The sequence below is a fragment of the Aliishimia ponticola genome, assembly GCF_004803475.1.
Lineage (GTDB): Bacteria > Pseudomonadota > Alphaproteobacteria > Rhodobacterales > Rhodobacteraceae > Aliishimia > Aliishimia ponticola.
Map to the genome: position 1 here is coordinate 222,539 of NZ_SRKY01000003.1, position 56,899 is coordinate 279,437.

The window sequence follows — 56,899 nt, forward strand, 5'->3', positions numbered from 1 at the left end:
CTGAATGAAAACGACCCAAGTCCAGAAGATCGCCTATGTGGCGTTGATCGTGCTGATGTTCGGCACCTGCACCGGCTGGCTGGGAGGCTTGTGACCTCATGAACAAACGCTATGGCGGCAAATACAGCCCGGATGGCAGCTTTGACCAAGGCGCCGACGGCAAAGAGGCAGCACAGACGCCGATTGCCCCGCGGATCGAGGTCAACCCGGTCGGCGCGCGCGCCAACGTGCTGTTCATCCCGGCGATTCCGCTGGTGTTCACTACGTTGAACAATGGCGCTGTGGGGATGGCTCTGGGCCTTGTGGGCGCGGGTCTGCTGACGCTGGCGGCGTTTTTGCTGCGTGGTGGCCTGGAAGCGGCGGCCGAGTATGAGGCCCGCCGGGTCGCGCGCCGCCCCGCCTTTCCGCGCAAGATGGCGGCATCGCTGCTGACCGGATTGGGGGTTTGCGCGGCGACGCTGGCGCATGGTCATCCGCTTCTTGGGGCGTTGATCTTTGGCGCTGCGGCAGGCGCGCTGCACGTGGCGGCCTTTGGCATCGACCCGCTGCGCAACAAGGGAATGGAGGGCATCGATACCTTCCAGCAAGACCGCGTCGCCCGTGTTGTGGACGAGGCGGAAAAGCACCTCAATGCCATGGAAGACGCACTACGCCGCGCAGGCGACCGCCGGGCCGAGGCCGCAGCCGAACAATTCCGCGCCACGGTCCGCGATCTGGTGCGCACGGTCGAAGAAGACCCGCGCGACCTGACGGCGGCGCGCAAGTATCTGGGCGTGTACCTGATTGGCGCGCGCGACGCTGCCGTGAAGTTCGCCGACCTGAACGCCCGCGCGCAAAACCCTGAAGCACAACAGAAATTCATCGCTTTGCTGAGCGATTTGCAGAACAACTTTGCCGCCAAGACCCGCGCGCTGATGGCCGATAGCCAGACCGATCTGGACATCGAAATCAGCGTCCTGCGGGACCGGTTGGCGCGCGAAGGCGTAAGACTAGACACCTAAAAAGTGACCTGAACGAGGAAGAACCAATGTCCGACAACGTGCGCCAAAAAGCCGAGGCCGCCCTGGCCGAGGTGGAGGAAGTCACCGCAATGATCCTGCCGGAACCCGGTGCAGCAGCGGATATCGTTCCGCTTGAGCAGGCCGATCCGGCCCTCACCGCCGAGATCAACGCACGCATGGACGAAATAGACATGGAGGATACCAACTCCATCGTGTCCTTCGGCTCTGCCGCGCAGGCCGAATTGCAGGAAATCAGCCAATCGATGCTGTCGGGCGTGCGCAACAAGGATGTTGGCCCCGCCGGCGACAGCCTGCGCAATATCGTCACCACGATCCGCGGCTTCTCCGTGTCGGAACTGGATGTGCGCCGGGACCGGACATGGTGGGAAAAGCTTCTGGGCCGCGCCGCGCCTTTCGCCAAGTTCACCGCCCGCTTCGAAGAAGTGCAGGGCCAGATCGACCGCATCACCGACGATTTGCTGGGCCACGAACATGTGCTGCTGAAAGATATCAAATCGCTCGACCTGCTTTATGACAAGACGCTGCAATTCTACGATGAGCTGGCGCTTTATATCGCGGCGGGGGAAGCCAAGCTGGGCGTGCTGGACGGCACGGACATCCCCGCCAAGGAGGCCGCCGTTCAGGCCGCGCCCGAGGCCGATCAGGTGATGGCGGCGCAGGAATTGCGCGACCTGCGCGCGGCCCGCGACGATCTGGAGCGCCGCGTTCACGACCTGAAACTGACGCGGCAGGTGACGATGCAATCGCTGCCCTCCATCCGGCTGGTGCAGGAAAACGACAAATCGCTGGTCACGAAAATCAACTCGACGCTCGTCAACACCGTGCCGCTTTGGGAAACCCAACTGGCGCAGGCTGTCACCATCCAGCGCTCGGCGGAAGCTGCGGCGGCGGTGCGCGACGCCAATGACCTGACCAACGAATTGCTGACTGCGAATGCCAAGAACCTGCGCGACAGCAACAAGATGATCCGTCAGGAAATGGAACGCGGCGTCTTTGATATCGAAGCGGTGAAGAAGGCCAATGCGGATCTGATCGGCACGATCGAGGAAAGCCTGCAAATCGCGGACGAAGGCAAACGCAAGCGGGCCGAAGCCGAAACCGAACTCAAGAAGATGGAAGCGGAACTGCGCGATACGCTGGCCTCTGCCAAGTCGCGCCGCGACGGCGTTGGCGACAATGCCGGAACGGCGGTGCCCGCTTGAACGGCGGCGCGGCATGACGGCGCGGCGGCGCATCGCGGCGCGCGCGCTGGCCGGGCTGGCCCTGGTTGGCCTGACCGCGTGCGATCTGATGGCACCGGTTGAACCGGTGCTGACGCCGCGCGCGCGTCCGCCGCAAGTCACCGCGCCGGAAAGCCAGGAAACGCCCGAGCCCTCAGCCAACAGCGAGGCGCTGCGCGCCTACTACGCCCAGGTTCTGCGCGACGGTCAGACGCGCGGGCTGCTCCGCACCGATGGCGGCGGGCCGGACACGCCCTATACGGTCGACATGCTGGTGCGCAATTTCGAACAAATCTCGTTCTTCAGCGAATATGAGCGCGGCGAACAACCGCTTCGGCGGTGGGATGGTCCGGTACGGCTGCAGGCGCGCTTTGGGGCGTCGGCCTCGCCCGCGCTGCGCACCCGCGATACCAACGCGCTGATTGGCTACGCGAACCGGCTGGCACGGGTCACGGGCCACCCTATCTCCGTCTCTGCCGACCAGCCCAATTTCCTTGTATTCTTCGTCAGCGAGGACGAGCGCGCGGGCGCGATCGAGGAAATGCGCCGTATCGAGCCGCGGCTTGACGGGCGCACGCTGGCCTCCATCACCAACCTGCCGCGATCGACCTATTGCCTGGTGGTGGCGATGACCGATGCGGGCGATGCCGCCCGGTATCGCCGGGCCTTTGCGATCATTCGGACGGAACAGCCCGACCTGATGCGGCTCTCCTGTATCCACGAGGAAGTCGCGCAAGGCTTGGGGCTGGCCAACGATTCCCCCTATGCGCGCCCGTCGATCTTCAATGATGATGACGAATTCGCACTGCTGACCAGCCATGATGAAAAGCTGCTAAAGCTGCATTACGACCCGCGCCTGACCACCGGCATGGGCGCAGAGCAAGCGCTGCCCATCGCGCGCAACATTGCCGCCGATCTGATGGCACCGGGATCGTAACCTTCGCGATCCGGGGGCCCGGTCACTCCGGCCTCACCTTGGCTGACGGCTTCGTGTCCGCGCATTGCACCGCCCCGGCGCGCCCATATTTCCGCTGCGTAACATATGCCATCGCAAAGGAACTGCCGTGCCCGCTTCGCCCCCTCTCAATTCTATCGTGCTGGCAGGTCTTGCCGGCGAACTCGCCTTCGAAGCCTATGCGTGGCTACTGTCCCCGGTCCTGTTCGGCGTCACGTTGGAGCCCGCCCGGCTGGTGACTGCGCTGACGCAGATGGGAACCGGCATTGCCCTGCCCTATGGCGCGGCCTTTGCGCTGCATTTTGCCATCGGCGCGCTGGTGTTTCCGGCCATTGTCTGGATGACCCACGCCCGCACCGGGCTGAAATTGCCGCTGGCGGGCGCGGTGGCCGGGCTGGGCCTTTGGTTCGTGGCCCAAGGCCTGCTGGCCCCGGTGGTGGGGCGCAGCTTCATGATGGGATTCGGTGCCTATACGCAATCGTCCTTCATCGGCCATGTCGGCATGGCGGCCCTGATGGGCGGGCTGATGGTCTGGTTCATGGCGCGCTTTGCGCCGCCGCGCAAAAATGAGGTGCCACTGGGCTGATTTCCCCGGCAAAAACCCGTCGCGCTTCGTCGCCCACCCGTCTATAAGGTTCGCAGATTTTCAGACGGGTGGGACAATGGGCATCTTCGACTTTCTTTCCGGCGAATTCATCGACGTCATTCACTGGGTGGATGATACGCGCGATACGATGGTCTGGCGCTTTGAACGCGAAGGGCACGAGATCAAGTACGGCGCAAAGCTGACCGTGCGCGAAGGGCAAGCCGCCGTCTTTGTCCATGAAGGCCAATTGGCGGATGTGTTCACCCCCGGTCTTTACATGCTTGAGACCAACAACATGCCGATCCTGACCACGCTTCAGCATTGGGATCACGGCTTTCGCAGCCCGTTCAAGTCCGAGATTTACTTCGTCAACACGACCCGGTTCAACGACCTGAAATGGGGCACGAAGAACCCGATCATCTGCCGCGACCCGGAATTCGGCCCGGTGCGTCTGCGCGCCTTTGGCACCTATTCGGTAAAAGTCGCCGACCCCGCACGTTTTCTGGTCGAAATCGTCGGCACCGATGGCGAATTCACCATGGACGAGATCAGCTTTCAGATCCGCAACGTGATCGTGCAGGAATTCTCCCGCACCATTGCGCGGGCGGGCATTCCGGTGATGGACATGGCCGCCAACACCCGTGAATTGGGGCAGCTTGTGGCCAAGGAAATCGGGCCGCGGATCGCGGAATATGGTCTGGCCCTGCCAGAGCTTTATATCGAAAACATCTCGCTCCCGCCTGCGGTCGAAGCGGTTCTGGACAAGCGGTCGTCGATGGGCGTGATCGGAAACCTGGGCGAATACATGCAGTTCCAGGCGGCCGAAGCCTTAGGCCGCGATGGGGCCGGCGCCGGGGCCATTCAGGCCGGCATGGGCGCGGCCATGGGGATGCAGATCGCGCATCAGGCCGCCGGTCCATGGGGCACGCGCCCCGCGCAAGTCGAAGCGGCCCCCGCGCCCGCCGCGCTGGCACCGCCTCCGCCGCCCGTCGAACATGTCTGGCATATCGCTGAGGCCGGGCAAACCAAGGGTCCGTTCTCCAAGGCGCGGATGGGCCAGATGGTCGCCGATGGCGCGCTGACGCGGGAAACCTATGTCTGGACCCCCGGACAGGACGGCTGGTTGCGGGCCGAGGACGTGACCGAACTGGCGCAGCTTTTCACCATTCTGCCGCCCCCGCCGCCGGGGGCTTGATCGCCTTTGCACCGCTGAACAGGCAAGCTGGATCATGATGGATCTGACGGACGTCGCCCCGCTGGAAGAGCACCGATTCCCCTGTGACACATGCGGGGCCGATCTGCGCTATGATCCCGGCGAGGGCCAGCTGATCTGCGACCATTGCGGTAACACCGTGCGCCTGCACGAACGCGCCCAAACGCGGCACGCGCTGCGCGAGCTTGATCTGCGCGCGGCGCTGAACGACCGCCTGCCGCAGGCAGATATGGAAGAAACCCGCGTGTCCGTCTGCCCCAATTGCGCGGCGCAGGTGGAGTTCGACCCGGACGTACATGCCGCCGAATGCCCCTTTTGTGCGACGCCCGTGGTCACGGATACCGGTATCCACCGCCATATCAAACCGCGCGGTCTTCTGCCCTTCGCGCTGGATGAAAAACAGGCGCGCGCGGCAATGAACGATTGGCTTGGATCGCTTTGGTTCGCCCCGAACGGGTTGCAGGACTATGCGCGCAAGGGCCGGAAGATGCAGGGGATCTACGTCCCCTACTGGACCTTCGATGCGCAGACCCAATCGCGATATTCCGGCCAGCGCGGCACGGTGTATTACGAAACGCGGATGGTGCAGCGCGACGGCAGGCGGGTGCAGCAACGGGTTCAGAAGGTTCGCTGGACCAATGTGCGCGGTCGGATTGCGCGGTTTTTCGACGATGTGGTTGTACTGGCCTCTCGGTCTTTGCCCAAACGTTATACCGACGCGCTGGAGCCGTGGGATCTGACCGCGCTGGAGCCGTACGCGCCAGAGTACCTCGCCGGGTTTCGTGCCGAGGGCTATACGGTCGAGCTGGGCGAAGGCTTTGCCGAAGCGCGCGCCATCATGGACCGGGTGATCGTGCGCGACGTCAAGTTCGATATCGGCGGGGACCGGCAGCGCATCCATGATATCGACACCGATCTGAGCGATATGACGTTCAAGCATGTGCTTTTGCCGGTCTGGCTGGCGGCCTATAAATATCGCGGCACCACCTACCGTTTCGTGGTGAATGGGCAATCGGGCCGTGTGCAGGGCGAGCGCCCTTGGTCGGCCTGGAAGATCACCTTCGCCGTGTTGGCCATCGCGGTGCTGGCTGCGGTTTTCGGATATCTCTACGCCCAAAACGCTTGATGCGGATGGCTCTTCGCGCGGGTGGTCCGCCGTGGATTGAGTATTTGTGGAACAATGAAGAGGATTGGCGCGCCCTTGGCCAGCGGCAGCCAGTTTGGGTCGGCGGGGGGGCGCCTTTGTCCGGAACGGGCAAATAGTGCCAACCGGCAACCGGGCCATTTGCGCGTGTTTTTTCCGCTGGACGCGCCGCTGCGCCTTGATAGGGTCACGGCATGACCAGCCCTTCTGATGCCCTGCATTCACTTGCCACGGAACGATTTTCCTGCCGCGCCTATTTGACCGATCCGGTGGGCGAGGATGTGATTACGCAGATTGTGGATACTGCCCGGCATGTGCCCAGCTGGTGCAATGCGCAGCCTTGGCAGCTTGAGATCACCCGCGGCGACGAGACGGACCTGTTCCGCGACGCGCTTTACACTTATGCGACGGCGGGTGCGGCCCCTGCCCCGGACCTGACGTGGCCGGATGGGTATCCCGGTATTTACGGTGCGCGGCGGCGGGAATGTGGCTGGCAGCTTTACGAGGCTGTCGGGATCGAGAAAGGGGACCGTGCTGGATCGGCCCGGCAGATGATGGAGAACTTCCGCCTGTTCGGTGCGCCGCATGTTGCGATCCTGCATTCGCCTGCAGCGCTTGGCCCCTACGGCGCGATGGATTGCGGCGGTTTTGTTACCGCGTTTTGTTTGGCGGCGCAGGCGCGGGGTGTCGCGAGCATTCCGCAGGCGGCTGTGGCGTCCCATGCGCCATTCGTGCGCGATTGGTTTGGCATTGGCGAGGATCGGTTGATCTTGTGCGCGATCTCCTTCGGGTGGCCGGACCTGAACCATCCGGCGAACGGGTTTCGCACCAACCGGGCGGCGCCGGACGCTTTGATCAACTGGAAGGGCTGAGATGCGCGCGCTGTTACAACGGGTAAGCGAGGCCCGTGTCGAGGTGAATGACACGACGGTTGGTGAAATCGGGCACGGGTTGTTGGTTCTCATTTGTGCCATGCCCGGCGACACGCCGGAGATCAGTGCCAAGCTTGCCGCGAAGATTTCGAAGCTGCGCATCTTCAAGGATGAGGCCGGCAAGATGAACAGGTCCCTGCTTGATACGCGGGGCGCGGCGCTGGTGGTGTCGCAGTTCACCCTCGCGGCAGATATGTCGCGCGGAAATCGGCCCGGATTTTCCGGCGCATGTCCACCGCAAGAGGCAGAGCGGCTCTATGAGCAATTCGCGGCGGATTTGGCAGCGCTGGAGGTGCCCGTGGCAACAGGCCGGTTCGGGGCGGATATGCAGGTCAGCCTGGTGAATGACGGGCCGGTGACGCTTTGGCTGGACACGGAGGCGCTGGGGTGAGGCATGGCGGCGAGTTGCTGAGCCTGTGGCAGGCGGGGGTCGCGGCGGTACGCGGCGCGGCTGCCATACGCGCGGCGCTTCCGGATCTGGCGGAGCCACCGACCCGTATGATCGCCGTAGGCAAAGCGGCATGTGATATGGCCGCGCCAGTGCTGGACCAATGGCCCGACCTGCCCGCGCTGCTTGTCACCAAGCACGGGCATGAGACCGCCCTGCCCGGCGCGCCGCGCATCATTGGTGCGGGCCACCCGATCCCGGACGCGGCATCGCTGGACGCGGGCGCAGCCTTGGCGGAGGCCGTTGCCGCCGGTGCGGCGGACGATCATTTGTTGATGTTGGTTTCGGGCGGTGCTTCTGCCGTGGCGGAGTTGCTTCCCGCCGGGATGACGCTGGATGCGTGGCAGGCCGAGACAGAGGCCCTTGTCGCCTCTGGCGCCGATATCCATGCGATCAACCAGCGGCGGCGCGAGGTCAGCCAGATCAAGGGCGGCAAGTTGCTGGCCGGGTTTGGCGGGGCGCGCGTCACGACGCTGGCGATTTCGGATGTCGAGGGGGATGCGCTCAATGTCATCGGGTCCGGCATTGGTGCCGCGCCCGAGGATGCGCCTTTTGTCTTTCGCGCGCAGATCGTCGCCTCCAACGCGATTGCGCGTGCGGCAGCCGAGGCGGCCGCCGGAGGGCAGCGCATCGCCGCGAATGAAGAATGCCTTTACGGCGATGTGACCGAGTTGGCCCCGGCCCTGGCAAAGCGGCTGCGCGGCGGCGCTGCGGGGCTTTATATCTTTGGCGGCGAGCCGACGGTGAAGCTGCCGGACAGCCCCGGCCGCGGCGGGCGCAACCAATTGCTGGCGCTGCTGCTGGCGCGCGAGATCGCGGGACGTTCCGATATCGAAATCCTTGTCGCCGGGACCGACGGCACCGATGGTCCGACGCAGGATGCCGGCGCATGGGTGGATGGCGATACGTGGGAGGCGCGCGCGCTGGACTACATCGGCCGCGCCGATAGCGGGACGTTCCTTGCGGAGCGGAACGCGCTGATCACCACGGGGCCGACCGGGACCAATGTGATGGACTTGATGATCGCCCGGAAAACCTGAAACCCAGCGAAGGACCGCCCCATGACCAGTAACAGCCTGCGCGAGATCGTCGAGACAGCGGATATGGGCATCACGTTGAGCGACGGGACACGCCTGTCGGCGCGTTGCTGGATGCCTGCGGATGCCACCGACGCGCCGGTTCCGGTCATTCTGGAATATTTGCCCTATCGCAAGCGGGATGGCACCTGTGCGCGCGATGCGCTGACCCATCCTTACTTCGCCGCGCGGGGCTATGCCTGTTTGCGCGTGGATATGCGCGGCAATGGCGACAGCGAAGGCCTGATGGAGGACGAATACACGCCGCAGGAACTGGCCGACGCGGTAGAGGTCATCAACTGGGCCGCCGCGCAAGACTGGTGCTGCGGCACGGTGGGCATGATGGGGATCAGTTGGGGCGGATTCAACGGGTTGCAGGTCGCGGCGCTTGCGCCAGAGCCGCTGAAGGCGGTAATCACGCTCTGTTCGACGGTGGATCGGTTTGCCGATGACATCCATTACAAGGGCGGCTGCCTGCTGAACGAAAACCTTGGCTGGGGCGCGACCATGTGGGCCTATTCCAGCCGTGCGCCCGATCCGGCGCTGCGGGAAAACTGGCGCGAGATGTGGCTGGACCGGCTCAAGGCAGAACCGTTCCTGCCCGCCGTGTGGCTGCGGCACCAGACGCGCGACGCCTATTGGAAGCATGGGTCCGTCTGCGAGGACTATCCCGCCATCAAGGCAAAGGTGCTGGCGATTGGCGGCTGGGGCGATGCCTATAAGAACGCGGTGCCGCAGATCGTGCAGAATATTCCCGGTGCCAAGGGCATTCTGGGCCCCTGGGTGCATAAGTACCCGCATTTCGCCGTGCCCGAGCCGCGCATCGGCTTCTTGCAAGAGGCGCTGTGCTGGTGGGATCGCTGGCTCAAGGACGATCCGAACGGGGCGGAGGGCGACCCGGATCAGCGCCTTTATCTGATGGATGGGGTCCGCCCCGCCACGTGGTATACGGAGCGGCCCGGTCGCTGGCTTGCGGATCCGCAGGGGGAAACGCGCACCTGGTTCCTTGGTGCCGATGGTCTGGGCGGCGCGCCTTCGGGATGCGCCCGTGTGGTGGCCTCGCCCCAGGATACGGGGGCAGATGGCGGCGAATATTGCGCGATTTGGCTGGGGCCGGAAATGCCGGGCGATCAGCGCCGCGACGACGCCATGAGCCTGTGCTTCGACAGCCCCGTGCTGGAAGACGATGTAAACATTATCGGCGCGCCCACGGTGCGCCTGAATCTCAGCGTCGATCAGCCACGCGCCCAGATTGCGGTGCGCCTGTGCCATGTGCATCCTGACGGGGCTTCGACCCGGATCACCTATGGCGTTTTGAACCTGAACAGCCAGCTTGGCCGCGATTGCGTGCCGGGTCAGCGCGAGGCGATCACCATCGCCCTTGACCAGATCGCCTATAAGGTGCCGGCGGGGCATCGGCTGCGCATTGCGATCTCTACCGCCTATTGGCCGCTGATCTGGCCCAGCCCCGCGCCGGTGACGGCCACGGTGCATGGCGGCTCGCTCTCGCTGGAGCACACGGATAGCGAAGCGGGCTGGGATTTCCCGCCCCCCGAGGCCGCCGCACCATGGCAGACGGAAACCCTGCGCGAGGAACATCACAGCCGCGTGCGCGAAACCGATATGGTGACGGGCGATGTCCGGCTAATCATCGAGGATGATTTCGGCATGGTGCGCGATCTGGATCACGGGCTGGAAAGCGGCGGCATCGCGCGCGAGACATGGTCGATCCACCCCGATGACCCGCTTTCGGCTCGCGGATCGTGCCATTGGACCGAAGAGATGACGCGCGGCGGGACCGCCCTGCGCAGCGAGGCGCGATGCGACATGCGATGCGACGCGCACCACTTCTATCTGCACGCGCGCATCGAGGCCTACGAGAACGATGTGCTGGTTTTTGAAAAGACTTTCGAGGACAAGATCAAGCGCGCGGCAGTTTGAAGGCGCGCTGCGTCAAGCGGACGGGTTTGTCGGAATTAGCCCTTGCGAGCCGGGGTGAAACGCGCAACTCTTCGCGCCGTAAGCTAGTTAAAAAACCGCCCTCACGAAGCGGGAATAATCAATCGGGAGATATCAATGACCACGAAACTGGATTATTTTGCCATGCGCGCGGCACGCGGACTCATGTCGCGCCGCGAATTCATGGGCCGTGCGGCGGCAATGGGTGTGACTGCAACTGCGGCCGCCACGCTGCTGGGTGATGCGGCGCTGGCCGCTGGCCCGCAGAAGGGTGGCACGCTGCGCATGGGCCTGCAGGGCGGGTCGTCCTCCGACAGCCTCGACCCGGCGCTGGCGACCAACCAGGTTGCACTGATGGCGATCCGCCTTTGGGGTGAGCCGCTGGTCGAACTGGCCGACGATGGCGGGCTTGAGGGCAAGGTCGCCGAAAGCTTCGAAGGCTCTGCCGACGCGGCCACATGGACGTTCAAGATCCGCTCCGGCATCACCTTCTCCAACGGCAAGACCGTGACGGCAGAAGACGCGGCGGCTTCGCTGATGCGCCACTCTGGCGAAGACACCAAATCCGGCGCGCTTGGCATCATGCGCTCGGTCAAGAATGTGCGCGCCGAAGGCGATAGCGTCGTCGTTGAACTGGACGGCCCCAATGCCGACCTGCCCTACCTGATGGCCGACTATCACCTGATCATCCAGCCCAATGGCGGCAATGACGATCCGACAGCCGCCATCGGCACCGGCCCCTACATCATCAAGGATGTCGAGATGGGCGTGCGCCTCGTGGCCGAGAAGAACCCCAACTACTGGGGCGATCTGGGCAATGCGGAAACGATCGAACTGCTGGTCATCAATGACAACACCGCCCGCGTGGCCGCGCTGCAATCGGGTCAGGTGGATATGATCGACCGCGTTCCGCCGAAAACCGCGGGCCTTGTGGCACGTGCGCCGGGCGTCAACGTGCATTCGACAGCCGGTCCGGGCCATTACGTGTTCATCATGCATTGCGACACCGCGCCCTTCGACAACAACGATCTGCGGCTGGCGCTGAAATACGGCATCAACCGTCAGGAAATGGTCGACAAGATCCTGTTCGGCTATGGCTCTGTCGGGAATGACACGCCGATCAACGCGTCCTATCCGTTCTACACCGAGATCGAGCAGCGCGAATACGATCCGGACAAGGCGAAGTTCCACATGCAGAAATCCGGCTATGATGGCCCGGTGCTGCTGCGTACGTCGGACAACTCCTTCCCGGGCGCGCCGGATGCGTCGGCCCTGTTCCAGCAATCCGCCAAGGCGGCAGGCATCAACCTTGAGATCAAGCGCGAGCCGAATGACGGCTATTGGTCCGAGGTCTGGAACAAGCAGCCGTTCTGCACGTCCTATTGGGGCGGTCGTCCGACACAGGACCAGATGTTCACCACCGCGTATCTGTCTTCGGCGGACTGGAACGACACCCGCTTCAAGAACGAGCAGTTCGACCAGCTTCTGATCGCCGCACGGGCCGAGCTTGACGCCGCCAAGCGCACGCAGATGTATGCCGATATGGGCAACATCCTGCACAACGAAGGCGGCCTGATCTGCCCGATGTTCAACGATTTCGTCGACGCGACATCCGATCGTATCGACGGCTATGTCGAGAACACGGCAGGCTACGCGCTGATGAACAGCTACGCCCCGATGCGGATGTGGGTGAAAGCCTGATATGGGCTCTGTAACACGACTTCTGGCCCAGCGCATTGCGCTGGGCCTGCTGCTTCTCTTTCTCGTCTCCATCCTGATCTTCGTCGGAACGATCATCCTGCCCGGAGACGTGGCGCAATCCATTCTCGGCCAATCGGCAACGCCCGAAGCGCTCGCCAACCTGCGCGCAGAGCTTGGCCTGAACGAACCTGCCTTCTCGCGGTATTTCAGCTGGCTCGGGGGCGCGATCACCGGGGATTTCGGCACCGCGCTGACATCGGGGCTGGATATCACCACCGAGATTGGCCGCCGCCTTGGCAATACGCTTTTCCTCGCCTTCTGGGCCGCGATCATCGCCGTGCCACTGGCGATCTTCCTTGGGCTTCTCGCGGTGCGCTACCGCGAACGCTGGCCCGATAAACTGATCTCCGGGGTGACGCTTGCTTCCATTTCGATCCCGGAATTCCTGATCGGCTACGTGGTGATGTTCTATATCGGCGTCAAGCTGCGCTGGTTCCCCTCTACCGCCGTGTCCTATCGCCCGGATGCGGACCTGCTGACCCGGCTGGATTCCATCGCGCTGCCCGTGATCGTGCTGACGCTGGTGGTCCTTGCACATATGATGCGCATGACCCGCGCCGCGATCCTGAACGTGATGCAATCGGCCTATATCGAAACGGCCGAACTCAAAGGCCTGACGATGTTTACGATCATCCGCAAACATGCGTTCCCGAACGCGGTTTCGCCTATCGTCAATGTGGTGATGCTGAACCTCGCCTATCTGGTGGTCGGCGTTGTCGTGATCGAGGTCGTCTTCGTCTATCCCGGCATGGGCCAATATCTGGTCGACCATGTGTCCAAGCGGGATGTGCCAGTGGTGCAGGCCTGCGGTCTGATCTTCGCGGCTGTCTATATCGGCCTGAACATGGTGGCTGACATCGTGTCGATCCTGTCCAACCCGCGCTTGCGGCACCCCAAATAAGGAGGCGAAGATGCGTATTCCCGTTGCGGCCGCGATCGGCCTCTTTTTCACCGCCCTCTACTTCCTGATGGCAATCTTCGCACCGCTGATCGCGCCTTACGGCGTGGCCGAAGTCGTTGGCGGCGTCTGGGAGCCGTCCTCGGGCGATTACCTGCTGGGCACCGATTCCATCGGGCGCGACCTGCTGTCCCGCATGATCTATGGCGGGCGCACGACGATCTTCATCGCGACCGCGGCGACGATCCTCAGCTTCACCACCGGGTCCATCCTTGGCTTTCTGGCGGCGGTTCTGGGCGGCTGGGCCGATCAGCTCATGTCGCGCTTCGTCGATCTGCTGATGTCGATCCCGACGCTGATCTTTGCACTGGTAGTCCTGTCGGTCACGCCGGTGACGATCCCGGCGCTGATCCTCGTCATGGGGCTGCTCGATTCCACGCGGGTCTACCGGCTCGCACGTGCTGTCGCGGTGGACATCAACGTCATGGATTACGTCGAAGCCGCCAAGCTGCGCGGTGAAGGGCGCGGCTGGATCATCTTCCGCGAGATCCTGCCCAATGCGCTCTCCCCCCTTGTGGCAGAGATGGGCCTGCGCTTCATCTTCATGGTGCTCTTCGTGTCCACCCTCTCCTTCCTCGGGCTGGGCGTACAACCGCCCGCTGCGGACTGGGGCGGCATTGTGAAGGAAAATGCCGAAGGCATCGTCTATGGCGTCGGCGCGGCGCTTTATCCGGCAATCGCCATCGCGACGCTGGCGATTTCGGTGAACCTCGTGGCGGACTGGGTGCTGAACCGGACCACCTCGCTGAAAGGAGGCCGGGGATGAGCCTGACACGATCTTTCTGTCGCCCGCTCTCTCACAGCCCCAAGAAGGAGGCCGCAGCATGAGCGCCCCGCTTGTTCAGGTCAAAAACCTCAAAATCGGCGCGACCGTCTATCCGCCCGGTGAAAAACCGCATGAGATCGAAATCGTCCACGGCATCGACTTCGCGCTGGAAAAGGGCAAGGTGCTGGGGCTGATCGGTGAATCCGGCGCCGGCAAATCCACCATCGGGCTGGCCACGATGGCCTATGGCCGCGGCGGGGTGGAAATCACCGGCGGCGAGGTTTGGGTCAACGGGCGCGATATTCTGAAATCGGGCCTGAAAGACGTGCGCAGCCTGCGCGGCAGCGAAGTGACCTATGTGTCGCAATCTGCGGCGGCCAGCTTCAACCCGGCCAAGAAGATCATGGAACAGGTGATCGAAGCGGCAGTGCGCCACGGCAAGTTCACCAAGTCCGAGGCCACGGCCCGCGCTGTGGACCTGTTTCGTCAGCTTGGCCTGCCGGACCCGGAAAAAATCGGGGACCGCTTTCCGCACCAAGTCTCCGGCGGGCAGTTGCAGCGCTGCATGACGGCGCTTGCGCTTTGCCCGGAACCCGATCTGGTCGTGTTCGACGAGCCGACGACAGCGCTGGACGTGACCACCCAGATCGACGTTCTGGCCGCGATCAAGCGGGCGATCCGCGATACGGGCGTTGCCGCGCTTTATATCACCCATGACCTCGCCGTTGTGGCACAGGTCAGCGATGACATCATGGTGCTGAAGATGGGCGACATGGTGGAATACGGCACCACCGATCAGATCATCAACGCCCCGCGCGAGGAATATACCCGCGCGCTTGTGACCGTCCGTTCCATCGAACATCCCGAAAAGCCGCCGCAGGGCGATCCCGTGCTGCGCTGCGAGGGGATCACAGCGCGCTACAAGGGCACCAAGTTCGATGTGCTGCATAGCGTGAATGTGGAGCTTTATCCGGGTCAGACCCTCGCCGTTGTGGGGGAAAGCGGATCGGGCAAATCGACGCTGGCACGTGTGATCACCGGGCTGCTGCCGCCGCGCGAAGGCAAGATCATCTTCGACGGGCGCGAACTGACGCCCGATCAGCCCTCGCGCCCGAAGGAAGACCTGCGCGAGTTGCAGATGATCTACCAGATGGCCGATGTGGCGATGAACCCGCGCCAGACGGTCGGGACCATCATCGGCCGCCCGCTGGAGTTTTATTTCGGCCTGAAAGGCGCGGAAAAGCAGCGGCGGATTCAGGAACTTCTGGACGAAATCGAACTGGGTGACGGGTTCCAGGACCGCTACCCGGCGGAATTGTCGGGCGGTCAGAAACAGCGGGTCTGCATCGCGCGGGCGCTAGCGGCGAAACCCAAGCTGATCATCTGTGACGAGGTCACATCGGCGCTTGATCCGCTGGTCGCCGACGGGATTTTGAAGCTGCTGCTCAAACTGCAAGAGGTGGAAGATGTCGCTTATCTGTTCATCACCCATGACCTTGCGACGGTGAAGGCGATCAGCGATTCCATCGCGGTGATGTATCAGGGGCGCGTACAGCGCTATGGCAGCAAGTCCGAAGTGCTGACCCCGCCCTTCGACGACTATACCGACCTGCTGCTGTCCTCCGTGCCGGAAATGAAGCTTGGCTGGCTCGAAGAGGTCATCGCAAACCGCAAGATGGAGAGCGCCGGGAATTAGGGTCAGGACTCATAGCCAGTAGATGACGATGGCCGCGAAAGCGATTGCTGAGAGGAACACCTTGGAGCATCTGTCTTAGCGGGTCGCCACGCGCCTCCAATCCTTGAGCCTGCCGAACATGATCTCGATCCGATTGCGGCGTTTGTATCGGCGCTTGTCGTATTTCACCGGTGTCTTCCGCTGCTTTCGACCGGGGATACAGGCGCGTATCCCTTTGTCTTGCAACGCTTCCCTGAACCAGTCGGCATCATAGCCGCGATCCCCAAGCAACCAATCCACGTCCGGCAAGCTGCTCAGCAACGCCCGCGCGCCGATGTAGTCGCTAACCTGTCCTGCGGTCACGAACAGGTTCAGTGGGCGTCCCTTGCTGTTGCAGATGGCGTGCAGCTTGGTGTTCATGCCGCCTTTGGTGCGTCCGATCAGGCGTCCACACCCCCCTTTTTCACGCCCATGCTGGTCGCTGTCCGGTGGGCCTTGAGATAGGTTGCGTCCACCGCCCGGCAGGGCATCACGCAGTGATGTCCCGAGAGGGGATCAAGACGGTCTTCTGTTCGCCATGCTCAGCGGCCAGACCCGCCATCATCCGGGCGAAGACGCCCTTGTCGCTCCAACGCTTCCAGCGATTGTAGAGCGTCTTGTGTGGCCCATAGGCAGCGGGGGCATCGCGCCATCGTAAGCCATTGCGGTTGATGAAGATAATCCCGCTCAACACACGCCGGTCATCCACGCGTGGCTTGCCGTGGGACTTTGGAAAGAAGGGGGCAAGACGCGCCATCTGCGCATCCGTCAGCCAGAAAAGATCAGACATGTTAACCGCTCGTTTTTCGAACCGTGAATCATGCCGCCAGCCGGAAATCAATGGGTCCTGACCCTAGGCTGCGTTGTTACCGGCGCTCACGGTCTTCGGGGGCAATGTCGTCGTCTTCGAGAATGCGCATCGCATCGCCTTCGATATCGGAATACTGATCCGCCTTCAGCGTCCACATGAAACCGACAAGCGCCAGAAGGCCAAGGCCAAGAGAGACCGGGATCAAGACGACCAGCACGTTCATTGGGCTCTTCCCTTTCGCATTGCGTTGGCGATGACCGTAATGGAACTGGCGGACATGGCAATGGCCGCCACCAGCGGTGTAACCCAGCCGATGGCTGCGACCGGCACGGCGATCACGTTGTAAAGCCCGGCCAGAAAGACGTTCTGCTGCATCCGCGCCAGCGCCGTGCGCGCCTCTGCCAGCACTTCGGGGATCAGCGTCACATCCCCGCCCAACAGCACCGCATCCGCCGCGCTGCGGCTTGCCTCCAGCGCCGAGGACGGCGCGATGGACGCATGGGCGCTGGCCAGTGCCGCCGTATCGTTCAGCCCGTCACCCACCATCAGCACGCGGTGACCTTCGCCGGTCAGCGCCTTGACCATGTCCACCTTGCCTTCGGGCGACACTCCATGCGCCGCCGATCCGATGCCCAGTGCCTCTGCCAAGGCCGTGACGCGCGTCGCGCTATCGCCAGAGATCAGCCGCGTCTGATAGCCCCGCGCGTGCAGCGCCGCGATCATCTCCGCCGCGCCATCCAGCGGGCGTTCGGAAAAGGTCAGCGGCTGCGCGCCTTCGGTCTGCGTCCAAAACACGGTCTGCGCCTCGGCCCCAAAGGCGCGGCCCGCACCCATGGCGACCGGCACGCCATTCAGTTGCGCGCGCACCCCGAACCCGGCCTGCTCGCTCACATTGTCCAGCGCGGCGGGTTCGACATCCGGCAGCCCCGCCACCACGGCTTGTGACAGCGGGTGGTCCGAGGCCAGCGCCAACGCCTTGAGCGTGGGTAGCATATCGGGCGTCAGCCCCACCGGATCGAAGGCAGAGCGCGTCAGCGTCCCGGTCTTGTCGAAGACGATGGTATCGACCTCTGACAAACGTTCGAGCGCGGTCGCGCTTTTGAGGATCACGCCCTTCTTGAACAAACGCGCCGTCACATTCGTCGCCACCGCAGGCACCGCAAGTCCCAGCGCGCAGGGGCACGTGATGATCAGCACCGCCACCGCGATATTGAAGGCCAGCCGCAAATCGCCCGTGGCCCAGATCCATCCGATAAAGGCGAGTGCCGCAAGGATATGTACCCCCGGCGCATAGGTGGCGGCGGCCCGGTCAGACAGCGAACGGTACTTGCCGCGCGCGTTCTCCGCGACCTCTACCAAGGCCGCAAGGCGGCGCAGCGTGCTATCGTCGCCCACCGCCGTTGCCCGCACCTTGATCGGCCCTGTCAGCGCAATCGTCCCGGCCGTCACGACCTGCCCCGGACGCGAAGGCACCGGGTCGGCCTCGCCCGTGATAAAGCTGAGATCCAGCAGGCTGTCGCCGTCCTCAAGCACCCCGTCCACGGCAAGCCGCCCCCCGGCCTGAATGGCCAGAAGATCGCCGACCTGCACCTGCGCCAGCGGCACGTCGCGCGCGCCTTCGGGCGTTTCCACCCGCACGCGAGCCGGTTCCATCGCGGTCAGTTCTTTGGCGGCAGAGCGTGCGGCCCGCCGCATCCGGTGATCCAGATAGCGGCCGATCAGCAGGAAAAAGGTCAATGACAGCGCCGCGTCGAAATAGGCATGACGCCCGCCAAGGCTTGTTTCATAAAGCGACATGCCCACGGTCATCGCCACGGCCAGCGCGATCGGCACGTCCATGTTCATCCGCCCGCCTCGCAAAGCCGTCCAGGCAGAGGCAAAGAACGGCTGCGCGGCAATCACTGTCACGGGAATCGCGATCATCGCGCTGATCCAGTGGAACAGATCCCGCGTCGCTTCGGGCGCACCGGACCAGACCGCAATGGATAGCAGCATCACGTTCATCACGGCGAAACCGGCCAGACCGATCCGCCACAGCAGCGCGCGCCCGCGCGCGTCGAAATCACTTTCCAGCAGTTCGGAGTTCAGCGGGTACGCCTCGAAACCGCGATCGGTCAGCGCGGCCAGAAGATCGGCGTCACTGACCGCGTCATCGGCATGGACCACCACCCGCTTGAGCGAGAAATTGACCCGCGCATTGCTGACCCCCTGAAGGCCCGCAAGGGTCTGTTCGACGCCGCGGATGCAGCCGGCACAGTGAATGGCCGGCAAGGAAAACACACGCTGGCTATGGGTCGCCTCGGGGCGGCCCATCTGCGCGGCAAGTTCCCCTGCCCCGCAGGCCGGACAGGCGCTGACGCTCACTTGGCGACCTCGACGATGATCCGCTGCTTGAAGAGCGTACCATCCGCCGCGCGCGCCTCGACCCGGAGGTTCCAGTTGCCGGGCGCAATTTCCACCGGGGCGGCAAAGGCCGCGCCATCCCAAGCAAAGGCAGGTTCTTGATCCTGTGCAACCGTGGTGGCCCGGCCAAATACGGCCTTTTCGATCACCGGCTGTACCGGCACGCCGTCACGCAGGAAGCTCAACGTCAGCGTCTCACCCTCGACCCGTGCTGCCGCGTCCCAGCCCAGCGCCAGTTGCGCCGCGCGGTCCGCGTCAAAGCTTTGCGAGGCGACATAGGAGTTCTTGACCTCCAGCCCCGGAAAGGTGCGGACCGCCTGAAACGCCAGCGTCAGATTGACCGCGATGATGATGCCGAAGCCAACGACGAAGATCGCCAGAACGTGCCAGCCTGTGATTTGCCGAGCCATCATTGCCCCTTCCCGTTGAACGTCGTGTCCTTGTAGGCGCGGTCGCCATTGGTGGTGTCTTCGACCCAGAAGCGGAACTCCGTCCGGTCGTTCCTGGCCGGTTCGGAATTGGGCGGCGCAACCACATAGACGCGCTGCAACTGGGTGGAATCGGCGCTGACCTCAACCGTTTCGTAAGGTGTACCCTCGACCCGGACCCGAAGCGAGGGATCACCCGCGACAGAGATGCGGAAGGGCCGTTCTTCGCCATGCTTGTTCAACAAACGGATGTCATAGGTGTTGCGGATCGACCCATCGGACAGGGTCACGAATGTGGGATTGCGCACCGGGGCCACGGTCATTTCGATATCCGGGCGGATGAACAGCGCCCACAGCAAGGCGACGCCCACAAGGCTCCAGAGGCCGGTATAAAGCACCGTCCGGGTGCGGAAGACGTGATGCCAGATCGGACGCGGCTTTTCGCCGGACCGCTCGCGCGGCTCATCGGACAGGGCGAGATAGTCGATCAGACCACGCTCCTTGCCGATTTTGGCCATCATGTCATCGCAGGCATCGATGCACAGCGCGCAGGTGATGCATTCCATCTGCTGGCCATCGCGGATGTCGATCCCCATCGGGCAGACATTCACGCAGGCCATGCAATCGATGCAATCGCCAAGGTTCTCTGCCCCTTCCGCCTTGCGGTGCTTGCCACGCGGCTCGCCGCGCCAGTCGCGATAGGCCACGGTCAGCGTGTCGCTATCCATCATCGCGCCCTGAATACGCGGCCACGGGCACATATAGATGCAGACCTGTTCGCGCATGAAGCCGCCAAAGACGAAGGTCGTCGCGGTCAGGACGGCAATCGTCGTATAGGCGACCGGGTGGGCCGAGAACGTCACCAGATCGCGCAGCAGGGTCGGCGCATCGGCGAAATAGAACACCCAAGCCCCGCCCGTCGCGACAGAGATCAGCAGCCACGCCACCCACTTCGTCACCCGCAGGCGCACCTTGCGGGCATCCCAGTCGGCCTTCCACAGGCGCACCCGCGCGTTGCGGTCGCCTTCGATCCAACGTTCCACCAGAATGAACAGGTCGGTCCACACGGTCTGCGGACAGGTATAGCCGCACCAGACCCGGCCTAGCGCAGAGGTGAACAGGAACAGCCCCAGACCCGCCATGATTAGCAGCCCGGCCACGAAGTAGAATTCATGCGGCCAGATTTCGATCCAGAAGAAGTAGAAGCGCCGATTGGCCAGATCAATCAGAACAGCCTGATCGGGCAATTGCGGGCCGCGGTCCCAGCGAATCCACGGCGTGAGGTAGTAAATGCCCAGCGTGATTGCGAGAATCCACCACTTCATGGTCCGGAAAAAGCCGGACACACGGCGTGGAAAGATCGGTTCTCGCGGCGCGTAAAGCTGGGGAACTTCAGAATCAGACATTCGCTACACTCCTGTTCGCCCGTCGGTTTTGCAGCCACGCGCCATCTGGCACCTTGATCTGCATCAACTTTTTGAGCGCCCAGCCTCCGCGCGTAGCCACTTCATCAGCTTGCGCAACGGCGGGCGTAAAACTCCGGGGCGTGTCACCATGTAATAGCCCGCTTCGCTGCGCAGTTCGAAGAGACAAATCAGCCCACCCGAGGCAAGGTCGGCTTCGACCGCGATGCGTGCCGTCAGCGCGATTCCCTCCCCCGCACGGGCGCCGTCGATCGCAAGGTTTCCCGGCACCGTGACGACGCCAGTGCTGGCGCGCAGCCCGCGCGGCCCCAACCAGTCAGAACCTTCATGCGTGCCCAATTCCTGAAACCACGTGTATTCGGTCAGTTCGGTCAGATCCTCGGGCGGTGCGCCCCCGAACAGCGAAGGGGCCGCCACACCGACGATGGGCGCGCCCATCAGCAATTCGCTGTCGACACCGGACCAGTCCCCGTCACCATAACGCAGGGCCAGATCGACACCGCCGGGGGCCGGGTCCACCCGCTGCGGCGCGGCTGATATGACAAGGTCGATCTCTGGGTATTCCGCGCGAAATCCCCCCAGACGCGGCATCAGCCAATTGGCGGCGAAGCTCGCCGTGGTGGAGATCTGCAAAGGGCGATCCGCCTCGGCGCCGGTAAGTTCCGCGACAGCCCCGGCCATCTTGCCGAACCCTTCGAGCGTTGCCGCCGCCAACGCGCGGCCCTCGGGCGTCAGCGTCATCGCGCGCCCGGACCGGTCTAGCAGCGCAAGGCCAAGGTGATCCTCCAACGCGCGCAATTGCTGGCTGATCGCCGCATGACTGACATTCAGCGCCGCGCCCGCAGCCTGCACATTCCCGGTATCCGCAAAGGCCGCGAAGGCCCGGATCGCTGCCAGCGGGGGGAGGTCTCGCCATTCCATCGTGTAATCCTGACTTACATAAGCGAAAATCCGTTTCCTTTGTAATTTGCCATTACTGAGCAAAACTGACTTCACACGCTAAAAGGAGCTTACAAATGATTGGAATTCTCGCAAACAGTTTTCGCACAGCCTCGCGGCTGGATACCCCGGTTCGGGACAATCTGCGTCACATGTACGAGGTGCGCCGCGAACGCCACGCGCTGAGCAAACTGGACGATCACCTGCTCAACGATATCGGCGTGTCGCGCGCCGATGCCGAGGACGAAGCCCAGCGCGCCTTCTGGGATGCGCCGACCTGGTTCCAACGCTGACCGCGCGCCCGCAAGACGATCCAGCGCGTTCGAAAAAACGGTGTATATCCTGACAGGCTTTGCTACATGTCCTGAAGCCGCGTCCGATGGGCAGGCTACAAAAAGCGGCAGGGCCCCTGAAACAGAGGCCCTGCTTTGCCCTCGACAGCCTGCGCAGGATTGCGCGAACAGGGGCGCAGGCGTCGGGGGTCTGATGGGCCGCCGGGAGGTCATCCTGCGGCCCGCGTGCACTCAGGAGGTGATTACTCCCCTCCTCCCAGCTGGTGCACGTATAGCGCGACGGCTTTCACATCGGCCTCGCTCAGGCGCTGCCCCCAAGCGGGCATAACGCCGAAACGGGCATTCGTGATCGATTCAACAACCGTGTCGAGATCGCCGCCATACAGCCAGATCGCATCCGACAGCTGCGGCGCCCCTTGCGCGATGTCGCCCTCACCGGAATCGCCGTGGCAGGTTGCGCAGTTGTCCATGAACAACTCTTCACCCTGCGCGGCCAGTTGCGCATCTGTCTCGCTGCCCGAAAGCGACAGGACGTATTGCGCGGTGGCAAGGATTTCATCCCGCTCGAGGATGTCACCGAATTTCGGCATCTCGGACCAGCGGGCATCGTCGTCGGTCGCGTTGCGAATACCGTGGCGGATCGTTGCTTCGATCTCGTCCACAGCGCCGCCCCACAGCCAGTCATCGTCCAGCAGGTTGGGATAGCCTTTGGCCCCCGCCGCGCCAGACCCGTGGCATTGCGAACAGTTGCTGCGGAAGACCGCCGCACCGCCCGCCACCGCGAAATCATGGACCGGCGTGCCCGGCACGACCTCTGTCAGGTCGGCGCTGGCCAGTTCGGCAGAGACTTCGGCATTGCGCTCTTTGAACATTTCGATATCCGCCGCGACATTGGCGCGGGTGGAAAAGCCCAGCACCCCGGCCGTCGCACTGGAAAGCAGCGGCCATGCCGGATAGGCGATCGAATAGCCAATGCCCCAGATGATGGTCAGATAGAAGGTCCAGAGCCACCAGCGCGGCAACGGCGTGTTGAGCTCCTTGATACCGTCCCACTCGTGGCCGGTGGTATCAATGCCGGTGACATTGTCCGTTTCTTTATCGTGGTCGGCCATTACTTTGCCTCCCTTTCGCTCAAAGTGTCGTTGCGAAGCGGGATCTGCGCAATCTCGTCATGTGTGCGGCGGGATCCGGGCCGGAAGGCCCAGAAAATCGCGCCGACATAGAAGACGAACAAGGCAATCAGAACCCAGCTATCGGCCAGTTCGCGGAGCCAGGAATATGTGTCTTGCATCCTCAGCCCTCCTTAGCGGCTTGCGTCCGGGGTGAAGGTGGAAAAATCCACCATCGTGCCCAGAACCTGTAGATAGGCCACCAGCGCGTCCATCTCTGTCAGGGCGTCCTGCCCGTCGAAGTTGGACACGACCGCGCCGGGATAACGCTCCAGCAGGCCATCGTAATCGCCGTCGGGATCGGCCTGAACCTGGAAGTCCGCATAGGCCACTTCGATCTGCGCGTCCGTATAGGGCACGCCGACGATACGGTGCGTGCGCATGACGTCGGCGATATGCTCGCCATCGATCTGCGTCCGCATCAGGAAGCCGTATTTCGGCATGACAGATTCCGGCACCACCGATTGCGGGTCGATCAGGTGATCCACATGCCACGCATCCGAATAGCGGCCGCCCACACGGGCAAGGTCAGGCCCCGTCCGCTTGGAGCCCCATTGGAACGGGTGGTCATACATGGATTCGGCGGCAAGGCTGTAATGGCCGTAACGTTCCACCTCGTCCCGCATGGGCCGGATCATCTGGGAGTGGCACACATAGCACCCTTCCCGGACATAGATATCGCGGCCAGCCAGTTCCAGCGGGCTGTAGGGCCGCACCCCTTCGACTTCCTCGATCGTATTTTCGAGGTAGAAAAGCGGTGCGATCTCTACGATGCCACCAATCGTGACCACCAGAAGCGACGACACCAAAAGCAGTGTCGGGCTTTTTTCGAGGATCGCGTGTTTGTCGAGAATACCCATCTTCGTGATCCCCTTTACTCAGCCGGAACGCCGACCTGGGCGCGGACACGTTCGCCGCCCCGGATCGTCATCCACAAGTTCCACACCATGATGATCGCACCCGTGAGATAGAGCAGGCCACCTGTGCCACGCACCACATACATCGGGAATTTCGCGCTCACGGTGTCCGCGAAGGAGTTCACCAGGAACCCTTGGCTGTCCACTTCACGCCACATCAGGCCTTCCATGATCCCGGTCACCCACATCGACGCCGCGTAAAGGACGATACCGATGGTGGCGAGCCAGAAGTGCCAGTTGATCGCGGGCAGAGAGTACATCTCTTTGCGGCCCCAAAGGCGCGGCGCAAGGAAGTAGAGCGCCCCGAAGGAGATCATGCCGTTCCAGCCAAGTGCGCCGGAGTGAACGTGACCAATGGTCCAGTCGGTATAGTGGCTCAGGCTGTTGACCGCGCGGATCGACATCATCGGACCCTCGAAGGTCGACATGCCGTAGAACGCGATGGAGATGACGAACATCCGAATGATCGGGTCTGTCCGCAGCTTGTCCCACGCCCCTTGCAGGGTCATCAGGCCGTTGATCATCCCGCCCCAGGACGGCATCCAGAGCACGATGGAGAACACCATGCCAAGGGTCGACGCCCAGTCCGGCAGCGCGGTGTAATGCAAGTGGTGCGGACCGGCCCAGATATAGATGAAGATCAGTGCCCAGAAGTGGATGATCGATAGCTTGTAGGAATAGACCGGGCGCTCTGCCTGTTTCGGCACGAAATAGTACATCATGCCCAGGAACCCGGCGGTCAGGAAGAAGCCCACGGCGTTGTGACCGTACCACCACTGCGTCATGGCATCCTGCACACCCGCGAAGACCTGCACCGATTTGGACCCCCAGATCGTCACCGGGATCGACAGGTTGTTGACGATATGCAGCATCGCAACGGTGATGATGAAGGCAAGGAAGAACCAGTTGGCGACATAGATGTGCTTTTCCCGGCGCTTGAAGATCGTGCCAAGGAAGACAACCAGGAAGGCCACCCAGACAAGGGTCAGCCAGATATCCACGTACCATTCAGGTTCGGCATATTCCTTCGACTGTGTCGCACCCAGCAGATAGCCGGTGGCGGCCAGCACGATGAACAGCTGATACCCCCAAAAGACAAACCACGCGAGATTGCCGCCAAACAGGCGCGCGCCCGACGTGCGCTGCACCACATAGAAGGCGGACATGATGAGAGCATTGCCCCCAAACGCAAAAATCACCGCACTTGTGTGCAGCGGTCTGAGCCGTCCGAAATTGGTAAAGGGTTGGCCCCAATCGAAATTCAAGACCGGAAATGCCAGTTGGAAGGCGATGAACACCCCCGCAGCAAAGCCTACGACCCCCCAGAAAGCCGTAGCGATTACACCTGCGCGCACGACGCCGTCCATATACCCATTGGCATCGACGACTGGTACTGTTTCTCCCGTTTGGCGCAGCGTCCAGATGAACATGCCCGCTGCAACAAGGAAGATCAGAATCCCGTGCACGCGAAACGCCAGATCGACGCCCTGATAGCCCGCGTAAAGCGCGACCAGAGACACCAGACCAAGCGCGATAAGTTTGACGGTTTGTGACATTTATTGCCCCTCAATACCTTCGCGTGTCAGAATCACGGACATGACTTGCCCGTTCCTAGATTGGACTAAGCCCCCGCTCCCGGCCCAACCTTGATCCAGATCAAGCGCTTATTATGTAAGGTGGTCAAGTGGGCTATATTGGCGGGTGCTCAGCGCACCCTATGGCTGGCCACCCAACAGGCGCTGCATCGCGCGCGCGGCGAAGTCATCATCCTGCGGCTTGAGCATCTGCTGCGCCAGAAACCAATAGAAATACTTGGCAAATTGGAAACCGTCGGCAAAGTCCCTGGCCCGCGTCAGGTTATGCGCCAGCGCGTCGGTATCGCGGCAGACAAGGCTGGCATGATGGTAATCACAGCGCGCACAGGTCAGCACGGGCTTGGCCTGCATTAGCGCCTCGAACCCCACCGCAGAATTCTGCGTCACCACTACGTCACAAGCCGCAATCAGGTCATGCACGCTGGCATCCTGCACGGTCACGTTGTCCAGACTGTCGCATAGCCCGGTGATCTGCGCCTGCCGTTCGGGCGATTGCAGCGGATGCAGTTTGACATAGACGTGCCCAGCCCATGCTGCGGCGGTGCGGATCATTTCCTCGGTCGTGAGGTCATGCACCCGGTCGCGGTATTTTTCGATATCCTGCGTGACGACAAAAACGCTTGCCGGGGGCAAACCGGCGGCACTGCGCGGCGGCTGTGGCCGTTTCGACAGGTTCTTGCCGATCATGCGCTGGCGAAGCTGCCGCATGAACTGCCGGGCGCGGGCGCCGTCGATCTGCTGCGGGTCGAACGCCGCCTCGACCAGCGAAGAGTTCCAGAAATAGCCTTGCGGGTCGAGATACCAGTAGTTGCGGATGTAAGAGGGGTGCGCATGCCAGATATGCGCGCCGCGGTGCCGCTTCGGGCCGACAACGATCTGCGGACGGGTCTGCGCCATCAACGCCACCGCGTTAAGGTCGCCATCGCGCACAATCCGGGGCGCATAGCCCGCCGCGATCAGCGCCTGCCCCAGTTTTTCGAAAAACCCCGCCTCGCCCCGCAGGATATGGCCGTACCACGTGTCATCCGCATGGACGATGACCGACCGTTCGGGCGCGCGCGGCCCCGACATCGCGGTGAAAGCGCCCATCTAGGATGACGCCTTAGTCGAGAATACCGCCATCATCGTCATCGCCCGATTCCATCATCAGCGCGATGAGATCCTTGATCACGATCACTTTCTTGCCCTGAACGTCGATCACACCATCCTTGCGCAGCGCGGTCAGTTGGCGCGACACGGTTTCGATGGTCAGCCCCAGATAGGTCGCCATGACCTCGCGCGTCAGGGGCAATTCCAGCCGAAGATCCTCGCCCAGTTCTTCACCGCCGGGCCGGGCCGATCGCTTCTGGATCAACAGCAGGAAGGACGCGACTTTCTCGCGCGCGGTCTTGCGGCCCAGAAGCAGCATCCAGTCGCGCGCGGCATCCAGTTCATCCAGCGCCATTTCAAGCATCCGCTCGGACACATGCGGCGTGCGCGTCACCATCTGTTCGAATGGCGCGCGGCGGAAACAGCACAGCGTCACGTCGCTGATCGCCTGAATATCGTATTGCGCATGGGTGCGCCCCGGACGCCCAATGAAATCAGAAGGCAAAAGCAGCCCGACGATCTGGGTCCGCCCATCCTCCATCACCCGGCTCAGCGTGGCTGTCCCGGTCACGACCGACGATACCGTTGTCAGGTCGTCACCGCGCACGGCGATGGTCTGACCGGCCTTGTAGGTGCGGTAATATTTCAGCTGTTCAAGCTCATCCAATTCCTCCGGCTCGCACCGCGAGCAGACCGCCCGGTGTCGGATCGGGCATTCGGAGCAATCTCCGCTGATAAGTTCAGGTGTTTGTTTCATTGTGTTCGCGCGCCTGCTTGATCTGGGTCAAGGAGTGAAAAGGAAGACTCAGACAAGTTCCGCCCATGAAACACGAAAATGCCTTCTCCCGCCATGGTTTATTTGACGCACGTGTGCCGCGATACACCAGCTATCCCCCCGCTAACCGCTTCGTGCCCATCGCGGATGAGGCCACCGCAGCCCAGTGGATGCGGACTGTCCCGCAGGGAGAGGCGGTTTCATTCTACATGCATGTGCCTTTCTGTCGCAGGCTGTGCTGGTTCTGCGCTTGCCGCACGCAGGGCACCAAGACGGACGGTCCCGTGGACAATTACGTGGCCCATCTGCAGCGTGAAATCACGCTGGCCGGCGCGCGTCTGAACGGCGTAAAGGCCGAGCGGATTCACATCGGCGGCGGCACCCCGACCCTGCTGACCCCGCAAGCCGTCGAAACATTGATGGCCACATTCGACGCGCATTTCCCGCGTATGGACGGCGCCGAATTCAGCGTCGAGATCGACCCGACAGAAATCGACATGCCCCGGCTGGAGGCACTGGTCGCCGCCGGGATGAACCGCGCCAGCCTTGGCGTGCAGGATTTCGATCCCAAGGTGCAGGAGTCCATCGGGCGGCTTCAAAGCTATGCCGAGACGGCCTTCTGCGTGGATGGTCTGCGTGAGTTGGGCGTGACGAATATCAACCTCGATATCCTCTATGGTCTGCCGTTTCAGACCTTGGACACGCTGAATGACACGCTGGACAAAGTGCTGGCGCTGGACCCTGATCGCATCGCCGCCTTCGGCTATGCGCATGTGCCGTGGATGTCGCGCCGCCAATCGCTGATCCCGGAAGACGCCCTGCCCGATCCGCGGATGCGGCTGGTGCTGTTCGACGCGCTGGCAGAGCGGCTGACGACGGCCGGGTATATCCAGATCGGCATCGACCATTTCGTGAAACCCCATGACGGGCTGGCCTCTGCGCTGGCCGAAAAGCGGCTGCACCGGAATTTTCAGGGTTATACCGATGATGCAAGCCCGTGGCTGATCGGGCTGGGGGCCTCGGCGATTTCGCGCTATCCGCAGGGCTATCTGCACAACGCGACATCGACCGCCGATTATCTGGCTCGCATCGCCGATGGCCATTTCGCCACCAAGCGCGGCATTGCAATGTCGGGGAACCAGTTCCTTGTGGCCGAATTGATCGAACAGATGATGTGCTATGGCCGGATCGAAATCGGGCGGCTGACCACGGGCACAGCCGAAGATCACGCGCAGTTGCGTCGCAAGATGCAGGACTTGGCGACGGAATTCGCGCCCTTCGTCACCCTGTCAGGCGATAACCTGCATGTGGACAAGGCCGCCTATCCGCTGTTGCGCATTCTGGCCGCGCGGCTGGACGAGGAAACGCTGGACGGCTCGTCGCACGCTGTGGCGGTCTAGGCCGCCAGCGCACCCTGTGGTCTAGACGGCGGGCCAGCGCCCCTGCGCCAACCCGGAAATCGCGCCGCAGATACGTTCAAAACTGTTCGCCGCCCTCTGGCTCATGGTGCGGGCGCGCAAATTCCCGTGGACCAGCCCGGCCTCGTCGATCCACATCGCCTGCCCGCCGGCCTGCTGAATACGCTGGACATAAACCTCGCTATCGGAGGCGAGCGGGTCGCACTGTGCAGATACGCAGACCGTCGGAACCAACCCGGCAAAATCGCTGTCCCGCAGCGGCGCGCAGCCGGGATCGTTTGCAGGCGGCTCGCCGCCGAACCTGATCTGCTGGTAGAACTGCATGTCCCGCGTGGTTAGTTGCGGCGCATCGGCATGTTCGATGTAGGACGGCCAAGACCAGTCGCCCCCCAGCCCCGGATAGATCAGCACCTGCCCCATCGGCATTGGCCCCGCGCCCCGTGCCTTGTGGCAGATCGCGGCGGCAAGGTTGCCGCCCGCACTGTCCCCAGCCAGCACCACCGGCCCCGGCCACGCCGCGCTGATCGCCACATAGGCACGCCAAGCTGCGTCGAAATCCTCGGGATAGTGATGTTCAGGCGCAAGCGGATAATCGACAGAGACGACCCGCAGCCCGGTCTTGGCGCAAATCTCGGCGCAGATGCTGTCATGGCTGTCCAGACCGCCCACGACAAAGCCGCCACCATGGTAATAGATCACGGTTCCCGCCGGGTCCGCCGGTGTGTAGTGCCGGCAGGGAACGCCGCCCTGCGGCTCATCCTTGACGGCCACGCCATCGGGGCGGCCCACGTCGAAATCGGCGCACATCGCGTCATAAACCCGGCGTTGTCCGGCAATATCCAGCGTCACCGCATCGGGCGGATACAGCGCATCGCAGCGCGCCAGATAGGCCTTCATCTCGGCATCTAGAAGCTGATCGTAATCGGGCATCGCACATCCCCCTTCGCGTGGTCTGAGGCAACCTTCCCCGAAACGCCGCGCCTGACAAGCAGAACGTCGCGCGGCCCCTTCCGGCTTCGCGCGACGTTCGTGGATTTGCATCCGGTTTGGTCAGGCGGGCCAAAACGCGCCTGCCGGGATATGCGGTAACCGTTTCCGGGCTTATTCGGCGGCCAGTTTCTCTGCGCTCAGCTCTTCCCACGGGCGGGTGAAGCTGCCCAGAGTTTCCGCAACCGCAGAGCGGTCGGCACCGTTCAACTCGACCTCGGCGATCAAGCCGCGCTTCTTGTCGTCCAGAACGGATTCGACACGCGCCTTCAGACCGGCTTTTTCAAGCGCTTCGTTATAAACCCGCTTGATTGCGCTTTTCCGCAGGTCGGGTTTGAAGATCTTACCCACCGCCGTCTTCGGCAATTCATCCAAAATCTCGATATATTTGGGCTGAGCTGCGCGCTCATGGACGTTGATCTTGCAGTATTCCGACAATTCCTCAACGGTCACGTTATGCCCGTCGACCAGTTCGACATAGACGCAAGGCACCTCGCCCGCATGGGCGTCCGGCTGGCCGATGGCCCCGGCAAAGGCGATGGCGTCATGGCCCAACAGCGCCTCTTCGATCTCTGCGGGGTCGATATTGTGACCGCCGCGAATGATCAGGTCTTTCGCCCGTCCGGTGATCCACAGATAGCTATCCGCATCGATCCGGCCCAGATCGCCGGTGCGCAGATACTTGCCGTAATACAGGTCGCGGTTCTTGTCGGCTTCGGTATAGGTCTTTCCGACATAGACACCGGGGTTGGAGATACAGATTTCGCCAATCTCGTCGACTCCGGCCTCAATCGCGTCGCCGTCCCCTGTCTGCTTGAAGATCTTCACATCCGTATAGGGGAAGGTGATCCCGATGGAGCCGATCTTCTTTTCACCCTCGACCGGATTGCAGGACACAAGGCAGGTCGCCTCCGTCAGGCCATAGCCTTCGACGATGGTGATATTGGTCGCTTTCTCAAACCGGCGGAACAATTCCTGCGGCAGCGGGGCCGATCCGGAGAACGCGGTCTTCACCGTCGAGATATCCGCATTGACCGGGCGCTGCATCTTGGCGGAAATCGCCGTCGGCACGGTGATGATGAAAGTGATCTTCCAGCGTTCGATCAGCTTCCAGAAATTGTCGAACACCCCATCGCCGCGATAGCCCTGCGGCGTCGGGAACACCACGTGAGACCCCGCCGTGACAGCGGCCATCAGGATCACGTGGCAGGCAAAGACGTGGAACAGCGGAAGCGGACACATGATGTTGTCCTCTTCGGTGTAAAGCAGCGTGTGCCCGATCCAGCCGTTATAGATCATGCCCGAATAAAGATGCTGCGCGACCTTCGGCATACCCGTCGTGCCGCCCGTATGGAAATAGAAGGCGACGCGATCCTCTTGCGGGTCGTCAAATTGCAGCGTCTTGGGCTGCTTGGCCAGTTCGGTGTTGAAATCCTTGTACGCCGCGTGCGGGTTGCCGGACATCTTGGGCCGCAGGAAGGGGACGATCCACTTCTTGGGCGGCGTCAGATAGCGCAGCAGGTCCACTTCCAGCACCGTGTGAACGGCGGGCGCGTGGCGCACTGCCTCGGCGGTTTTCTGGGCCACATCGGTTTTCGGGAACGGCTTGAGCGTCACGACCACCTTGGCACCGGTTTCGCGCAGGATCGACCCAATCTGTTCGGGTTCCAGCAGCGGGTTGATCGGGTTCGCGATCCCCGCAACAGCGCCGCCCAGCAGGGTCAGGATCGTTTCGTTACAATTGGGCAGGATGAAGGCCACAACGTCCTTCGGCCCCACGCCCAGCGACCGGAACAGGTTCGCAGCTTGCGTCACCTTGCCGTGCAATTCGGACCAGGTCAGCGTTTCGGCCTTGTCCTTGGGACCGGACAGAAGCTGATAGCTGACGGCGTTATTCTTGGGAAAGCGGGTCGCGGTACGGGTCAGCAACGCATACAGCGTCTTCGGGACGTCGCGCGCCTCCCATGGCATTTCCTGCTCAATCGCATTGCGGTCTTCGACAGTTGCAAACGCCATCGACGAGTCCTCCCATTTTGCCGGCCAGCGCGCTCCCCGCGCCCGACCTCTCCTCCAAAGATGTGCTCTAATGCCAGTTTGCGCAAGTTTTGCCCAGTATCCGGCAGATTGCGGACGCGGCGTCACTCCGGTTGACCAAACGTCAGCCATAATAGCAAAGACCGCGCCTTCCGGCACGGCCTTTTCGTCCTGATCGCCGCTTATGGTTTACTGCGGGATGCGCAGCACCTGACCGGGATAGATCTTGTCAGGATGGCTCAGCATCGGCTTGTTGGCCTCGAAGATCTCTTGATACTTCGACCCGTTGCCCATCGTCTTTTCCGCGATCGCCCAAAGCGTGTCGCCCTTTTCGACGGTATGGAAGACAGGCTCGCTCCCCGCGCCAGAGGTGTTGTCTTCCACTGCGGCGACGCCATCGATATTGCCCACGGCAAGGATCAGCTTTTCCTTCAGCTCATCATTGCCCGCAGCCCCGGCGAGCTTCACGGTATCCCCCTCGACCGAGATTTCGACGCCCTCGGCATCCAATCCCAAATCCGCGACTTCCTTTTTCAGCGCCTCGGCTGTTGGCGTGGCTTCGTCCTCGGCAACTTTTTTGCCGGACCGTTTGAAAAAGCTGAATAAACCCATGATTCCCTCCACATTGGTCTGTTTGGACACAGTCTGACCGGAAACCCGCAGAAGTGAAGGGGAATTGCAGGGTGCCTTCCCTCTTGCACCGGAAAACCGGGTCTTATTCGGCGGCGAAACCGTCAGTGAATTGCAGCCGGGCCAGTTGCGCATAAAGCCCGCCTTCGGCCACCAGCGCGTCATGCGGGCCTTGTGCGACCACCTGCCCCTGATCCATCACCACGATGCGATCCGCCTTTTTCACGGTCGCCAGACGGTGCGCCACGATCAGCGTCGTGCGCCCATGCGACAGCAGGTCCACCGCCTCTTGCACCGCGCGCTCGCTCTGCGCATCGAGGGCCGAGGTCGCCTCGTCCAGCAGCAGGATCGGCGCGTCACGCAGGATCGCGCGGGCAATAGCGATGCGCTGCTTTTGTCCGCCCGACAGCATCACGCCGCGTTCGCCGACATCGCTGTCATAGCCTTCCGGCAGCTTGGCGATGAACTCATGCGCAGCGGCGGCCTTGGCGGCGGCTTCGACCTCTGCATCGGTGGCGTCCAGACGGCCAAAGCGGATATTCTCGCGGGCGGAGGCGGCGAAGATCACCGGGTCCTGCGGCACAAGCGCGATCTCGCGCCGGAAATCGTCCCGCGCCAATGTTGCGATATCCTGCCCATCAAGGCGCACAACACCCGATTGCGGATCATAGAACCGCAGCAAAAGCTGGATGATCGTGGTCTTGCCCGCGCCCGAGGGGCCGACAAAGGCCACGGTTTCGCCCGGCGCGATCGTCAGGCTGACATCGTTGAGCGCCTGCGTGCCGGGCCGCGCGGGATAGGAAAACCGGATGTTTTCAAAGGCAATCGCGCCCTTGACCGGGCGGGCCAGCGGCGCAGGCTGCGCGGGGTCGTTGACATCGTCACGCGCGTTCAGCAATTCGATCAGCCGTTCGGTGGCCCCGGCGGCGCGTTGAAGCTCGCTCCAGATTTCGGACAGCGCAGCGACGGCCCCGGCGACCAGCACCGCGTAGATCACGAACTGGATCAGCACGCCCGGCGTCATCGCCCCTGCCCGCACATCGCGCGCGCCAATCCACAGCACGCCGACAATGCCCGAGAATACCAGGAAAATCACGATCACCGTCATCAGCGCGCGGGTATCGACGCGCTTCTTGGACGAGATATAGCTTTTTTCGGTCACTTCGGAGAACGACGCGCGGCTGGCGGTTTCATGGGTGAAGGCCTGCACCGTCTGGACGGCGGTCAGCGCCTCGGACGCATTGCCGGACGAGGCTGCGATCCAATCCTGGTTCTCGCGGCTGATCTTGCGCAGACGGCGCCCCAGCGTGAGGATCGGCACCACGACAAGCGGCACGATCAACAGCACCAGCCCCGTCAGCTTGGGCGAGGTCATCAGCATCAGCACCATGCCGCCCGCAAAAATCAGGACATTGCGCAGCGCGATCGATACCGAAGAGCCGATCACCGACTGGATCAGCGTCGTGTCGGTGGTGATACGGCTCAGCACCTCGCCGGTCATGATCCGCTCATAAAAGGCAGGCGACAGCCCGATCACCCGGTCGAACACCGCCTTGCGGATATCGGCCACGACCCGTTCGCCCAACCGCGTCACCAGCAGATAGCGCAGCCCCGTCCCCACGGCGAGCGCCCCGGCAATGCCCAGCGCGGCGGCGAAATAGGCGTCCAGAACCTGCCCGTCCTCGACGTTGAAATTATCCACCACGCGGCGTACCGCCAGCGGCAGGATCAGCGAGATGACAGAGGTCAGGATCAGCGCGCCCAGCGCCGCCACCAGCAGCCGCCGATAGGGGCGCAGAAAGGGCCAGAGCGCGCGCAGCGTTCCCAACTCGCGGGAGATTTCGCGCTCTTCGTTCTTGTCCGGTCCGGCCATCCAGTCCCCCAAAATTCGGCCCCGTCTAGTAGCCGCGCAACCCGGTAGAGGTCAAGGCAACCCACCGCCGCCCCACCCCCGGCGCGGATGCGTCATAGCGCCACTGACAGGCCGCAAAGCATCACGCGGCATGTATCGCGCGCGTCAATCGGCGTGGGTCTGGCAGAGTATCAGGGGGAGGCCGGGAAAAGGTCTGGAGCGGGCGGCGGGAATCGAACCCGCGTCATTAGCTTGGAAGGCTAAGGTCTTACCACTACACAACGCCCGCTCAATCTGGGTGGGTGGATATGTCATTGCTGCGGGTCGGTCAAGCAGGATGTCGGCCCGCCGCCGCGCACGTTTCCATCACCCCGCCCCGTGGTTCGGCACGGCACTTGCACACCGGGTCAGGCAGGGGTCGCGGCCACCGACTGGATCGATGTGAACCCCTCAAAGACCGGCGCGCCTTCGTGCAATTTGCGTTTCTGTCCGGCCTTGGCATGCGCGTCGCGGAACTGCTGCGACCGCGTCCATTCCAAAAAATGGGCCTCGGATTCCCACACGGTATGGGATGCGTAGAGGATCTTGCCCTCTGTTTCGGGACCTTTGAGCATATGGAAGGCGCGAAAGCCGTCCATCTCGTTCAGGCGGCTTTCGCGGTTCAGCCAAAGCTCCTCGAACGCGGCGGCATTGTCTTGCGCTACGATGAAACGGTTCATGGCAAGGTACATGATGTGTCCTTTCTGTCAGTGCGGCATCGGGCCAGTTGTCCTGCGGCCAACCTTCAAGGACCAGCCGCCCAGGGCTGATCTTCGTTGCGCAGAATGTAGCGGGTTCGCGGCGGCCGCAAATGCGAAACGCGCAAATCGCCGCCGTGGGCGCGCGACAGAATGTCATCGCTGATCCCGATCCGAACGCTGCCGGGGGCCGCGCTGATCTATTGCGCAGGTTCCGGCCGCTTGACCCGGCCCTGCAACAGACCAGAGATGGCATCTTCCAAGCGGGTGAGGTTCAGGGGTTTTTCCATGAACAGATCGACTTCACTCAGCAGGTCGCGATCATCATCGGAATTCACCGGCGCATAGCCGGACATCAGGATAAACCGGGTATTCTCGCTGGTCTGTTTGACAATGCGCAGGAAATCCAGCCCCTGCACATCGCCCGGCATGACCATGTCACACAGCACCAGATCGAAGTCGGTGCGCCCGGCAATCACCTGCGCGGCCGCCTCGCCGTTCTCACAAGCGACCACGTCATAGCCATCCATCGTCAGCTTCGTGCGCAAAATCCCCAGCAATTGCAGGTTGTCTTCGACGATCAGGAGCTTGCCCTTGGCGCTGGCGGTCTCTGCCGTCGGTTTCGGTTGCGGCACCGGGGTTTGTGCGCGCGCGTTCGTCAGCGGCAGGTAGATCGTCACCGTTGTCCCCTGCCCGACGCTGGACTCGAGTTGCAGGAACCCGTTCGATTGCTCTGCAAAGCCTTTGACCATCGGCAGGCCCAACCCCGATCCGCCGCCCACGGCACGGGTGGTAAAGAACGGCTCCATCACCTTGTCGGTCAATTCCGGCGGGATACCATGACCGGTATCGGCCACCGCGACGAAGGCATGTGGCCCGCGCTGATCCTTGTGATCGGAATGCGCGTTGAGGCCGCAGGTCACGGTCAGCTTGCCGCCGTCGGGCATCGCGTCCTTGGCGTTGAGCGCAAGGTTCAGCAAGGCCGATTGCAGCATCCCCGGATCGACCAGCACCTGCACGTCCTGATTGGCGGGCCGCAGGCTCAGGTCGATGTTCTCGGGCAGAACCCGCTGCGCGAAATCGCCGAATTCCACCACGGCGGACCACAGGTTGATCGGTTTCGGCACCAAGGTCGATCGCTTGCCCAGCGCCAGCATGTGCTTGTTCAACTGCGCGCCATTCTCGGCCGCCTTCAGCGCGATGGAGATCAGCCGCTTGCGCTCATCCTCATCCGTGGTGGTTTCCAGAAGCTGCAAACTGCCCGATACGACACTGAGAATGTTGTTGAAATCATGCGACACGCCACCTGCCACGCGGCCCATCAGGTCAATCTTCTGAGACTGGCTGAGCGCCGCGCGCGTCTCGCGGAAGTTGTTCCACCTTTCCTGCGACATACGCAGCGACAGGTAGAAATATGGCGTGATGCACAGAAAAATCATCACCGTCGCGATCGATTCCGCCGACTGCCCATGCTCCAGGGCAAAGCTCACGCAGATGATCGCATAGCCCAGCCAGATCGGCGCGACCACAACCGCCATGATCAGCGGATATGTCGCGTGATAGACCATGATGTTGATCGTGCCGCCGACGACCAGGGCCAGCGCCGCCATCTTGAAGACGTCGCCGCTTTGCATCCAGGTCGTCACGATGATCACGTTGAACAGGATCGCCCGCCCGAATAGCAGGCCCAATACATGCCAGTATTTCGTGGCATCCCGTCGGCGGACCACCTCGCGGGATACATATTTTTCCGCAAACAGCACCACCGCATAGATGACGCACAGCACAGTGGGCCATAGGATCTGAAACGCCCCGCCCCCGATGACGGCGCCAAGGATGATCAACCCGGCATGTGCATAAAACCGCTGGCTGCCAAGCGGTTCCGCCTCTGCGATAGATGCGATCTGCTCCAGACGGCATTCTGTGTGGTCCGTTATGGGTCGCACATCGCCAAACCTTTATTGTCTCACATGAGCACCGGGACCGACGGCGCGGAAAAATATCGTAAATTGAAGTTTGAAGATCATACCAATTCGTCGCCGTCTGCCAATACCGTTCCGCGACGTTTTCCACCAAGAGGCGGAAAGCTGTGCCAATCTACGCTCGGATACTATGCAGCGCCGCGACGGGAGGACAGCACATGACGCCGCAACCGAATTCCATTCTGGGCACGCATGAGGTGACGAACCAGCCCCCGGCGCCCGGAGATCGCAACCTGTGGCAGGACGACCCGGTGGCGCGGCAAATCCTGCGGGGCAGCGCAGCGCAGGACGAGGCCCTTGGCCGCTATGGGGCGCAGATGGGCCGGGCAGAGATGCAGGCCGCCGCGCGCGATGCGAACCGTCACCTGCCCGAGCTGCGCCTGTTCGATACCGGCGGGCGGCGTCTGGACGAGGTCGCGTTTCACCCCGCCTATCACCGGTTCCTCGAAATATCCGTCGGCGCGGGATATGCCGCCCTGCCATGGGAAGGCGCGCAGAACGCCCATGCGCAGCACGCCTGCATGGTCTACATGGCCAATCAGGTCGAACCGGGCCATAGCTGCCCGCTGGCCATGACCTATGCTGCGGTGCCGGTCATTCGGCGCGCAGAAGGTCTTGATCCGCATTGGGCGGCGGGGCTGGTGTCGCATGAATACGATCCCTCCGTCCGGCCCGCCGCGCAGAAGCGCGGGCTGACCCTTGGCATGGCGATGACCGAAAAGCAGGGCGGCTCGGATGTGCGCGCCAACACGACCATGGCGGTGCCCGATGGCGCGGCCTGGCGTTTGACCGGCCACAAATGGTTCTGCTCTGCCCCCATGTCGGATGGGTTTCTGACGCTGGCGCAGACCTCCGAAGGGCTGACCTGCTTTCTGGTGCCGCGCTGGCTGGACGGCGCGCGCAACGGCATTCGCCTGCAACGGCTCAAGGACAAGCTGGGCAATCGCTCCAACGCGTCCTCCGAAATCGAATATGTCGATGCGCTTGCCTATGCGGTCGGTGCGCCGGGCGACGGGGTGCGCACGATCGTCGAGATGGTGCATCACACGCGGCTCGATACCGCGATGGCCCCGGCGGGGCTGATGCGCGCAGCCCTGCGCGAGGCGCATCACTGGGTCACGCATCGCAGCGTGTTCCAGAAACGGCTGATCGACCAGCCGCTGATGCAGGCCGTTCTGGCGGACCTGTCGCTGGACTGGGCCGGATCGCTGGCGCTGGGTCTGGACGTGGCGCGCCATTTCGGCAGCGACCGCCCCGAGGATCAAGCCTTTGCCCGGATCGGCGTCGCCGTGGCCAAATACCTTGCCAACAAGCTTTGCCCACTGGTCACGGTAGAGGCGATGGAGGTGATGGGCGGCATGGGCTATATCGAAGACACGCCGATGCCGATGCTCTACCGCGAAGCGCCGCTGAACGGCATCTGGGAAGGCTCAGGCAATGTGATCTGCCTTGACGCACTGCGCAGCCTGCACCGCGATCCGGCGGCGGCGGACGCGCTGCGGAACCGGCTGGATGGGGCGATGGGACTGGATGCGACCTTCGACGCTGCGCTGGCCGACTACCGCGCCCGCTGGGACAAAGGCGTGGCAGAGGCCGAGGCGCGCTGGTTCGTGGAACAGACCGGCCTGCTGCTGTCTGCCGCCGCGCTGATGCGCTCCGCCCCCGCGACGGTGGCAGAGGCATTCACGGCAACCCGCCTTGGCGCCAGTCGCGGTCTGACACGCGGGGCCATCGCACAAGGCAGCGCGCGTCACGTTCTGGACCATTGCTTTGCCGAGGGTGCCCATGGCTGATCTGCCGCCCTTCCGCGTTCTGTCGCCAACGGCGATCCTGGGTTACGGCTTTCCAAGCGCCTCGTTCGAGGCGGGCTTGGCGATGAAGCCGGATGTGATTGCTGTGGATGCGGGCTCTACCGATCCCGGCCCTTTCTACCTTGGCGCGGGGCTGTCCTTCACCGACCGCAGCGCGGTCAAACGGGATCTGCGCCATATTCTGACGGCGGGCCGTGCGCGCGACATTCCCGTGCTGATCGGCAGCGCGGGCGGGGCCGGGGCGCGACCCCATCTGGACTGGTGTACGCAGATCATCCGCGAGATCGCAGCCGAAGAGAAACTGACAGGGGCGCTCGCCGTGATCGGGGCGGATATGGACAAGGCGCTGCTGTCGCAGGCTTTGGCGGCGGGGCAGATCACCGCCCTGCCCCCCGGCCCCGAGGCGCAGGCGGATCTGATCGACAGCTCCAGCCACATCGTCGCGCAGATGGGCGAGGCGCCCCTGATCGCGGCGCTTGACGCCGGGGCACGGGTGATCGTGGCCGGGCGCTGCTACGATCCGTCGGTCTTTGCGGCAGAGCCGATCCGGCGCGGCTATCCGCCCGGGCTCGCCCTGCATATGGGCAAGATCCTCGAATGTGCCGCCATCGCAGCGCAGCCCGGCAGCGGGTCGGACTGCATGATCGGCACGCTGGACGCAGAGGGGTTCACGGTCGAGCCGACAGCACCAGAGCGCGCCTGCACCGTCGCGTCGGTCGCGGCCCATACGCTTTATGAGAAATCGGACCCGTTCCACCTGCCCGGCCCCGGCGGCGCGCTGGACCTTACCGCCACGCAGTTCGAACAGCGCGGTGCGCGAAAGGTGCGGGTCACGGGCACGACGTTCATCCCGGCACAGGAACATATCGTGAAGCTGGAAGGCGCGCGGCGCACCGGGTTCCGCACCGTTTCCATCGCCGGGGCGCGGTCGCCCGATTTCATCGCCGGGCTGGACGACATCCTGCAAGGCGTGCGCGACCGCGTGGCCGACAACTTTGCCGACATGCAGGACGGTGCGGCGCAGCTGTTGTTCAAGGTCTATGGGCGCGACGCGGTGATGGGCGCGCTGGAACCCTTGCGCCACCAGCCGGCCCACGAGGTCGGCATCGTCATCGAAGCGGTCGCCCCGTCGCAGGATCAGGCCGACACGATCTGCGGCTTTGCCCGCGCCACGCTGCTGCATTTCGGCTATCCCGGCCGTGTCTCGACTGCTGGCAATCTGGCCTTTCCCTACTCGCCCTCGGATTTCAAGGCGGGCGCGGTCTATGAGTTCAGCCTTTATCACCTGCTGCACGGGGCCGACCCGGCCACGCTCTTTCCCCTTGAGATGTCCCGGCTGGAGGCCCCCGCATGAGACAGCTTTCCGACATCGCCAGCGTCATCCGGTCCAAGAACGCCGGGCCTTATGCGCTTACCTTCGATATCCTGTTCAAGACGCAGGCGGATTTCGAACGCGCCGTAGGGCGTGCGTTGATCAACCCGGACCTGATCGCGCGGCTTTATGGCCTGTCCCCGCAGGACGTGCTCAGCATCATCGCCTTCCCGCCGGCCCATGCGATCAAGGCCACGATCCGCCGGCCCCTGCCCTCTGGCGCGGTGGGCGATACGGATATCTATGGCGCGCAGCAACACGCGCCGCTGCTGTCGCTGCCGCTTGATCCGGATTGGCCGTAACGCGCCGCATTTACGTATGGCGCAAACTGCCGCACAGTGGACGCGTCGCGCCCAGTCGCACACAGGCGCAGAACAGGGTGCGGTGCACCGCGCGGCCCAACCCCGTGCCACAGACGGAGATGTGATCCTTGGCTTTCGACTTCATCCTGATGCTGACCGAAAACGACCGCACCATTCCGGATGCCCGCGCGCGGCTGGACGAGGCGCTGGAAGGCGGCGTGCGCCATATCGGGTTCAAGGATGTGGGGCTGCCGTTGGCGGATCTCAAAGGCTTGGCCGATGCGATCCGCGCAGCAGGCGGGCGGTCCTATCTGGAGGTTGTCAGCCTTGATGCGCAGAGCGAGATCGCCTCGGCCCGCGCGGCCATCGAACTGGATGTGGACTGCCTTCTGGGCGGCACGCGCGCCGAAGAGGTCACGCGCCTGACGCGGCACCACCCGCTGCGATACTACCCGTTTCCGGGGCGCATTACCGGGCATCCAAGCGTGCTGGAAGGCCCGGCAGAGGATATCGCCCTGTCGGCTCGCAAGCTGGCCGATCTGGAACATGTGCACGGGCTGGACCTGTTGGCCTATCGCTTTGACGGCGATGTGCCCGGTCTGATGGGGCAGGTCTGCGCGGCGGTGGACAAGCCCGTGATCATGGCAGGCAGCATCGACAGCGCCCAGCGGGTGCGGGACTGCGCCATCGCCGGGGCGGCGGGCTTTACGGTGGGCACCGCGGCGCTGGCCGGGGCGTTCCCCGCCGAGGCAAGCGGGTTCGCGGCGCAGGTGCGTGCCATTCTGGCGATCACCTCCGAGGCGCGGTCTGGTTCTACCGCGCCGCGCCGCATCGCGCTGGCGGCACATGATACGCGCAAGGCGCAGCTACGCGCCTGGGTCACGCGCCACCGCGCGGTTCTGGGCGGGCACCGGCTGATCTGTACCGGCGGCACCGGGCAGGTCATTCGCGCGCTGGCGCCCGAACTTCACGTGCACCGGTTGCAACGCGGAGGCCGCGGCGGCGATCAGCAGATGGGCGCCTTGATCGCGACCGGAGAGCTTGACGCGGTGATCTTCTTTGCCGACCCCACCCTGCCCCATGGCGGCGATGTGGATTTGCAGGCGCTGACCCGGCTTGCCATGTTGCACGATACGCCCGTGGCGCTGAGCCCATCCGCCGCCGATCTGGTGGCCGGAACATTGCCGCTGCGCGGGGATGGACCCAGGGCCTGATCGAGGCTTGACCGGGAACTGATCGGGGCTGATCGGGGGCGCTGCCCCCGGACCCCCGGAGTATTTTTGGAACAATGAAGCTGGGGGCGTTTCGCGGCGCCGTGTGGCGGGCTTTCTGAGCGGGTGGCCCGGCGCGTTGGGGCCATTGCGGTATTGGCGCGCGGCGGGCTCTTGACGCCTTGGGAGATTATGCGCCTCATTCCCGGCAATTCGCCCACCGCATCCGGGGAATGGATGCCCCCCGCAAGGAGACTGACATGACCTATGCCCAAGCGCCGTTCAGCACTGCTGAATATTCCCGCCGTCTCGATCTGGTGCGGGCGGCGATGGAGGCGGCGGATCTGGATGCGATTTTCGTCACCGATCCGTCCAATCAGGCGTGGCTGACCGGCTATGACGGGTGGTCGTTCTATGTGCATCAGGGGGTCATCCTGCCGCGTTCGGGCGATCCTGTCTGGTGGGGCCGCAACATGGATGCGGTGGGTGCCGGGCGGACCGTATGGATGGGGGCGGACCACATCCGGGGCTATGCCGATCACTATGTGCAATCCACGGTGCGGCATCCGATGGAGAATCTTGCCTTGCATATCCGGGATCTGGGGCTGGAGAGTTCACGGATCGGCGTCGAGATGGAGAATTACTATTATTCCGCCAAGGCGCATGAGGTGTTGCTGCGGAACCTGCCTTTGGCGCGGGTGGTGGATGCGACGGGTTTGGTCAACTGGCAGCGTCTGATCAAATCGGACGAAGAGCTGGATTTCATCCGGCGCGCCGGTCGGATTTCCGAGAAGATCGTGCGGCAGGCCATCGACAAGGCTGCGCCGGGGCTGCGCAAGAATGAGTTGGTGGCCGAGATCTATCATGCCGGGATCACCGGGGTGGAGGAGGATTGGGGCGATTATCCGGCAATTGTCCCGCTCACCCCGTCGGGGCTGGATGCCACCGCTGCGCATTTGACGTGGAACGGGGCGGAGATGCGCCGCGGCGAGGCGACGTTCTTCGAGTTGTCGGGCTGTTACCGCCGCTATCATGCGCCGCTGTGCCGGACTGTGTATCTGGGCACGCCGCCGGACGAGATGCGCCGGGCCGAGGCGGCGCAGATCGAGGGCATCGAAGCGGGGCTGGATGCGGCGCGCGCGGGCAACCGGACCTGCGATATCGCCAATGCCTTCTACGGTGTTCTGAAATCCCACGGGATCGCGCGTGAGGGGCGGTGCGGCTATCCGGTCGGGCTGTCCTATCCGCCCGACTGGGGGGAGCGCACGGCCTCCATCCGGCCCGAGGACGAGACCGTTCTGCGCCCCGGCATGGTGTTCCACTTCATGCCCGCGCTCTGGATGGACACATGGGGGCTGGAGACGACGGAGACGATCCTGATCCGCGAGGACGGCGCGGCCGAGACGATCTGCAATCTTGAGCGCAAGCTGTTCGTCAAGCCATGAGCAAGCTCGACGATACGATTGCCCTGCTGCAGGAATTGATCGCCTTTCCGACCGTTTCCGCCGACAGCAACCTGGCGATGATCGACAATCTGGCGGGCTGGCTGGAGGCGGCGGGGGCGCGGGTCGATCTGTTTCACGACGAGACCGGGCAGAAGGCCAACCTGTTCGCCACGATCGGGCCGGATGTGCCGGGCGGGATCGTTCTGTCGGGGCATACGGATGTGGTGCCTGTGGCCGAACAGGACTGGACCCACGATCCGTTCGAGATGATCCGGCGCGACGACCGGCTGTTTGGGCGCGGCACCTGCGATATGAAGGGCTTCATCGCCGCTTGTGTCGCCATGGCACCGGTGCTGGCCCCGCAGGTGCGCAACCGTCCGCTGCATTTCGCCTTTACCTATGATGAGGAAGTGGGCTGCCTTGGCGCGCAGGCTTTGGCGGATACGCTGCAAGCGCGCGGCATCCGACCCGCCGCCGCCATCATCGGCGAGCCGACGCAGATGCGGATCATCGACGGGCACAAGGGCTGCTGCGAATATACCGCGCGCTTTGCCGGTCTGGCCGGGCACGGGTCGGAACCAGACAAGGGCGTCAACGCTGTGGAGTATGCCGTGCGCTATGTCACGCGGCTGATGGAACTGCGCCCGGAACTGGCCGCGCGCGCGCCCAAGGGCAGCCCGTTCGATCCGCCCTGGACCACCATCAATATCGGCGCGCTGCATGGCGGCATGGCGCATAACGTCATTGCAGATCACGCCGCGGTCGAATGGGAAATGCGCCCGGTCCAGCAATCCGACGGGGCGTTTGTCCGCGAGGAAATGCGCGCTTTCGTCCAAGGTACGCTGCTGCCCGAGATGCGCCGCGTCTGGCCCGATGCCGCGATCACCACCGATGTGATTGGCGAGGTCGATGGCCTGTCCCCCGCCACAAGGAACGAAGCGCGCGAGATCGTGCGCGACCTGACCGGGGCCAATGGCAGCGACGTGGTCGCCTTCGGCACAGAGGGCGGGATTTTCCAATCGCTGGGCATGGATGTGGTGGTCTGTGGGCCGGGGTCCATCGAACAGGCGCATAAGGCGGATGAGTTTCTGGATATCGCGCAACTCGATCAATGCGTCCGCATGTTGGAACAGCTGGCAGAGCGGCTCTGACACGCCCACCGGGGCCGCGCACGGGGTATCGACGCCTTATTTTGAAACCATCAGATTGATATTTGACATATCAATTCACGTATATTAACCAGTGACCATCCTATTCTTGATGTAAGCGATGATTACTGGACCCCAAATGCGTGCCGCGCGTGCCCTTCTTGGTATCGACCAAAAGACCCTTGCCGAACTGGCGGGGCTGTCCGTGCCGACGATTCAGCGGATGGAGGCGAGCCATGGCAATGTGCGCGGCGTCGTCGACAGCCTGACAAAGGTGGTTGCCGCACTTGAACTGGCTGGGGTCGATCTCATTGCGGAAGGGGCCAGCAGTACGGCAGGCGGACGCGGCGTGCGCCTCAAGGAGTCTGCCCCGAGATAGTGAACCACCCCCGCGACGGCGACCGCCGACACCAAGCCGACGATCCCGCCGCTTCCTTTTCAAAGGTGCGGCCAAGATGAAAGACCAGACGATCCGACACAGCGACGCGCCAGACGTCGTCGCGCTTTACACTCCGAAACTCGTGACCGTTCTGCGCGAAGGCTATGGCCTTCAGCATGTGCAGGCGGATGCCGTGGCGGGCCTGACGGTCGCCATTGTCGCGCTGCCCCTATCGATGGCCATTGCCATTGCGTCGGGCGCGACACCGGCACAAGGGCTTTACACGGCGATTGTCGGGGGGTTCCTCGTCTCGCTTCTGGGCGGATCGCGGTTCCAGATCGGCGGCCCCGCAGGCGCGTTCATCGTGCTGGTCGCGGCGACCGTTGCGCAGCACGGGATGGATGGATTGATCCTTGCCACCTTCCTGTCCGGGCTGATGATGGCCGCGGCCGGATTTCTGCGGCTGGGCGCGTTCGTCAAATTCATCCCCTACCCGGTCACGGTGGGGTTTACCGCCGGGATCGCCGTGATCATCTTTGCCAGCCAGATCCGGGAAATCTTTGGCCTGGCCCTTACGGCGGAGCCGGGCGAACTGCTGGAGAAACTCGGCGCGTTGTGGGACGTGCGCGCCAGCCTGACACCCGCCGCGCTTGGTATCTCTGCCGCGACAATTGCCGTGATCCTTGGCCTGCGGCGCTGGCGTCCGCATTGGCCGGGGATGCTGATCGCCGTCGCCCTTTCCGCCACCGCGACCGCGACACTCTCGCTGCCGGTGCAAACCATCGGCACGCGGTTCGGCGGCATCCCCTCGTCGCTTCCGGCACCGCATCTGCCCGATATGTCGATGCAGGCGATCACCGCGGTTCTGCCTTCTGCGATCTCCTTCGCGCTGCTGGGCGCAATCGAATCGCTTTTGTCCGCGGTCGTCGCCGATGGCATGACCGGACGCCGCCACCGGTCCAATTGCGAACTGGTGGCGCAAGGGGTCGCCAATGTCGGATCGTCGCTCTTTGGCGGTTTCTGCGTGACCGGCACCATCGCACGCACCGCCACCAATGTGCGCGCCGGGGCGCATGGGCCTGTGGCGGGCATGTTGCACGCCGTGTTCCTGCTGCTGTTCATGCTGGTCGCCGCGCCGCTGGCCTCTTACATCCCGCTGGCCGCGCTGGCGGGGGTGCTGGCCGTGGTCGCGTGGAACATGATCGAATTCCCGGCCATCGCGGTGCTGGTCCGGTCGGGCTGGGGCGAAGTGACCGTCCTGGCCGCCACGTTCTTTCTGACCGTGTTCCGTGACCTGATCGAGGCCATCGTGGTCGGCTTTGCCCTTGGCTCGGTCCTGTTCATCCACCGTATGAGCCGGACCACCGATGTCGTCACGGACAGCGCCCTGGTGGGCCGGGACAGGCCCGACACCGCCGATCCGCGCGGCACTTACGACGAGGTGCAGGCCCAGAACCCCGATGTGGTGATCTACTGGATTACCGGCGCGCTGTTCTTTGGCGCAACCGCGTCGATCGGGTCGGTGCTGGATCGCATTCAGGACACGCATAAGGCGCTGATCGTCGATTTCTCATCCGTGCCATTCCTCGATTCGACCGGGGCGAACATGATCGAAGGGCTTGCGCGCAAGGCGCATAAACAGGGCGTCGCGCTTTGGCTGACGGGGGGCAGCGCAGAGGTACAGCGCGTGCTTGGCACCCACGGTCTCGCGCCGCCATCGGTCCGTTACGCGGCCACGGTGGATGCGGCGGTGGCACAGCTGCGCGGTGCGGCGGAACCGAGCGGGGGCGCGCTTCATGCCTGACACTGGCCGCAACACCCACCGCCCCGCCTATCGACGGCGCGCGCCCGCCGAAGCGCGCCAACGCTTTGTGCTCAAGGCGCTGGAGCGCCCGCGCACCCAAGCGGAACTGCGCGACGCGCTGGGGATGAGCGATAGCGGGATACTGCATCTTCTGCGCCGGATGGAACGTGACGGGCTGGTGCGCCCGGCCGAGCGCGTCGCCTGCACACGGATCTGGGAACGCCGCAGCGGCACGGCCCGCGATCAGAAACCCTAGGCCGCATAACCGGGCCTGCCAGCACCTTCCGCGCGGCCTGCCCGCCGTGGTCGCGCGGCCGCCCCGCCGGGCGGCACGCCGCTGCCCAAGGGGGGGGCCACCAAAGTATGAGTTTGCCCGGAGTACGCGAACTGCTATCCTGCCGGGACAATCTTTGTGAGGAGGATACCCCATGGCCTGGAGCAAACCCAAGGCGCGCGAAATCAAGTGCGGCATGGAAATCAACATGTACGGCCCCGGCGAAGACGACGAGCGCCGCGGCGACGAAATCTGATCTCCGACCAGCCTAGATGAAACTGGTCGTTCTTGGGGCAGGCGCCGGAGGGGGCCTGCCCCAATGGAATTGCGGCTGCCAAAATTGCCTTGATGCCCGGGCGGGCCGGATCGCGGGGATGACGCAATCCTCGGTCGCGGTGTCGCCCGACGGGGTGCGCTGGATCGTTCTGAACGCCTCGCCCGACATTCGCGCGCAATTCGGCACCGTCGCCCAAATGCACCCCCCCGCCCTGCGCGGCACGCCGATGGCGGGCCTTGTCCTGACCAACGGGGATATCGATCACATCGCCGGGCTGCTGACCCTGCGTGAAAAGACCGCCTTCGACCTCTATGCCACGCAAGCCGGGATGGACATTCTGGACAGCAATTCGGTGTTCGGCGTACTGGACCCGCAGCTTGTGGCGCGCCGCGCGATCGCGCTTGATACGCCCTTCACCCCGCTGGAGGGGCTGACGATCACCCCCTTTGCGGTGCCGGGCAAGGTCGCGTTGTTTCTGGAGGGCGAGGACCTCGACCTGCAAGCCATGGGCGAACAGACCATCGGGCTGCTGGTCGAATCTGGCGGCAAAAGCCTTGCCTATGTGCCCGGCTGCGCCGCCCTGCCCGACTGGCTGGTCGCGCAGCTTGGCCGCGCCGATCTGTTGCTGTTCGATGGGACGGTCTGGGAGAACGACGACATGCCCCGCACCGGGACGGGGCAGAAGACCGGCGCGCGCATGGGCCATGTCCAGATCAACGGCCCCGATGGCAGCCTTGCCCGGCTGGCCGGGGCCAAGGGGCGCAAGGTGCTGATACACATCAACAATACCAACCCGATCCTGCAACCGGATGCGCCCGAACGCAGCGAGGTCACGCAGGCGGGCTGGGAGATTGCCTTTGACGGGATGGAGATCACGCTATGAACATTCAGACCGACCGCACCAGCTTTGAGGCGCGTCTGCGCAAGATCGGGGATGAGCTGTATCACGACAAGCACCCGTTCCATATCCTGCTCCATTCCGGGGGCTGCACCATCGATCAGGTGCGCGCTTGGGTCGTGAACCGCTACTACTACCAGTCGCGCATCCCGATGAAGGACGCGGCGTTCTTGTCGCGGGTGGAGGACCCGAACCTGCGGCGCATCTGGCGCTCCCGGATCGAAGATCACGACGGGCGCGAGGAAGGCACCGGCGGCATCATGCGCTGGCTGAAACTGGCCGAAGGGGTCGGGCTGGACCCCGATTACGTCGCCTCGGCGCGCGGGGTGCTGCCCGCCACCCGTTTCGCGGTGGATGCCTATGTGCGCTTCGTGCGCGATATGCCCCTGCTGGACGCGGTCGCGGCCTCTCTGACAGAGCTTTTCGCCCCGGCCATCCACGAACAGCGCATCGCCGGGCTGCTCAAGCATTACGACTTCGCCAATGACGACACGATCGCCTATTTCAAGCATCGGCTCAGCGAAGCGCCGCGCGATGTGGCCTTTGGCCTTGGCTGGGTGCTGGATCATGCCCAGACCGCCAAGGAACAGGACGCCGCCGCCAATGCGCTGATCTTCAAGACGCAGGTGCTTTGGGCGCAGCTTGACGCGCTGTATCACGCCTATGTCAGCCCCCGCCATATCCCGCCGGGCGCATGGCATCCCGAAGAGGGGTTGCTGTGACGCCCGAGGACATCCCCGTTCTGCCGCGCGGTGTGCGTTGCGGCGATGACAGGGTGCGCGGGTTGCGCGTGCTGCTGGGCCCCGAACGCGTCTTGATGCTGGACCAGATCGGCGACGCGGTGCTGCGCCGCGTCAACGGCACCGATACTATCCGCACCATCAGCGAAGACCTCGCCCGCACCTTCTGTGCGCCGCGCGCGCAGGTCGAGGCGGATGTGATCGAGTATCTCGCGGATCTGGCCGAGAAACGGATGGTGGAGCGGGCCAATGGCTGATCTGCCGCTGGCCATGCTGGCCGAACTCACCCATCGCTGCCCGCTGGCCTGCCCCTATTGTTCCAACCCGCAGGAGTTGACAGGGCGGGACGCGGAACTCAGCACCGCGCAATGGGCCGATATCTTCCGGCAGGCGGCGGATTTGGGCGTGTTGCAACTGCATCTGTCCGGGGGCGAACCGGCTTCGCGGCGCGACCTGCTTGAGCTTGTCACCGCCGCGCGGGAGGCCGGACTTTATACCAACCTCATCACCTCTGGCATCGGCCTGACCCCAGCGCGGCTGGAGGCGCTGGATGCGGCCGGGTTGGATCATATCCAATTGTCGGTGCAGGGCGTGCGCGCGGAACTGGCCGACCGGATCGGCGGCTATGCGGGCGGGTTCGACCGCAAGATGCACGTGGCCGACCACATCGCGCGGCTTGGCTTTCCGCTGACGCTCAACGCCGTGATGCACCGCGAAAACCTTGACGATCTGCCCGCGACGCTGGACATGGCGCTGCGCCTTGGGGCGCGGCGGATCGAAATCGCCTGCGTGCAGTTCCAGGGCTGGGCGCTGGCCAACCGCGCGGCGCTTCAGCCGTCGCGCGACCAGGTGGCGCGCGCAAAAGAGCTTGTCCGCGCGGCAAGTGCGCGGCTGAAGGGGCAGTTGGTAATCGATTTCGTGCCGCCCGACTATTATTCCGACTTCCCAAAGGCGTGCATGAATGGCTGGGGCTCTACCGGGTTGAACATCGCGCCCGATGGCACTGTCCTGCCCTGCCATGCGGCCCAGACGATCCCGCATCTGACATTCGAAAACGCCACCGCCCGCCCGCTGGCCGAGATCTGGCACGACAGCGCGGCGTTCAACGCCTATCGCGGGACCGACTGGCTGCCGGAGCTGTGCCAATCCTGCGACCGGCGGGATGTGGATTTCGGCGGTTGCCGCTGTCAGGCCATGGCCGTGCTGGGCGATCCGGGCGCGCCGGACCCGGTGTGCCGGAAATCGCCGGGCCGCGCGGTGCTGGACGACTTGCTTAGCCAGGAAACCGTCGACATCGCCCCGCCTGACTTCGTTTATCGCAGATAATCCGCGCCCGGCCCCACCGGAATCGCAACAGCCGCTGGCACGGGAACGGATTGCAGGAAATCGCGCAGCAGGTCGCGGGACAAAGGCTTTTGCAGCACCGACACCCCCCGCGCCCGGCATTGCGCCGCGAAATCCGGCGACCGGTTGGCAGAGATCACATGCGCTGGCGCCGCGCCGAAGCTGGCGGTCAACTCGTCCAGCAGGTCCAGCCCGCTGCCCCCGTTGCCCAGTTGGTAATCCACCAAAAACGCATCGGGGACGATATCCACATCGCGCAGCAGCGCCACCGCCGCCTCTGCGTTGGGCGCCCAGATCACGTCAGATCCGAAACTTTCCACCGTCAGCGTGACGCTTTGCGCGACCTCCATATCGTTCTCCACAAGGCAGATCAGCCGCCCATGGGTGGTGCCGCCCGCGTCCTCGGCCTGCGGATCGCCCGCCGGTTCCACAGGGGCCTGCCGCGCCAAAGCGGTCGTGACGCCAAAGCGGCTGCCGCGCCCCGGTACTGAATGCAGATCAAGCCGGTGATCCAGCATCCGGCAGGCGCGATCCACGATGGCAAGGCCAAGACCCAGCCCCTGCCCTGCGCTTTTGCCATCCTCAAGCTGCTGGAATTCCTGAAAAATCTGGTCGTGATGGCTGGAATCGATCCCCGGACCCTGATCGCAGACCTCGATCCGTGCCGCGCCGCGCCCATGCCGCACGCCCAGCAAGACCTTGCGCCCCGTGGTATAGCGCAGCGCGTTGGACAGCAGGTTCTGCACGATGCGCCGCAGATAAACCGGATCGCTTTCGACGCGCAGACTGCAAGGCACCACGCGCAATTCGATACCGCGCTTGGCCGCGATGGGGGCGAATTCGGCTTCCAGCGCGCCAAGGATACTGTCCAGGGACACCGCGCCAAGCTCGAACGTGGCCAGGCCGGAATCCAGTTTGGAGATATCGAGCAGCGCCTGAATGATCCCTTCGGCGCTTTCCAACGCCGAAATCGTGCGCTGCGCCAGTTCCTTGTCACTTTGCGATGTGACCCGGTTTTCCAGCGCCCCGGCATAGAGCTTGGCCGCTGACATCGGTTGCAGCAGATCGTGGCTTGCTGCCGCGACAAAGCGCGTCTTGGAGGCATTGGCCCGCCGCGCGTCCTCCAGCGCCGCGCCCAGCGCCTTGGTACGGTCGGCCACACGCTTTTCCAGCGTGTCGTTAAGATCGCGCAGCGCCTGGCTTTGCCGCCGTTCGCGGGTGACATCGGTAAAGCTGATGACAAAGCCCCGGTCCGGCATTTGCTGCGCGAACACGTCGAAAGCGCCGCTTTGCCCGCGCCGGACTTCGAAGGTGATCGGTTGCCGCCCGCCGGTTTTCTCAGCCCATGCGCGCATATCGGATTTTCCGAAACTTCCCGCAAAATCAAAGATTTCATCAAGGCGTTCCAACAGTTCCGCGAATTTCAGGCCCAGAACCCGTTCGGTCAGATTGCCGTTCAGCAGCCGTTCCATCCGGTGATTCCAGCCGACCAGCCGCCCGTTGCGGTCAAAGATGCAGACGCCCTGATTCAGGTGATCGAGCGTGGCGCGCAGCAGCTTAGCCTGCCGGTCCAGCAGCCGTTCGCGCTCGCGCCGTTCGTCCCGCATCAGCCCCGTCACATCGGTCTGGAGCACCACCGTCCCGCCAGTGCGGGTGCGGTGTTCGCTGACCTGAAGCCAGCGGTCGCGGGCCAGATGCACGTTGAACACCACATGTTCGTAGGTGTGCCGCGACAGACGGGCCTTTTGCCAATCCCCGGCGGTTTCCCCCGCCTCAAGCGTCAGTGACGGGCTGTGCGAGATCATGCGCACATATTCGGTGAAGGGCACGCCGGGCTGCAAACGGCGCTGCACATCGGGCATATCCTTGCAGAACCGGCTATTATGCATCACCAGCGCGTCGCCCGCGTCAAACAGGGCAAAGCCCTCGTCCACGGTTTCGATCGCATCGGCCAGATAGGCGCGGGCATCCTCTGCCTCGTGGGTGGCGACGGCCAGTTGCGCGTTGGATTCGTGCAGCAAGTCCAGCGCGCGTTCCAGATCCTCGGTCCGCTGCTTGACCTCCTTTTCCAACAGCGCGGCGCGTTCGAACTGACTATAGGCCAGCCCGGCCTGATCGGGGCTTTGTTCGATCCGGCGCATCAGCGCCTCGGCGATGCGCACCAGCTTTTGGTTCTGCCGTTCAAGGCTGTCGCTGTCGCGAACGAGGGTCATGCCTGCGATGCTGTGGCGGCCGGTTTGCGCAGCGCCACGCCCGTCATCGTGTGGTTCACATGCATGGTGCCGATCTGCTCGCCATAGGTCGAGAAGCCGACGACCTTGTGCCGGGCCAGCACCTCTGACACGCGATGCAGCGCCTGTACCTGCTCTGCCTCGATCCGGCGCAAGATGCAGTCACAGGCCAGCACCTCGAAGGGCGCGTCGCCCGAATGCAGCGCACCAAGCCGCTGGTCGAGATGCTGCGCGATGTCGGTGGGCGTCGCCATGGTCAGCACCATGCCTTCGTCGATGGCCGCGAAGAACACCAATTCGCCCGCGTCATTGACCCGCTGGATCGCGCGCACGTGATGGGTATCGCCAAGGCGCACCACCACCGGATGGGCCGCAAAGGTGAATTCATCAAGCTGGTCTGGGTCTTTGCCCACGATCCGCGCATATTCGCGCGCCGCCGGTTCGGCGTTGATTTCCTTGACGATACGGCGTTCGGGATCGGCATCCGTCACCACCATGCGCTGGTCGGTCGGCTCCAGATGATTGAGGCTGAACACCTCGGTCTCGCAATTGGTGGCGACGAAGGTTACGACCGCCGCATTGCGCAGCAGCCGCCCCTCATGGGCCACAAAGGTTTCGCTGAAGCGCGCCCCGTCCCCCGCCGATCCGCCGAAAAGCGGCCAGGACCCGATGCCCGGCGCGATCATCGCCGTCAGCACATCTTCGCGCAGCGACAGGCCATCCACCAACAGAAAGGCGAACCCGCTGGACATATCGCGCCGCGCGCGTTCCAGCGATGTGCGGGTCTGCACCAATTGGTCGATCAGCCCCTGCGCGTCGATCCGGGCCAAATCCTCCACCACCACGGAACGGGTGGCGAAATGGGCCTGCGGCAGCCCCACCACCACCGCGCGGTCGTCCTCATACCCGCTGGTGCCGATTTGCCCGGCCGTGGTGCAGCCGGTGATTGGCGTGTCCGGGCACAGGATCTGCGCCGCGCCGATCAGCGTTTCCAGCTGTGTCAATGTCGGCGCAAAGATCAGCACTTGTGCCATCAAAGCGTCGGCGAAAGCCTCTGTCAGGCTGTCGACGGGGTCAGCTGTGTCTGGCTCGATATGCGCGACGGCCATTATTCCGGAAAACGCGCGCACCGGAGCAGTTCTGCCGCTTGGAACGTGCAGAGTCATGGCGTAGTCCTCCCTAACTACGACAATAGGCGTAAGATCAAGCGTCAGGCAAGATGGTTGCGAAGCGCGCCTCCTGCGCGACGAGAACCGCCTGCGTGCGGCTTTGCACACCCAGCTTGCGCATGATCGCCGTCACATGCGCTTTGACCGTGGTTTCCGCGATGGACAGATCATACGCGATTTGCTTGTTCAGCTTGCCCTCGCAGATGAGTTCCAAAATCCGTGCCTGCTGCGCGGTCAGGTTCGACAACCGGTCCACCGCGTCGACACTTGCCGCGCCCTCCGCGTCGGGGGCCGCATAGCAGGGCGGATGAAAGGTCTGGCCGGTTTCGATCACGCGCACGGCTTCCTCCAGCACGGTGCGGGCGCTGTGTTTGGGCACGAACCCGTCCACCCCAGCGGCAAAAGCGGCCGAGATGATGCGGTTATCGGTCAGCGACGACACGATGATCAGCGCGGCCCGCTCTGCTGCGCGGCGCAGCGAAATCGCGCCCTCCAGCCCGGAAACATCCGGCAGGTTCAAATCCAGCACGATCAGCGATGGCGGTCCCTCTGCCGCGACCAGCGCGATGGCATCGGCCAGCTTGTGCGTGGTGCGGACCGGTGCGCCCGGCACGACGCTGCGCATGGTCAGTTCCAGTGCATCGCAGAACAGCGGGTGATCGTCGACGATCAGGATCCAGCCGTCCTGAACGGGCTTGCCCTGACTGGGCGAAAGGGGGGGAACCGCAGAATTCATGCCCCCAGACTAAGCGCGCGGCGACAAAAGGTCACCTATCCATTGGTCGCAAATCCGGGTGCGTTTCATGCCGCCGCAGGCCTCGCCGGTTTCGGGTGATCCTCACGGGAACCGGGGCAGAGCGCGCGGCGGCGTCCACGCAAACCGGGCCACGCGCGCCGCCTGGATTGATGGAAAATTCACACCTCAGCGTCATGTTTCCCGCGCAATTTCGCCACGCGACTGTGCAATATACGACTTCTGCCACTTATCCACACCCGATCAAGAATTGCCCGCCGCCCATGCTTGCCGACATGTTTCCACAGCAGCTTCCCCGTCTGAGCGACGTGGTCACGCTGGGCCAAAGGCCCGGGGACGATCAGCGTATCCGCGACCAGAAGGCCGTTTGCACCTGCCTGCTGCTGCTGGTTCTGGCCACGGGCGCGTTCTATGTCACGGTGTCGGACGGCCCGCCCTTTCAACGCGGATTGGAGGCCAGCCTGATGCTGCTGGAATGCGTTGGCCTGGCGGTGTTGTGGTGGACGGGATCGGTGCGCAAGCTGTTCTACGCCTATATCCCGCTCTATTTACTCTCCATCTCTGTTCTGTTGCTGGTCTTCGGCACGGCAGAGGGCGACTTCGTCGGTTTCATCGGCGTGCCCTGCGCCGCGATTGTCCTGCTGGGCGTGCGCGAATCCTGGCCGTGGTTTCTGATCTGCCTCGCGGCAATGGTGACGCTGCCGATCATCGACCCGCTGATACCGGATATTCGCCACCCCGGATTCGTCAGCGTGAACAACCCGTTAGGGTCTATCTTTGATGCGCCGGATAAAAAGCCGATCGACCCGATCGAGGGGTTCAGCCTTGGCGGGATTGTCGCGGTCATCTACTTTCTGTTTCGCGCGTTCAACGTGCAGCTCAGCCGCGCGCGCCATGCGGTCGAGACCGAGAAAGCCAAGGTTGACCGGCTGATGGCGTCGATCTATCCCGCCTCGGTCGCTGCCCAGCTCAAGGAAGACAGCGCGGCGCAGATTGCCATGCAGCACCCGTCCGTGACGATCCTCTTTGCCGATGTGGTCGGATTCACGCCCATCGCCGCGCAGCAGGATGCAGCCGCGCTGGTCGATACGCTGAACGACATCTTTTCCCATATCGACCAGCTTGCCGGACAGTTCGGGGTCGAGAAGATCAAGACCATCGGCGACGCCTATATGGGCGCGTGCGGCTTGAATGATGACGGGCGCGATCACCTGCAACGGGCGGCGCGCTTTGCCCTTGCGCTGGTCGAAAGCAGCGATGCGCTGCAACGTCCCGGCGCAGCGCCGATCCAGTTGCGCGTCGGGCTGCATACCGGTCCGGTGACAGCCGGCGTGCTGGGGCGGACCCGGCCGCATTATGACATCTGGGGCAACACGGTGAATATCGCGGCGCGGCTCGAAACCTCTGGCGCGGCGGGTCAGGTTCAGATCCTGGCCGACATCGCGGCAGAGCTTGGCCCCGGCTTTACCACCAGCGCGCCGCGGCAGGTGGATTTCAAGGGGCTTGGCCCCCGGCAGGTGGTTACGCTGACCAGCGCGGCGCGCGCCCAGCGGCCGTTCCCGCCCCTGTCCCCCGCAGACTGATCCCCAATCTGATCGCCCCATACTGATCGCCGCGACAGGTTCGGAAATCAGACGGATGGGCAGCAAAAAGGGCGCGCAGCGATTGCCACGCGCCCATCTGACCGAACGAAGGGAGTATCAGTTCGCGCTGGCCAGTTGCTTGGGCAAACGGAAGGTCCAGAGCATCCCGCCTTGGTTCAGGTAGTTCACCTTCTTGGCGACCTCGCCGCCCCAAAGTGGAACCGCGCCACCCCAACCGGAGATGATGGAGACATACTGTTCGCCGTCCTGTTCCCAGGTGATCGGCTGGCCGACAATGCCGGAGCCGGTCTGGAATTTCCAAAGCACCTCGCCGGTTTCGTCATCCAGCGCGATGAACGCGCCCTCGGGCGTGCCGGTGAAGACAAGGCCGCCGGCCGTGGTCATCACACCCGCCCAAAGCGGCGCGTTGTTCTTGTATTCCCACTTCAGCTCACCGGTGTCGGGGTCAATCGCCTTGAGCGATCCGATATGGTCCTCGTACATCGGTTTGATTGTGAAGCCGGACCCAAGATAGGCCGCGCCTTTCTTGTAGGTGATCGGTTCGTTCCAGATATCCATGCCCCATTCGTTGGACGGCACATAGAAATTGCCGGTGCGCTGGCTGAAGGCCATGGGCATCCAGTTCTTGCCGCCAAGGAAGCCGGGGGCAGAGAACACGACCTCGCCCTTCTTGCCGTCGGCCGCAGCGGCGGGATCACCCGGACGGTTTTCTTCGACAAAGATCGGGCGGCCATTTTCGTCCAGACCCGACGCCCATGTGATGTCCTTCACGAACGGCACGCCGCGCACGAAGTCACCGTCTTCGCGGTTGAGCACATAGAAGAAGCCGTTGCGGTCCGCGGTGGCAAAGCGCTTTTCGCCCGCACGGTTTTCATAGGCGACGACCTCGTTCACGCCGT

52 protein-coding genes, 1 tRNA gene and 1 pseudogene (1 of these 54 only partly in view) are annotated in these 56,899 nt (G+C 63.6%); 31 read left to right on the top strand and 23 right to left on the bottom strand.

Going from position 1 to position 56,899, the window contains the following annotated elements; all coding sequences use genetic code 11:
* The first annotated feature begins 98 nt into the window (after positions 1-98).
* The 14 genes from E4Z66_RS12255 (at position 99) to E4Z66_RS12320 (ending at position 15,736) form a co-directional block, all read left to right on the top strand.
* Positions 99-1,001, top strand: coding sequence for a 5-bromo-4-chloroindolyl phosphate hydrolysis family protein (locus tag E4Z66_RS12255; RefSeq protein ID WP_136463315.1), 903 nt, complete (start codon positions 99-101; stop codon positions 999-1,001).
* Positions 1,002-1,027: 26 nt separating this feature from the next.
* Positions 1,028-2,224, top strand: a complete 1,197-nt coding sequence (locus E4Z66_RS12260) for a toxic anion resistance protein (protein WP_136463316.1) — start codon at positions 1,028-1,030, stop codon at positions 2,222-2,224.
* Between the two features lie 13 nt (positions 2,225-2,237).
* Complete coding sequence (locus tag E4Z66_RS12265; protein ID WP_136463317.1) at positions 2,238-3,179, top strand: DUF2927 domain-containing protein; 942 nt, start codon at positions 2,238-2,240, stop codon at positions 3,177-3,179.
* 127 nt (positions 3,180-3,306) lie between these two features.
* Positions 3,307-3,783: a hypothetical protein gene (locus tag E4Z66_RS12270; RefSeq protein WP_136463318.1), complete on the top strand. Its 477-nt coding sequence runs from the start codon at positions 3,307-3,309 to the stop codon at positions 3,781-3,783.
* 76 nt (positions 3,784-3,859) lie between these two features.
* Positions 3,860-4,978, top strand: coding sequence for an SPFH domain-containing protein (locus E4Z66_RS12275; RefSeq protein WP_136463319.1), 1,119 nt, complete (start codon positions 3,860-3,862; stop codon positions 4,976-4,978).
* Between the two features lie 37 nt (positions 4,979-5,015).
* Positions 5,016-6,122: a TFIIB-type zinc finger domain-containing protein gene (locus E4Z66_RS12280; RefSeq protein WP_211097160.1), complete on the top strand. Its 1,107-nt coding sequence runs from the start codon at positions 5,016-5,018 to the stop codon at positions 6,120-6,122.
* A 212-nt stretch (positions 6,123-6,334) separates the two neighbouring features.
* Positions 6,335-7,012, top strand: a complete 678-nt coding sequence (locus tag E4Z66_RS12285) for a nitroreductase (RefSeq protein WP_136463320.1) — start codon at positions 6,335-6,337, stop codon at positions 7,010-7,012.
* Position 7,013: 1 nt separating this feature from the next.
* The gene (dtd, locus tag E4Z66_RS12290) at positions 7,014-7,463 is read left to right on the top strand and encodes a D-aminoacyl-tRNA deacylase (protein WP_136463321.1); all 450 of its coding nucleotides are present in this window, start codon (positions 7,014-7,016) and stop codon (positions 7,461-7,463) included.
* Positions 7,460-8,560 carry a DUF4147 domain-containing protein gene (locus tag E4Z66_RS12295; RefSeq protein ID WP_246036007.1) on the top strand — a complete coding sequence of 367 codons (1,101 nt, stop codon included), beginning with the start codon at positions 7,460-7,462 and terminating at the stop codon, positions 8,558-8,560. Before dtd ends, E4Z66_RS12295 begins: the two co-directional genes overlap by 4 nt.
* A gap of 21 nt (positions 8,561-8,581) precedes the next feature.
* Positions 8,582-10,537, top strand: coding sequence for a CocE/NonD family hydrolase (locus E4Z66_RS12300; RefSeq protein ID WP_136463322.1), 1,956 nt, complete (start codon positions 8,582-8,584; stop codon positions 10,535-10,537).
* A 135-nt stretch (positions 10,538-10,672) separates the two neighbouring features.
* Positions 10,673-12,256 (top strand): ABC transporter substrate-binding protein, encoded by a 1,584-nt coding sequence (locus E4Z66_RS12305; RefSeq protein WP_168797791.1) that lies wholly within the window; start codon positions 10,673-10,675, stop codon positions 12,254-12,256.
* A gap of 1 nt (position 12,257) precedes the next feature.
* Complete coding sequence (locus tag E4Z66_RS12310) at positions 12,258-13,217, top strand: ABC transporter permease (protein WP_136463323.1); 960 nt, start codon at positions 12,258-12,260, stop codon at positions 13,215-13,217.
* A 10-nt stretch (positions 13,218-13,227) separates the two neighbouring features.
* The gene (locus E4Z66_RS12315) at positions 13,228-14,040 is read left to right on the top strand and encodes an ABC transporter permease (RefSeq protein ID WP_136463324.1); all 813 of its coding nucleotides are present in this window, start codon (positions 13,228-13,230) and stop codon (positions 14,038-14,040) included.
* Between the two features lie 58 nt (positions 14,041-14,098).
* The gene (locus E4Z66_RS12320; RefSeq protein WP_136463325.1) at positions 14,099-15,736 is read left to right on the top strand and encodes an ABC transporter ATP-binding protein; all 1,638 of its coding nucleotides are present in this window, start codon (positions 14,099-14,101) and stop codon (positions 15,734-15,736) included.
* Between the two features lie 9 nt (positions 15,737-15,745).
* Here E4Z66_RS12320 and E4Z66_RS12325 read toward each other — a convergent pair.
* The 6 genes and pseudogenes from E4Z66_RS12325 to E4Z66_RS12350 form a co-directional block, all read right to left on the bottom strand.
* Positions 15,746-16,544, bottom strand: a pseudogene (locus E4Z66_RS12325) (IS5 family transposase).
* Between the two features lie 76 nt (positions 16,545-16,620).
* On the bottom strand, positions 16,621-16,788 hold the full coding sequence (gene ccoS / locus E4Z66_RS12330) for a cbb3-type cytochrome oxidase assembly protein CcoS (protein WP_136463326.1): 168 nt from the start codon (positions 16,786-16,788) through the stop codon (positions 16,621-16,623).
* On the bottom strand, positions 16,785-18,929 hold the full coding sequence (locus E4Z66_RS12335; protein ID WP_246036008.1) for a heavy metal translocating P-type ATPase: 2,145 nt from the start codon (positions 18,927-18,929) through the stop codon (positions 16,785-16,787). The genes ccoS and E4Z66_RS12335 overlap by 4 nt, the downstream gene beginning before the upstream one ends.
* The gene (locus E4Z66_RS12340) at positions 18,926-19,378 is read right to left on the bottom strand and encodes a FixH family protein (RefSeq protein WP_136463327.1); all 453 of its coding nucleotides are present in this window, start codon (positions 19,376-19,378) and stop codon (positions 18,926-18,928) included. Before E4Z66_RS12340 ends, E4Z66_RS12335 begins: the two co-directional genes overlap by 4 nt.
* Entirely contained in the window at positions 19,378-20,802 is a 1,425-nt protein-coding gene (gene ccoG, locus E4Z66_RS12345) for a cytochrome c oxidase accessory protein CcoG (RefSeq protein WP_136463328.1), read from the bottom strand. Before ccoG ends, E4Z66_RS12340 begins: the two co-directional genes overlap by 1 nt.
* Before the next feature lie 63 nt (positions 20,803-20,865).
* The gene (locus E4Z66_RS12350; RefSeq protein ID WP_136463329.1) at positions 20,866-21,741 is read right to left on the bottom strand and encodes a LysR family transcriptional regulator; all 876 of its coding nucleotides are present in this window, start codon (positions 21,739-21,741) and stop codon (positions 20,866-20,868) included.
* Positions 21,742-21,836: 95 nt separating this feature from the next.
* On the opposite strand from E4Z66_RS12350, the gene E4Z66_RS12355 reads away from it, so the two are divergent.
* Positions 21,837-22,052 (top strand): DUF1127 domain-containing protein, encoded by a 216-nt coding sequence (locus E4Z66_RS12355; protein ID WP_136463330.1) that lies wholly within the window; start codon positions 21,837-21,839, stop codon positions 22,050-22,052.
* A 242-nt stretch (positions 22,053-22,294) separates the two neighbouring features.
* Here E4Z66_RS12355 and ccoP read toward each other — a convergent pair whose 3' ends face one another.
* The 6 genes from ccoP to fnrL form a co-directional block, all read right to left on the bottom strand.
* The gene (ccoP, locus tag E4Z66_RS12360; protein WP_136463331.1) at positions 22,295-23,164 is read right to left on the bottom strand and encodes a cytochrome-c oxidase, cbb3-type subunit III; all 870 of its coding nucleotides are present in this window, start codon (positions 23,162-23,164) and stop codon (positions 22,295-22,297) included.
* Positions 23,164-23,343 (bottom strand): cbb3-type cytochrome c oxidase subunit 3, encoded by a 180-nt coding sequence (locus E4Z66_RS12365; RefSeq protein ID WP_136463332.1) that lies wholly within the window; start codon positions 23,341-23,343, stop codon positions 23,164-23,166. Before E4Z66_RS12365 ends, ccoP begins: the two co-directional genes overlap by 1 nt.
* A gap of 12 nt (positions 23,344-23,355) precedes the next feature.
* A complete protein-coding gene (gene ccoO, locus E4Z66_RS12370) occupies positions 23,356-24,081 on the bottom strand; it encodes a cytochrome-c oxidase, cbb3-type subunit II (RefSeq protein WP_136463333.1) in 726 nt (241 codons plus the stop codon).
* Between the two features lie 14 nt (positions 24,082-24,095).
* Entirely contained in the window at positions 24,096-25,694 is a 1,599-nt protein-coding gene (gene ccoN, locus E4Z66_RS12375) for a cytochrome-c oxidase, cbb3-type subunit I (protein ID WP_136463334.1), read from the bottom strand.
* Positions 25,695-25,853: 159 nt separating this feature from the next.
* Positions 25,854-26,822, bottom strand: a complete 969-nt coding sequence (locus tag E4Z66_RS12380) for a capsular polysaccharide export protein, LipB/KpsS family (protein ID WP_136463335.1) — start codon at positions 26,820-26,822, stop codon at positions 25,854-25,856.
* Between the two features lie 13 nt (positions 26,823-26,835).
* The gene (gene fnrL / locus E4Z66_RS12385; protein WP_136463336.1) at positions 26,836-27,579 is read right to left on the bottom strand and encodes a transcriptional regulator FnrL; all 744 of its coding nucleotides are present in this window, start codon (positions 27,577-27,579) and stop codon (positions 26,836-26,838) included.
* Between the two features lie 65 nt (positions 27,580-27,644).
* On the opposite strand from fnrL, the gene hemN reads away from it, so the two are divergent.
* Positions 27,645-28,997 carry an oxygen-independent coproporphyrinogen III oxidase gene (gene hemN, locus E4Z66_RS12390; RefSeq protein ID WP_136463337.1) on the top strand — a complete coding sequence of 451 codons (1,353 nt, stop codon included), beginning with the start codon at positions 27,645-27,647 and terminating at the stop codon, positions 28,995-28,997.
* A gap of 21 nt (positions 28,998-29,018) precedes the next feature.
* On the opposite strand, the gene E4Z66_RS12395 is transcribed toward hemN, so the two are convergent.
* The 7 genes from E4Z66_RS12395 to E4Z66_RS12425 form a co-directional block, all read right to left on the bottom strand.
* A complete protein-coding gene (locus tag E4Z66_RS12395; RefSeq protein WP_136463338.1) occupies positions 29,019-29,945 on the bottom strand; it encodes an alpha/beta hydrolase in 927 nt (308 codons plus the stop codon).
* A gap of 171 nt (positions 29,946-30,116) precedes the next feature.
* Entirely contained in the window at positions 30,117-32,018 is a 1,902-nt protein-coding gene (locus E4Z66_RS12400; protein ID WP_136463339.1) for an acyl-CoA synthetase, read from the bottom strand.
* Between the two features lie 207 nt (positions 32,019-32,225).
* On the bottom strand, positions 32,226-32,648 hold the full coding sequence (gene lysM / locus E4Z66_RS12405; RefSeq protein ID WP_136463340.1) for a peptidoglycan-binding protein LysM: 423 nt from the start codon (positions 32,646-32,648) through the stop codon (positions 32,226-32,228).
* A 103-nt stretch (positions 32,649-32,751) separates the two neighbouring features.
* Positions 32,752-34,539, bottom strand: coding sequence for an ABC transporter transmembrane domain-containing protein (locus tag E4Z66_RS12410; RefSeq protein ID WP_136463341.1), 1,788 nt, complete (start codon positions 34,537-34,539; stop codon positions 32,752-32,754).
* 194 nt (positions 34,540-34,733) lie between these two features.
* Positions 34,734-34,807 (bottom strand) — tRNA-Gly (locus tag E4Z66_RS12415).
* A gap of 118 nt (positions 34,808-34,925) precedes the next feature.
* Positions 34,926-35,249: a heme-degrading protein HmuQ gene (gene hmuQ / locus E4Z66_RS12420; protein WP_136463342.1), complete on the bottom strand. Its 324-nt coding sequence runs from the start codon at positions 35,247-35,249 to the stop codon at positions 34,926-34,928.
* Positions 35,250-35,455: 206 nt separating this feature from the next.
* Complete coding sequence (locus tag E4Z66_RS12425) at positions 35,456-37,201, bottom strand: ATP-binding protein (protein WP_136463343.1); 1,746 nt, start codon at positions 37,199-37,201, stop codon at positions 35,456-35,458.
* Positions 37,202-37,395: 194 nt separating this feature from the next.
* On the opposite strand from E4Z66_RS12425, the gene E4Z66_RS12430 reads away from it, so the two are divergent.
* From E4Z66_RS12430 to pqqE, 14 genes are all read left to right on the top strand, one after another.
* The gene (locus tag E4Z66_RS12430) at positions 37,396-39,030 is read left to right on the top strand and encodes an acyl-CoA dehydrogenase family protein (protein ID WP_136463344.1); all 1,635 of its coding nucleotides are present in this window, start codon (positions 37,396-37,398) and stop codon (positions 39,028-39,030) included.
* Entirely contained in the window at positions 39,023-40,402 is a 1,380-nt protein-coding gene (locus tag E4Z66_RS12435) for an acyclic terpene utilization AtuA family protein (RefSeq protein ID WP_136463345.1), read from the top strand. Before E4Z66_RS12430 ends, E4Z66_RS12435 begins: the two co-directional genes overlap by 8 nt.
* The gene (locus tag E4Z66_RS12440; protein ID WP_136463346.1) at positions 40,399-40,722 is read left to right on the top strand and encodes a DUF4387 domain-containing protein; all 324 of its coding nucleotides are present in this window, start codon (positions 40,399-40,401) and stop codon (positions 40,720-40,722) included. Before E4Z66_RS12435 ends, E4Z66_RS12440 begins: the two co-directional genes overlap by 4 nt.
* Positions 40,723-40,850: 128 nt before the next feature.
* Entirely contained in the window at positions 40,851-41,936 is a 1,086-nt protein-coding gene (locus E4Z66_RS12445) for a methylglyoxal synthase (RefSeq protein ID WP_136463347.1), read from the top strand.
* 257 nt (positions 41,937-42,193) lie between these two features.
* Positions 42,194-43,378 carry a M24 family metallopeptidase gene (locus E4Z66_RS12450; RefSeq protein ID WP_136463348.1) on the top strand — a complete coding sequence of 395 codons (1,185 nt, stop codon included), beginning with the start codon at positions 42,194-42,196 and terminating at the stop codon, positions 43,376-43,378.
* A complete protein-coding gene (gene argE / locus E4Z66_RS12455; RefSeq protein ID WP_136463349.1) occupies positions 43,375-44,529 on the top strand; it encodes an acetylornithine deacetylase in 1,155 nt (384 codons plus the stop codon). The genes E4Z66_RS12450 and argE overlap by 4 nt, the downstream gene beginning before the upstream one ends.
* A 136-nt stretch (positions 44,530-44,665) precedes the next feature.
* Positions 44,666-44,905 (top strand): helix-turn-helix domain-containing protein, encoded by a 240-nt coding sequence (locus E4Z66_RS12460; RefSeq protein ID WP_246036009.1) that lies wholly within the window; start codon positions 44,666-44,668, stop codon positions 44,903-44,905.
* Between the two features lie 76 nt (positions 44,906-44,981).
* Positions 44,982-46,709 (top strand): SulP family inorganic anion transporter, encoded by a 1,728-nt coding sequence (locus E4Z66_RS12465; protein ID WP_136463351.1) that lies wholly within the window; start codon positions 44,982-44,984, stop codon positions 46,707-46,709.
* Positions 46,702-46,965, top strand: coding sequence for a winged helix-turn-helix transcriptional regulator (locus E4Z66_RS12470; RefSeq protein WP_168797792.1), 264 nt, complete (start codon positions 46,702-46,704; stop codon positions 46,963-46,965). The genes E4Z66_RS12465 and E4Z66_RS12470 overlap by 8 nt, the downstream gene beginning before the upstream one ends.
* 172 nt (positions 46,966-47,137) lie before the next feature.
* A complete protein-coding gene (pqqA, locus tag E4Z66_RS12475; RefSeq protein WP_136463353.1) occupies positions 47,138-47,239 on the top strand; it encodes a pyrroloquinoline quinone precursor peptide PqqA in 102 nt (33 codons plus the stop codon).
* A 16-nt stretch (positions 47,240-47,255) separates the two neighbouring features.
* Complete coding sequence (pqqB, locus tag E4Z66_RS12480) at positions 47,256-48,143, top strand: pyrroloquinoline quinone biosynthesis protein PqqB (protein ID WP_136463354.1); 888 nt, start codon at positions 47,256-47,258, stop codon at positions 48,141-48,143.
* Positions 48,140-48,880 carry a pyrroloquinoline-quinone synthase PqqC gene (pqqC, locus tag E4Z66_RS12485; RefSeq protein WP_136463355.1) on the top strand — a complete coding sequence of 247 codons (741 nt, stop codon included), beginning with the start codon at positions 48,140-48,142 and terminating at the stop codon, positions 48,878-48,880. Before pqqB ends, pqqC begins: the two co-directional genes overlap by 4 nt.
* Complete coding sequence (pqqD, locus tag E4Z66_RS12490; RefSeq protein WP_211097153.1) at positions 48,877-49,155, top strand: pyrroloquinoline quinone biosynthesis peptide chaperone PqqD; 279 nt, start codon at positions 48,877-48,879, stop codon at positions 49,153-49,155. The genes pqqC and pqqD overlap by 4 nt, the downstream gene beginning before the upstream one ends.
* Complete coding sequence (pqqE, locus tag E4Z66_RS12495; protein WP_136463357.1) at positions 49,148-50,224, top strand: pyrroloquinoline quinone biosynthesis protein PqqE; 1,077 nt, start codon at positions 49,148-49,150, stop codon at positions 50,222-50,224. The genes pqqD and pqqE overlap by 8 nt, the downstream gene beginning before the upstream one ends.
* On the opposite strand, the gene E4Z66_RS12500 is transcribed toward pqqE, so the two are convergent.
* Genes E4Z66_RS12500 through E4Z66_RS12510 form a run of 3 tightly spaced genes read right to left on the bottom strand, consistent with a single transcriptional unit; the run spans position 50,212 to position 54,378 of the window.
* Positions 50,212-52,455: a hybrid sensor histidine kinase/response regulator gene (locus E4Z66_RS12500; protein ID WP_136463358.1), complete on the bottom strand. Its 2,244-nt coding sequence runs from the start codon at positions 52,453-52,455 to the stop codon at positions 50,212-50,214. The two genes, pqqE and E4Z66_RS12500, sit on opposite strands and share 13 nt — an antisense overlap.
* On the bottom strand, positions 52,452-53,639 hold the full coding sequence (locus tag E4Z66_RS12505) for an FIST N-terminal domain-containing protein (RefSeq protein ID WP_136463359.1): 1,188 nt from the start codon (positions 53,637-53,639) through the stop codon (positions 52,452-52,454). The genes E4Z66_RS12500 and E4Z66_RS12505 overlap by 4 nt, the downstream gene beginning before the upstream one ends.
* Positions 53,640-53,676: 37 nt before the next feature.
* Positions 53,677-54,378, bottom strand: a complete 702-nt coding sequence (locus E4Z66_RS12510; RefSeq protein ID WP_136463360.1) for a LuxR C-terminal-related transcriptional regulator — start codon at positions 54,376-54,378, stop codon at positions 53,677-53,679.
* Between the two features lie 281 nt (positions 54,379-54,659).
* Here E4Z66_RS12510 and E4Z66_RS12515 point away from each other — a divergent pair, with 281 nt between their 5' ends.
* Positions 54,660-55,979 carry an adenylate/guanylate cyclase domain-containing protein gene (locus tag E4Z66_RS12515; protein ID WP_168797793.1) on the top strand — a complete coding sequence of 440 codons (1,320 nt, stop codon included), beginning with the start codon at positions 54,660-54,662 and terminating at the stop codon, positions 55,977-55,979.
* Between the two features lie 117 nt (positions 55,980-56,096).
* On the opposite strand, the gene E4Z66_RS12520 is transcribed toward E4Z66_RS12515, so the two are convergent.
* Positions 56,097-56,899: the 3' end of a PQQ-dependent methanol/ethanol family dehydrogenase gene (locus E4Z66_RS12520; protein WP_136463362.1), read on the bottom strand. Its footprint extends 967 nt past the window's final position; the window shows 803 of its 1,770 coding nt (coding positions 968-1,770); its start codon lies beyond the right edge, outside the window; it ends in the stop codon at positions 56,097-56,099.

What these genes read in the sequence shown, in the direction of transcription:
- E4Z66_RS12255 (WP_136463315.1), top strand. Translation starts at nt 99, where the DNA reads ATGAACAAACGCTATGGCGGCAAATACAGCCCGGATGGCAGCTTTGAC.
- E4Z66_RS12260 (WP_136463316.1), top strand. Translation starts at nt 1,028, where the DNA reads ATGTCCGACAACGTGCGCCAAAAAGCCGAGGCCGCCCTGGCCGAGGTG.
- E4Z66_RS12265 (WP_136463317.1), top strand. Translation starts at nt 2,238, where the DNA reads ATGACGGCGCGGCGGCGCATCGCGGCGCGCGCGCTGGCCGGGCTGGCC.
- E4Z66_RS12275 (WP_136463319.1), top strand. Translation starts at nt 3,860, where the DNA reads ATGGGCATCTTCGACTTTCTTTCCGGCGAATTCATCGACGTCATTCAC.
- E4Z66_RS12280 (WP_211097160.1), top strand. Translation starts at nt 5,016, where the DNA reads ATGGATCTGACGGACGTCGCCCCGCTGGAAGAGCACCGATTCCCCTGT.
- E4Z66_RS12285 (WP_136463320.1), top strand. Translation starts at nt 6,335, where the DNA reads ATGACCAGCCCTTCTGATGCCCTGCATTCACTTGCCACGGAACGATTT.
- dtd (WP_136463321.1), top strand. Translation starts at nt 7,014, where the DNA reads ATGCGCGCGCTGTTACAACGGGTAAGCGAGGCCCGTGTCGAGGTGAAT.
- E4Z66_RS12300 (WP_136463322.1), top strand. Translation starts at nt 8,582, where the DNA reads ATGACCAGTAACAGCCTGCGCGAGATCGTCGAGACAGCGGATATGGGC.
- E4Z66_RS12305 (WP_168797791.1), top strand. Translation starts at nt 10,673, where the DNA reads ATGACCACGAAACTGGATTATTTTGCCATGCGCGCGGCACGCGGACTC.
- E4Z66_RS12310 (WP_136463323.1), top strand. Translation starts at nt 12,258, where the DNA reads ATGGGCTCTGTAACACGACTTCTGGCCCAGCGCATTGCGCTGGGCCTG.
- E4Z66_RS12315 (WP_136463324.1), top strand. Translation starts at nt 13,228, where the DNA reads ATGCGTATTCCCGTTGCGGCCGCGATCGGCCTCTTTTTCACCGCCCTC.
- E4Z66_RS12320 (WP_136463325.1), top strand. Translation starts at nt 14,099, where the DNA reads ATGAGCGCCCCGCTTGTTCAGGTCAAAAACCTCAAAATCGGCGCGACC.
- ccoS (WP_136463326.1), bottom strand. Translation starts at nt 16,788, where the DNA reads ATGAACGTGCTGGTCGTCTTGATCCCGGTCTCTCTTGGCCTTGGCCTT.
- E4Z66_RS12340 (WP_136463327.1), bottom strand. Translation starts at nt 19,378, where the DNA reads ATGGCTCGGCAAATCACAGGCTGGCACGTTCTGGCGATCTTCGTCGTT.
- ccoG (WP_136463328.1), bottom strand. Translation starts at nt 20,802, where the DNA reads ATGTCTGATTCTGAAGTTCCCCAGCTTTACGCGCCGCGAGAACCGATC.
- E4Z66_RS12350 (WP_136463329.1), bottom strand. Translation starts at nt 21,741, where the DNA reads ATGGAATGGCGAGACCTCCCCCCGCTGGCAGCGATCCGGGCCTTCGCG.
- E4Z66_RS12355 (WP_136463330.1), top strand. Translation starts at nt 21,837, where the DNA reads ATGATTGGAATTCTCGCAAACAGTTTTCGCACAGCCTCGCGGCTGGAT.
- ccoP (WP_136463331.1), bottom strand. Translation starts at nt 23,164, where the DNA reads ATGGCCGACCACGATAAAGAAACGGACAATGTCACCGGCATTGATACC.
- E4Z66_RS12365 (WP_136463332.1), bottom strand. Translation starts at nt 23,343, where the DNA reads ATGCAAGACACATATTCCTGGCTCCGCGAACTGGCCGATAGCTGGGTT.
- ccoO (WP_136463333.1), bottom strand. Translation starts at nt 24,081, where the DNA reads ATGGGTATTCTCGACAAACACGCGATCCTCGAAAAAAGCCCGACACTG.
- ccoN (WP_136463334.1), bottom strand. Translation starts at nt 25,694, where the DNA reads ATGTCACAAACCGTCAAACTTATCGCGCTTGGTCTGGTGTCTCTGGTC.
- E4Z66_RS12380 (WP_136463335.1), bottom strand. Translation starts at nt 26,822, where the DNA reads ATGGGCGCTTTCACCGCGATGTCGGGGCCGCGCGCGCCCGAACGGTCG.
- fnrL (WP_136463336.1), bottom strand. Translation starts at nt 27,579, where the DNA reads ATGAAACAAACACCTGAACTTATCAGCGGAGATTGCTCCGAATGCCCG.
- hemN (WP_136463337.1), top strand. Translation starts at nt 27,645, where the DNA reads ATGAAACACGAAAATGCCTTCTCCCGCCATGGTTTATTTGACGCACGT.
- E4Z66_RS12395 (WP_136463338.1), bottom strand. Translation starts at nt 29,945, where the DNA reads ATGCCCGATTACGATCAGCTTCTAGATGCCGAGATGAAGGCCTATCTG.
- E4Z66_RS12400 (WP_136463339.1), bottom strand. Translation starts at nt 32,018, where the DNA reads ATGGCGTTTGCAACTGTCGAAGACCGCAATGCGATTGAGCAGGAAATG.
- lysM (WP_136463340.1), bottom strand. Translation starts at nt 32,648, where the DNA reads ATGGGTTTATTCAGCTTTTTCAAACGGTCCGGCAAAAAAGTTGCCGAG.
- E4Z66_RS12410 (WP_136463341.1), bottom strand. Translation starts at nt 34,539, where the DNA reads ATGGCCGGACCGGACAAGAACGAAGAGCGCGAAATCTCCCGCGAGTTG.
- hmuQ (WP_136463342.1), bottom strand. Translation starts at nt 35,249, where the DNA reads ATGTACCTTGCCATGAACCGTTTCATCGTAGCGCAAGACAATGCCGCC.
- E4Z66_RS12430 (WP_136463344.1), top strand. Translation starts at nt 37,396, where the DNA reads ATGACGCCGCAACCGAATTCCATTCTGGGCACGCATGAGGTGACGAAC.
- E4Z66_RS12435 (WP_136463345.1), top strand. Translation starts at nt 39,023, where the DNA reads ATGGCTGATCTGCCGCCCTTCCGCGTTCTGTCGCCAACGGCGATCCTG.
- E4Z66_RS12440 (WP_136463346.1), top strand. Translation starts at nt 40,399, where the DNA reads ATGAGACAGCTTTCCGACATCGCCAGCGTCATCCGGTCCAAGAACGCC.
- E4Z66_RS12450 (WP_136463348.1), top strand. Translation starts at nt 42,194, where the DNA reads ATGACCTATGCCCAAGCGCCGTTCAGCACTGCTGAATATTCCCGCCGT.
- argE (WP_136463349.1), top strand. Translation starts at nt 43,375, where the DNA reads ATGAGCAAGCTCGACGATACGATTGCCCTGCTGCAGGAATTGATCGCC.
- E4Z66_RS12460 (WP_246036009.1), top strand. Translation starts at nt 44,666, where the DNA reads ATGCGTGCCGCGCGTGCCCTTCTTGGTATCGACCAAAAGACCCTTGCC.
- E4Z66_RS12465 (WP_136463351.1), top strand. Translation starts at nt 44,982, where the DNA reads ATGAAAGACCAGACGATCCGACACAGCGACGCGCCAGACGTCGTCGCG.
- E4Z66_RS12470 (WP_168797792.1), top strand. Translation starts at nt 46,702, where the DNA reads ATGCCTGACACTGGCCGCAACACCCACCGCCCCGCCTATCGACGGCGC.
- pqqA (WP_136463353.1), top strand. Translation starts at nt 47,138, where the DNA reads ATGGCCTGGAGCAAACCCAAGGCGCGCGAAATCAAGTGCGGCATGGAA.
- pqqB (WP_136463354.1), top strand. Translation starts at nt 47,256, where the DNA reads ATGAAACTGGTCGTTCTTGGGGCAGGCGCCGGAGGGGGCCTGCCCCAA.
- pqqC (WP_136463355.1), top strand. Translation starts at nt 48,140, where the DNA reads ATGAACATTCAGACCGACCGCACCAGCTTTGAGGCGCGTCTGCGCAAG.
- pqqE (WP_136463357.1), top strand. Translation starts at nt 49,148, where the DNA reads ATGGCTGATCTGCCGCTGGCCATGCTGGCCGAACTCACCCATCGCTGC.
- E4Z66_RS12500 (WP_136463358.1), bottom strand. Translation starts at nt 52,455, where the DNA reads ATGACCCTCGTTCGCGACAGCGACAGCCTTGAACGGCAGAACCAAAAG.
- E4Z66_RS12505 (WP_136463359.1), bottom strand. Translation starts at nt 53,639, where the DNA reads ATGACTCTGCACGTTCCAAGCGGCAGAACTGCTCCGGTGCGCGCGTTT.
- E4Z66_RS12510 (WP_136463360.1), bottom strand. Translation starts at nt 54,378, where the DNA reads ATGAATTCTGCGGTTCCCCCCCTTTCGCCCAGTCAGGGCAAGCCCGTT.
- E4Z66_RS12515 (WP_168797793.1), top strand. Translation starts at nt 54,660, where the DNA reads ATGCTTGCCGACATGTTTCCACAGCAGCTTCCCCGTCTGAGCGACGTG.